49 protein-coding genes, 9 tRNA genes and 1 other RNA gene are annotated in these 57,283 nt (G+C 71.6%); 22 read left to right on the top strand and 37 right to left on the bottom strand.

Annotated features, from left to right (window positions below):
• Positions 1-563: 563 nt before the first annotated feature.
• The 5 genes from B086_RS0110695 to B086_RS0110675 form a co-directional block, all read right to left on the bottom strand.
• A tRNA-Lys gene (locus B086_RS0110695) sits at positions 564-636 on the bottom strand.
• A 112-nt stretch (positions 637-748) separates the two neighbouring features.
• Positions 749-2,278 carry an amino acid permease gene (locus tag B086_RS0110690; protein ID WP_018566398.1) on the bottom strand — a complete coding sequence of 510 codons (1,530 nt, stop codon included), beginning with the start codon at positions 2,276-2,278 and terminating at the stop codon, positions 749-751.
• Between the two features lie 122 nt (positions 2,279-2,400).
• Positions 2,401-4,683, bottom strand: coding sequence for a DEAD/DEAH box helicase (locus B086_RS0110685; RefSeq protein ID WP_026252291.1), 2,283 nt, complete (start codon positions 4,681-4,683; stop codon positions 2,401-2,403).
• 218 nt (positions 4,684-4,901) lie between these two features.
• A complete protein-coding gene (locus B086_RS0110680) occupies positions 4,902-5,471 on the bottom strand; it encodes a hypothetical protein (RefSeq protein ID WP_234029291.1) in 570 nt (189 codons plus the stop codon).
• Positions 5,472-5,553: 82 nt separating this feature from the next.
• On the bottom strand, positions 5,554-5,904 hold the full coding sequence (locus tag B086_RS0110675; RefSeq protein WP_018566395.1) for a metallopeptidase family protein: 351 nt from the start codon (positions 5,902-5,904) through the stop codon (positions 5,554-5,556).
• Positions 5,905-6,020: 116 nt separating this feature from the next.
• On the opposite strand from B086_RS0110675, the gene B086_RS0110670 reads away from it, so the two are divergent.
• The 9 genes from B086_RS0110670 (at position 6,021) to B086_RS0110630 (ending at position 14,031) form a co-directional block, all read left to right on the top strand.
• Positions 6,021-7,610 carry a metallophosphoesterase family protein gene (locus B086_RS0110670; RefSeq protein ID WP_018566394.1) on the top strand — a complete coding sequence of 530 codons (1,590 nt, stop codon included), beginning with the start codon at positions 6,021-6,023 and terminating at the stop codon, positions 7,608-7,610.
• A gap of 80 nt (positions 7,611-7,690) precedes the next feature.
• Positions 7,691-7,763, top strand: a tRNA-Glu gene (locus B086_RS0110665).
• Positions 7,764-7,802: 39 nt separating this feature from the next.
• Positions 7,803-7,877: transfer RNA gene (locus B086_RS0110660), tRNA-Asp, on the top strand.
• Between the two features lie 24 nt (positions 7,878-7,901).
• Positions 7,902-7,975, top strand: a tRNA-Phe gene (locus tag B086_RS0110655).
• Positions 7,976-8,053: 78 nt separating this feature from the next.
• Positions 8,054-8,725, top strand: coding sequence for a hypothetical protein (locus B086_RS0110650; RefSeq protein ID WP_018566393.1), 672 nt, complete (start codon positions 8,054-8,056; stop codon positions 8,723-8,725).
• A 112-nt stretch (positions 8,726-8,837) separates the two neighbouring features.
• The gene (locus B086_RS0110645) at positions 8,838-9,257 is read left to right on the top strand and encodes a hypothetical protein (protein ID WP_018566392.1); all 420 of its coding nucleotides are present in this window, start codon (positions 8,838-8,840) and stop codon (positions 9,255-9,257) included.
• Positions 9,258-9,360: 103 nt separating this feature from the next.
• On the top strand, positions 9,361-13,350 hold the full coding sequence (gene hrpA / locus B086_RS0110640; RefSeq protein ID WP_018566391.1) for an ATP-dependent RNA helicase HrpA: 3,990 nt from the start codon (positions 9,361-9,363) through the stop codon (positions 13,348-13,350).
• A gap of 92 nt (positions 13,351-13,442) precedes the next feature.
• A tRNA-Asp gene (locus B086_RS0110635) sits at positions 13,443-13,517 on the top strand.
• A 217-nt stretch (positions 13,518-13,734) separates the two neighbouring features.
• On the top strand, positions 13,735-14,031 hold the full coding sequence (locus B086_RS0110630; RefSeq protein ID WP_018566390.1) for a DUF6274 family protein: 297 nt from the start codon (positions 13,735-13,737) through the stop codon (positions 14,029-14,031).
• Positions 14,032-14,497: 466 nt separating this feature from the next.
• On the opposite strand, the gene bldC is transcribed toward B086_RS0110630, so the two are convergent.
• Together bldC and B086_RS0110615 are read right to left on the bottom strand one after the other, a co-directional pair.
• On the bottom strand, positions 14,498-14,704 hold the full coding sequence (gene bldC, locus B086_RS0110625) for a developmental transcriptional regulator BldC (RefSeq protein WP_003949541.1): 207 nt from the start codon (positions 14,702-14,704) through the stop codon (positions 14,498-14,500).
• A 534-nt stretch (positions 14,705-15,238) separates the two neighbouring features.
• Entirely contained in the window at positions 15,239-16,123 is an 885-nt protein-coding gene (locus B086_RS0110615) for a hypothetical protein (protein ID WP_018566388.1), read from the bottom strand.
• A gap of 231 nt (positions 16,124-16,354) precedes the next feature.
• On the opposite strand from B086_RS0110615, the gene B086_RS0110610 reads away from it, so the two are divergent.
• Positions 16,355-17,449, top strand: coding sequence for a Leu/Phe/Val dehydrogenase (locus B086_RS0110610; RefSeq protein ID WP_018566387.1), 1,095 nt, complete (start codon positions 16,355-16,357; stop codon positions 17,447-17,449).
• A gap of 302 nt (positions 17,450-17,751) precedes the next feature.
• Positions 17,752-18,006 carry a DUF3073 domain-containing protein gene (locus B086_RS0110605; protein WP_018566386.1) on the top strand — a complete coding sequence of 85 codons (255 nt, stop codon included), beginning with the start codon at positions 17,752-17,754 and terminating at the stop codon, positions 18,004-18,006.
• 107 nt (positions 18,007-18,113) lie between these two features.
• Here the strand turns inward: B086_RS0110605 and purM are convergent, their stop codons facing one another.
• The 6 genes from purM to purS all read right to left on the bottom strand — a co-directional run bounded on the left by purM (position 18,114) and on the right by purS (position 25,310).
• Positions 18,114-19,178, bottom strand: coding sequence for a phosphoribosylformylglycinamidine cyclo-ligase (gene purM / locus B086_RS0110600; protein ID WP_018566385.1), 1,065 nt, complete (start codon positions 19,176-19,178; stop codon positions 18,114-18,116).
• A gap of 44 nt (positions 19,179-19,222) precedes the next feature.
• Complete coding sequence (gene purF, locus B086_RS0110595; RefSeq protein WP_018566384.1) at positions 19,223-20,752, bottom strand: amidophosphoribosyltransferase; 1,530 nt, start codon at positions 20,750-20,752, stop codon at positions 19,223-19,225.
• A 260-nt stretch (positions 20,753-21,012) separates the two neighbouring features.
• Entirely contained in the window at positions 21,013-21,810 is a 798-nt protein-coding gene (locus B086_RS0110590; RefSeq protein WP_018566383.1) for a maleylpyruvate isomerase family mycothiol-dependent enzyme, read from the bottom strand.
• 295 nt (positions 21,811-22,105) lie between these two features.
• The gene (gene purL, locus B086_RS39715; RefSeq protein WP_018566382.1) at positions 22,106-24,364 is read right to left on the bottom strand and encodes a phosphoribosylformylglycinamidine synthase subunit PurL; all 2,259 of its coding nucleotides are present in this window, start codon (positions 24,362-24,364) and stop codon (positions 22,106-22,108) included.
• Positions 24,361-25,041: a phosphoribosylformylglycinamidine synthase subunit PurQ gene (gene purQ, locus B086_RS0110580; RefSeq protein ID WP_018566381.1), complete on the bottom strand. Its 681-nt coding sequence runs from the start codon at positions 25,039-25,041 to the stop codon at positions 24,361-24,363. The genes purL and purQ overlap by 4 nt, the downstream gene beginning before the upstream one ends.
• Positions 25,038-25,310 (bottom strand): phosphoribosylformylglycinamidine synthase subunit PurS, encoded by a 273-nt coding sequence (gene purS, locus B086_RS0110575; RefSeq protein ID WP_018566380.1) that lies wholly within the window; start codon positions 25,308-25,310, stop codon positions 25,038-25,040. Before purS ends, purQ begins: the two co-directional genes overlap by 4 nt.
• A gap of 365 nt (positions 25,311-25,675) precedes the next feature.
• Between purS and B086_RS0110570 the strand changes: the two genes are divergently transcribed.
• The 8 genes from B086_RS0110570 (at position 25,676) to B086_RS0110535 (ending at position 30,555) form a co-directional block, all read left to right on the top strand.
• The gene (locus tag B086_RS0110570; RefSeq protein ID WP_018566379.1) at positions 25,676-25,993 is read left to right on the top strand and encodes a histone-like nucleoid-structuring protein Lsr2; all 318 of its coding nucleotides are present in this window, start codon (positions 25,676-25,678) and stop codon (positions 25,991-25,993) included.
• 166 nt (positions 25,994-26,159) lie between these two features.
• Positions 26,160-26,231, top strand: a tRNA-Gly gene (locus tag B086_RS0110565).
• A gap of 80 nt (positions 26,232-26,311) precedes the next feature.
• Positions 26,312-26,384 (top strand) — tRNA-Gly (locus tag B086_RS0110560).
• 173 nt (positions 26,385-26,557) lie between these two features.
• Positions 26,558-27,532 (top strand): ABC transporter ATP-binding protein, encoded by a 975-nt coding sequence (locus tag B086_RS0110555; RefSeq protein ID WP_018566378.1) that lies wholly within the window; start codon positions 26,558-26,560, stop codon positions 27,530-27,532.
• A complete protein-coding gene (locus B086_RS0110550) occupies positions 27,529-28,341 on the top strand; it encodes an ABC transporter permease (RefSeq protein ID WP_018566377.1) in 813 nt (270 codons plus the stop codon). The genes B086_RS0110555 and B086_RS0110550 overlap by 4 nt, the downstream gene beginning before the upstream one ends.
• Positions 28,342-28,420: 79 nt before the next feature.
• Entirely contained in the window at positions 28,421-29,830 is a 1,410-nt protein-coding gene (locus B086_RS39710; RefSeq protein ID WP_018566376.1) for a sensor histidine kinase, read from the top strand.
• The gene (locus B086_RS0110540) at positions 29,827-30,456 is read left to right on the top strand and encodes a response regulator transcription factor (protein ID WP_018566375.1); all 630 of its coding nucleotides are present in this window, start codon (positions 29,827-29,829) and stop codon (positions 30,454-30,456) included. The genes B086_RS39710 and B086_RS0110540 overlap by 4 nt, the downstream gene beginning before the upstream one ends.
• A gap of 23 nt (positions 30,457-30,479) precedes the next feature.
• A tRNA-Gly gene (locus tag B086_RS0110535) sits at positions 30,480-30,555 on the top strand.
• 42 nt (positions 30,556-30,597) lie between these two features.
• Here the strand turns inward: B086_RS0110535 and B086_RS0110530 are convergent.
• The 6 genes from B086_RS0110530 to ffs all read right to left on the bottom strand — a co-directional run bounded on the left by B086_RS0110530 (position 30,598) and on the right by ffs (position 39,826).
• Positions 30,598-31,497, bottom strand: a complete 900-nt coding sequence (locus B086_RS0110530) for a phosphoribosylaminoimidazolesuccinocarboxamide synthase (protein WP_018566374.1) — start codon at positions 31,495-31,497, stop codon at positions 30,598-30,600.
• 79 nt (positions 31,498-31,576) lie between these two features.
• Entirely contained in the window at positions 31,577-33,100 is a 1,524-nt protein-coding gene (locus B086_RS0110525) for a N,N-dimethylformamidase beta subunit family domain-containing protein (RefSeq protein ID WP_018566373.1), read from the bottom strand.
• 451 nt (positions 33,101-33,551) lie between these two features.
• Complete coding sequence (locus B086_RS0110520; protein WP_018566372.1) at positions 33,552-35,549, bottom strand: hypothetical protein; 1,998 nt, start codon at positions 35,547-35,549, stop codon at positions 33,552-33,554.
• Between the two features lie 273 nt (positions 35,550-35,822).
• Positions 35,823-37,076, bottom strand: a complete 1,254-nt coding sequence (gene purD, locus B086_RS0110515; protein WP_018566371.1) for a phosphoribosylamine--glycine ligase — start codon at positions 37,074-37,076, stop codon at positions 35,823-35,825.
• Positions 37,077-37,216: 140 nt separating this feature from the next.
• Positions 37,217-39,670 carry a DNA polymerase III subunit gamma and tau gene (locus B086_RS0110510; protein ID WP_018566370.1) on the bottom strand — a complete coding sequence of 818 codons (2,454 nt, stop codon included), beginning with the start codon at positions 39,668-39,670 and terminating at the stop codon, positions 37,217-37,219.
• A gap of 59 nt (positions 39,671-39,729) precedes the next feature.
• Positions 39,730-39,826: signal recognition particle sRNA small type (gene ffs, locus B086_RS42235), an RNA gene on the bottom strand.
• A 72-nt stretch (positions 39,827-39,898) separates the two neighbouring features.
• Between ffs and B086_RS0110505 the strand changes: the two genes are divergently transcribed.
• Positions 39,899-39,986, top strand: a tRNA-Ser gene (locus tag B086_RS0110505).
• Positions 39,987-40,048: 62 nt separating this feature from the next.
• Here B086_RS0110505 and B086_RS0110500 read toward each other — a convergent pair.
• The 16 genes from B086_RS0110500 to B086_RS0110425 form a co-directional block, all read right to left on the bottom strand.
• Positions 40,049-41,335: a tyrosine-type recombinase/integrase gene (locus B086_RS0110500; protein ID WP_018566369.1), complete on the bottom strand. Its 1,287-nt coding sequence runs from the start codon at positions 41,333-41,335 to the stop codon at positions 40,049-40,051.
• Positions 41,336-41,415: 80 nt separating this feature from the next.
• Positions 41,416-41,649 carry a helix-turn-helix domain-containing protein gene (locus B086_RS0110495; RefSeq protein WP_018566368.1) on the bottom strand — a complete coding sequence of 78 codons (234 nt, stop codon included), beginning with the start codon at positions 41,647-41,649 and terminating at the stop codon, positions 41,416-41,418.
• A 457-nt stretch (positions 41,650-42,106) separates the two neighbouring features.
• The gene (locus tag B086_RS0110490; protein WP_018566367.1) at positions 42,107-43,582 is read right to left on the bottom strand and encodes a hypothetical protein; all 1,476 of its coding nucleotides are present in this window, start codon (positions 43,580-43,582) and stop codon (positions 42,107-42,109) included.
• 5 nt (positions 43,583-43,587) lie between these two features.
• Positions 43,588-44,430, bottom strand: a complete 843-nt coding sequence (locus B086_RS0110485; protein WP_018566366.1) for a DNA primase — start codon at positions 44,428-44,430, stop codon at positions 43,588-43,590.
• Positions 44,427-45,077 carry a hypothetical protein gene (locus B086_RS0110480; protein WP_018566365.1) on the bottom strand — a complete coding sequence of 217 codons (651 nt, stop codon included), beginning with the start codon at positions 45,075-45,077 and terminating at the stop codon, positions 44,427-44,429. The genes B086_RS0110485 and B086_RS0110480 overlap by 4 nt, the downstream gene beginning before the upstream one ends.
• The gene (locus tag B086_RS0110475; RefSeq protein WP_026252289.1) at positions 45,074-45,769 is read right to left on the bottom strand and encodes a DNA cytosine methyltransferase; all 696 of its coding nucleotides are present in this window, start codon (positions 45,767-45,769) and stop codon (positions 45,074-45,076) included. The genes B086_RS0110480 and B086_RS0110475 overlap by 4 nt, the downstream gene beginning before the upstream one ends.
• A gap of 86 nt (positions 45,770-45,855) precedes the next feature.
• Positions 45,856-46,539 (bottom strand): SpoIIE family protein phosphatase, encoded by a 684-nt coding sequence (locus tag B086_RS0110470; protein ID WP_018566363.1) that lies wholly within the window; start codon positions 46,537-46,539, stop codon positions 45,856-45,858.
• A 67-nt stretch (positions 46,540-46,606) separates the two neighbouring features.
• Positions 46,607-46,774, bottom strand: a complete 168-nt coding sequence (locus B086_RS44950; RefSeq protein ID WP_018566362.1) for a hypothetical protein — start codon at positions 46,772-46,774, stop codon at positions 46,607-46,609.
• 18 nt (positions 46,775-46,792) lie between these two features.
• Positions 46,793-47,251 (bottom strand): hypothetical protein, encoded by a 459-nt coding sequence (locus B086_RS0110460; protein WP_018566361.1) that lies wholly within the window; start codon positions 47,249-47,251, stop codon positions 46,793-46,795.
• A gap of 203 nt (positions 47,252-47,454) precedes the next feature.
• On the bottom strand, positions 47,455-49,581 hold the full coding sequence (locus B086_RS0110455; protein ID WP_026252288.1) for an FtsK/SpoIIIE domain-containing protein: 2,127 nt from the start codon (positions 49,579-49,581) through the stop codon (positions 47,455-47,457).
• A gap of 140 nt (positions 49,582-49,721) precedes the next feature.
• Positions 49,722-49,883, bottom strand: coding sequence for a pRL2-8 (locus B086_RS0110450; protein ID WP_086024198.1), 162 nt, complete (start codon positions 49,881-49,883; stop codon positions 49,722-49,724).
• 11 nt (positions 49,884-49,894) lie between these two features.
• Complete coding sequence (locus B086_RS0110445; RefSeq protein ID WP_018566358.1) at positions 49,895-50,212, bottom strand: hypothetical protein; 318 nt, start codon at positions 50,210-50,212, stop codon at positions 49,895-49,897.
• A 1-nt stretch (position 50,213) separates the two neighbouring features.
• Entirely contained in the window at positions 50,214-50,561 is a 348-nt protein-coding gene (locus tag B086_RS0110440; protein ID WP_037873254.1) for an RRQRL motif-containing zinc-binding protein, read from the bottom strand.
• Positions 50,561-51,670, bottom strand: a complete 1,110-nt coding sequence (locus tag B086_RS0110435; RefSeq protein WP_018566356.1) for a hypothetical protein — start codon at positions 51,668-51,670, stop codon at positions 50,561-50,563. Before B086_RS0110435 ends, B086_RS0110440 begins: the two co-directional genes overlap by 1 nt.
• Positions 51,667-52,107, bottom strand: a complete 441-nt coding sequence (locus tag B086_RS42720; protein ID WP_018566355.1) for a hypothetical protein — start codon at positions 52,105-52,107, stop codon at positions 51,667-51,669. Before B086_RS42720 ends, B086_RS0110435 begins: the two co-directional genes overlap by 4 nt.
• Positions 52,107-52,361: a DUF6284 family protein gene (locus B086_RS0110425; protein WP_026252286.1), complete on the bottom strand. Its 255-nt coding sequence runs from the start codon at positions 52,359-52,361 to the stop codon at positions 52,107-52,109. Before B086_RS0110425 ends, B086_RS42720 begins: the two co-directional genes overlap by 1 nt.
• Before the next feature lie 963 nt (positions 52,362-53,324).
• On the opposite strand from B086_RS0110425, the gene B086_RS0110420 reads away from it, so the two are divergent.
• Entirely contained in the window at positions 53,325-54,332 is a 1,008-nt protein-coding gene (locus tag B086_RS0110420; protein ID WP_018566353.1) for a hypothetical protein, read from the top strand.
• Here B086_RS0110420 and B086_RS0110415 read toward each other — a convergent pair.
• Positions 54,316-55,104 (bottom strand): NUDIX domain-containing protein, encoded by a 789-nt coding sequence (locus B086_RS0110415; RefSeq protein ID WP_018566352.1) that lies wholly within the window; start codon positions 55,102-55,104, stop codon positions 54,316-54,318. The two genes, B086_RS0110420 and B086_RS0110415, sit on opposite strands and share 17 nt — an antisense overlap.
• 225 nt (positions 55,105-55,329) lie before the next feature.
• Here B086_RS0110415 and B086_RS44545 point away from each other — a divergent pair, with 225 nt between their 5' ends.
• Positions 55,330-56,343: an RNA-binding domain-containing protein gene (locus B086_RS44545; RefSeq protein ID WP_158690382.1), complete on the top strand. Its 1,014-nt coding sequence runs from the start codon at positions 55,330-55,332 to the stop codon at positions 56,341-56,343.
• Positions 56,344-56,444: 101 nt separating this feature from the next.
• On the opposite strand, the gene B086_RS42715 is transcribed toward B086_RS44545, so the two are convergent.
• Positions 56,445-57,206: a DUF4145 domain-containing protein gene (locus B086_RS42715; RefSeq protein ID WP_158690381.1), complete on the bottom strand. Its 762-nt coding sequence runs from the start codon at positions 57,204-57,206 to the stop codon at positions 56,445-56,447.
• Between the last annotated feature and the right edge of the window lie 77 nt (positions 57,207-57,283).

Below are 57,283 nucleotides of genomic sequence, written 5' to 3'. Positions count from 1 at the left end.
AGGCTCTCATGTAAGCGTGCGGGCCCTGCATCCGCGAACTCCAAGCATGGGTTCGGGAGTCGCTGCTCCACAGGGATGAACCGGCTCACTCTGATCCCTCTCCCGCAGCCACAGTCGCCGGACCACCTCCGGCCCGACGGGCCGGCCGGCGCTGTGGCCAGAGCGGGTTCCTGCGCCGCGGTCAAGCCCCCGCCCTGGTCGCGGACGAGCCAACGTGTAAACGGCCGCCAGCTCCACGTCGCCGCAACGCTCACGCACGGAGGCGGCGGCGACATCCAAACGGTGGAGGAGACGCTCCGGCACTCCGCCATCACGCTGGCCTCGGGCACGCACACGAGCCTGCTCCCTGAGCTGGACCGCGAAACCGCCGAGAAGGCAGCGAAGCTGACCCTCAGGTCGTGTCGGGCAACTGCTGATTCGTCCGGTCAAGCGGCACGCGATCGGCAGGCCACGAGCGCATCCACTCACGCATTGGCTCGAAAACGAAGCAGCGCCTGACCCGACCGAAGCCGACTCAGGCACTGCCTAGCAGGTCAGAGGGTGTTTCCCTCCCCCGCTACCCGTAGGCCCTGTGGGACTCGAACCCACAACCAATGGATTAAAAGTCCACTGCTCTGCCAATTGAGCTAAGGGCCCTGGCGATGGTGCATCCCTGAGCATAGCCGTAGGAGGCCGTGGCGCCGATCGGGTATCGGACAGCGGGGCCGGAAGTGCACCGTACGGGGGTGTGCCGGGGGCACCGGCGGGGTCAGTGGGGGTCTCGGGCCGGAGCGGGGGCGGGGCGGCGGGTGCGGGTGGGGTCGAGGAACCAGTGGCGGGCCGAGGCGAGCCACCAGACGGCGGCGAAGCCGAGGACGACCAGGACGGCGACGGGGGCGTAGTTGAAGGTCTGCCAGGTGACCGGGGAGACCTGGGGCAGCATGAAGAGGACCGTGATGACACCGACCCAGACCACCGCGACGACGCCGATCGGCCGGGACCAGCGGCCCAGGTGCCAGGGGCCGCGTTCGAAGGCGTCGCCCTTGCGGACCCGGAGCAGGGTGGGGATCACGTAGGCGATGTAGAGGCCGATCACCGCGATCGACGTCACGGCGGCGTACGCGGTCTCGTTGATCAGGTAGGGCAGGCCGAGGACGAGGGCGCCGAGCGCGGCCAGCCACACCGCGGCGACGGGGGTGCGGGTGCGCGGGCCGACGGTGTGCCACAGGCGGGAGAAGGGCAGCGCGCCGTCGCGGGAGAAGGCGTAGATCATGCGGCTGTTGGCCGTCACGGACGCCATGCCGCAGAACAGCTGGGCGCCGATCACCACGAGCAGCAGCAGCTTGCCCGCGCTCGCGCCGAGGGCGTCCAGCAGGATCTGGGCGGGCGGGGCGCCGGTCGGGGAGTCCAGGGCGCGGCCGTAGTCCTGGATGGCGTAGGTGAAGCCGAGCAGCAGGACGAGCCCGGCGATCCAGGAGGTCCAGATGGAGCGGACGATGCCCCGGGGGCCGGCCGTGGCCGCGTCGTGGGTCTCCTCGGTCATGTGGGCGGAGGCGTCGTAGCCGGTGAAGGTGTACTGGGCCATCAGCAGGCCGAGCAGGACGACGTAGACGCCGCTGCCCCAGCCGGTGTTGTTCACGAAGTGGGTGAGGACGAACGACGTCGACCGGTGGTGGTCGGGGACCAGGGCGAGCGCGGCCACGATCCCCGCGACGCCGAGCACGTGCCACCACACGCTGACGCTGTTGAGGAAGGCGACGATGCGCACGCCGAAGGTGTTCAGCAGGCCGTGCAGCAGCAGGATCGCCGAGAAGAGGAGGACGGTGCGGCCGGGGGTGACCCCGAAGCCGAACTGGAGGTTCAGATACGCGCCGAGGAAGGACGCGGCGCCGAAGTCGATGCCCGCCGTCACCGCCACCTGGCCCAGCACGTTGAACCAGCCCGTGAACCAGGCCCAGGCGGCGGCCGAGCGCGGCGGCGCCAGCCGGTGGGCCCAGAAGTACAGACCGGCCGAGGTCGGGTACGCCGAGCAGATCTCGGCCATCGACAGGCCCACGAACAGCGTCATCAGGCCCACGCCCACCCAGCCCCAGGTGATCACGGCGGGGCCGCCGGTGTTCATCCCGAAGAGGTACAGCGTGAGGCAGCCGGAAAGGACGGAGATGATCGTGAAGGAGACCGCGTAGTTGGCGAAGGCCGACATGCGGCGGGCGAGGACCTGCGTGTAGCCGAGCTGGGCCAGCCGTTCCTCGTCCGACGGCCCGGCGGTCCCGTGCGCACTGGCGTCATCATCTGTCATGCCCCCAGCAATTCCCTCACCGGCGGTGTGACATGCCTCACGCGGGGATCGCACGGGGATGCGGAAGGGCCCGCACGACTCGATGTCGTACGGGCCCTTCCGGACAGTCGGCTCACACGGTGTCAGCCGTTGCGCTTCCAGCGCGGCTTGTCCTCGCGGCGGCCGAAGGAGGAGCCGCCGCCGCGGTGGTCGTCACGGCGGCCGTAGGGGCGCTCGTGACCGCCGGTGCGGAAGCCGGGGCGGTCGCCGCCCTGGCGGTCGCGGTTGAACGGACGGTCGCTGCCGCGGTGTCCGCCGCGCTCGTCACGGCGGGCCGGACGGTCGTCCCGGCGGAAGCCGCCGCGGTCGTCACGCCGGTCGAAGGAGCGGGGGGCGCGGTCGCCGCCGCGCTCACCGCGCTCACCGCGGTCGCGGTCGTCGCGGCGGAAGCCGCCACGGTCGCCGCCGCGGTCGTCGCGACGCTCGAAGGAACGGCCGCCACGGTCACGGTCACGGTCGAAGGAACGGTCGCGGTCGTCCCGGCGGAAACCACCACGGTCGCCACCGCGGTCGTTGCGGTCGTTCCGGTCGAAGGAACGGCCGCCACGGTCGTCACGACGGAAGCCGCCCCGGTCACCCCGGTCGTCGCGGCGGAAGCCGCCACGGTCGCCACCGCGGTCGTCACGGCGCTCGAAGGAACGGCCGCCACGGTCACGGTCACGGTCGAAGGAACGGTCGCGGTCGTCCCGGCGGAAACCACCACGGTCACCACCGCGGTCGTCGCGGCGCTCCCGGCGGTCGTACGACGGCGCCGAGGAGGCCGAGGAGGAGGACGGGGAGGAGTAGGACGACGCGGGCGCCGTGCGCTCCTCGCGCTCCGCGCGGTCGACGTCCTGCGCCGCGGGCTGCTCCGGCACCGACACCTCGGCGATCCGCTCGGCCTCGGCCTGCGCCTCGGCCACCGCCGCCTCGGGGTCCTCGCCGCGCTCGCGGGCGACCCGGGCGACCAGCCGGTCGGCGTCCTCGCGCAGCTCGGACGCGCGCCGCTGCGCGCGCTCCAGCTGCTTGGTGAGGTGGGCGACCTCGCGCTCGGCCTGCTGCGCGGCGTTGCCCGCGGACTCGGCCTGCACCTCGGTCATCGAACGGGCGCCGGTGATCTCGGCGACCTCCGGCTCGAAGGCGGCGCCGCCCTGGATGATGTGGCGCGTGGCGTCGACGCCCGCGTCCTCCATGAGGCGGAAGATCTGGCGCCGCTGGTGCGGCAGGGAGAGCGAGACGACCGTGCCGGTGCGGCCCGCGCGGGCGGTGCGGCCGGCCCGGTGCAGGTAGTCCTTGTGGTCACCGGCCGGGTCGACGTTCAGCACGAGGTCGATGCCGTCGACGTGGATGCCGCGGGCGGCGACGTCGGTGGCGACCAGGACGTTGACGTAACCGTCCTTGAAGTCGGCCAGGGTGCGGGTGCGCGCGCCCTGGGTCATGCCGCCGTGCAGCGCGTCGGACTTCACCCCGGCGTCGCGCAGCTGCTCGGCCACGCGGTCCGCGCCGAGCTGGGTGCGCACGAAGATGATGGTGCGGCCCTTGCGGGAGGCGATGGCCGCGGTGACCGGCGCCTTGTCCTTGGGCTTCACGACCAGGATGTGGTGCGACATGGTCGTCACCGCGCCCTGGGCGGCGTCGACCTCGTGGCTCACCGGGTCGGTGAGGTAGCGGTCGACGAGGGTCTTGATCTCGTTCTCCATGGTGGCGGAGAACAGCATCCGCTGGCCGCCCGCCGGGACCTGGTCGAGCAGCTCGGTGACCTCGGGCAGGAAGCCCAGGTCGGACATCTGGTCGGCCTCGTCGAGGACGGCGATCCGCACGTCCTCCAGGGAGCAGGCACCGCGGTTGATGATGTCGCGCAGCCGGCCCGGGGTGGCGACCAGGACGTCGACGCCCTTCTCCAGGGCGTAGATCTGGTTGCCCATGGAGGTGCCGCCGCAGACGACCTTCATCTTGAGGCCGAGGACGTCGCCGTAGGGCTGGAGCGCGTCGGCGACCTGCATCGCCAGCTCGCGGGTCGGGGTGAGGATGACGGCGCGCGGCTTGTGCTTCTGGGTGCGCCCGCCGGCCAGGGTGGCCAGGGTGGGCAGACCGAAGGAGAGGGTCTTGCCGGAGCCGGTGCGGCCGCGGCCGAGGATGTCCTTGCCGGCCAGGGCGTCCGGGATGGACGCGGCCTGGATCGGGAAGGGGGTGGTCACGCCGTTCTGCGCGAGCTTGCGCACGACGCCCTCGGGCAGGCCGAGGTCGGCGAAGGTGATCTCGGGGGCCCGGTCCTCGGTGCCCTCGGGAGCCTCGGCACCGGCCTGGTCGGCCAGGAGCTGCGGGTTCTCGGGGGTGTCCTCGGTGCTCTCGGGCACGACGACGTGATCAGTACTGGCAATGGACATGCGAATGCGAAACCTTCCGGAGTCTCGTCGGCACGCGCCCGTCAACTCCGTGTTTCGCACCACGACCGCCTCGATGCGGTCCGCCACGGCAAGGGAGAGTACGCGCCACACGGCGCGCTCTTCATGGGCGCCGGGCAAATGGGATCAAACGATCTACTAGCATACGCACCTTCCTCCCCTTGAGGCAAACTGAGCCCGGGGGCGGACGGAGCCGCAGGTCAGACGTGTGCCCGGCCGGGGCGGCGCAGACTGCCCGGCGCGGGCGCCGGCTCGCGCTGGGCCAGCTGGGTCCCGGTGCCCTCGTGCGCCGAGGACGACGGCTCGGCGACCGTCGGATCGGGCGAGGCCGGCGGGGGCGGCGACGCGGGCGGCTGCTCGGGCGGCGGCGCGGACGTCTGCGGCGGCTCCGGCACCACCTCGGTGGGCGCCGGGTCGCCCGCGGGCGGCGGGCCGCCGGGCCGGCCGGGTGCCGTGGCCGACGCGCTCGGGGCACCGGTGGCCGGGGCCGAGCCGGACGGCTCCCCGCTCGGCGACCCCTTCTCCTTCTTCCCGTGCCCGTGCTTGCCGTCGCCGCCCCCGGCCCGGTCCGCGGCGGCGCCGGACACCGCCGCCGCGCCGCCGGACACCTCACCGCCGCCGCGCCCGGCGGAGTGCGAGGGCCGGGCCCCGCCGCCGGCCTCCTCTCCCACGCTCACACAGCCGGTGGCGGCGGCGAGTGCGGCGAGTGCGGCGGCGAGACGGACGGACACGGGCACGGCGGGACGGACGGACACGGGCAAGGGGCGCACGGAAGCCACCTCCGGGAGGGAGAAGTCGCCGTGCCCAACTCCCGGCGCCCCGGCGAGGACACGCCGGGGCGCCGGACGGACCTCAGCCGTAGCCCAGGGCGTGCAGCCGGGCGTCGTCGATGCCGAAGTGGTGCGCGATCTCGTGCACCACGGTCACCTCGGTCTCCGCGACGACGTCCTCGCGGGTGTCGCACATGCGCAGCGTCGGCCCCCGGTAGACGGTGATCCGGTCGGGCAGCACGCCCGCGTACCACTCGCCGCGCTCGGTCAGCGGGGTGCCCTCGTAGAGCCCGAGCAGGTCGGGGTCGTCGGCGGGCGGCTCGTCCTCGACGAACACCGCGACGTTGTCCATCAGCCGTGTCAGCTCCGGCGGGATCCGGTCGAGCGCCTCGGCGACCAGTTCCTCGAACTCCTCGCGCGTCATCTCCAGCACACGCCCATTGTCCGGTACGGCGGGGTCCCGTGTCCGGGCCGTGTCCTGGCCGTGCCCCGGCCGGTGCGCGGCCCGGACCGCGCATATCCGCCGACGCGGCCGGGCATACGCGCCCAATGGCTCGCGTCCGCCTCGCAGACCTGGACCTCCCGTACCGCCGCGGCGCCCGGCGCGGCGCCGCCCGTCCCCTGACCGCCACCGCGCCGCACCCCTGGCTCCGGGCCCTGGGCCTGGCGGCCGTCGTGATCACCGGTGCCTGGCTGGGGCTGCTGACCGTCGGCGACGTACGCGTCCCGGTCGGCCCCGTCAACACGACGATGACGCTGCGCCCCTCCCTGAGCGGCGGCACGAAGATCAATGTCTCGCCGCTGGGCGCCCTGCGCCTGGACAGCCACACCGCCCCGGTCCGGCTGGACGTGAACGTCGACCAGCTCGACCCGGAGCGCGCCCAGGCCCTCGTCGACCACCCCGAACGGCTCTCCGGGCTCCAGGACGAGGTCGCGCACGACGTGGCGCACGGCACCTTCGACCTGGCGCTGCGCTCCACGGTGGCGGTGGTCGCCGGGGCGACCGCCCTGGGCCTGGCCGTCTACCGCCGCCCGCGCCGCGCGCTGGCGGCCGGGGGGCTGGCCCTGGCCCTGCTCGCCGCGTCCGGGGCGAGCGCGTACGCCACCTGGAACCCGAAGTCGGTGCTGGAGCCGCGGTTCTCCGGGCTGCTCTCCTCGGCGCCCTCGCTGGTGGGCGACGCGCGCAGCATCGTCACCGAGTTCGACGTGTACCAGCGGGAGCTGGCCCGTCTGGTGACGAACGTGACCAAGCTGTACGACGTCACCTCCACGCTCCCCGCCTACCAGCCGGACCCGACGACCATCCGGGTGCTGCACGTCTCCGACATCCATCTCAACCCGGCGAGCTGGAAGATCATCGCCTCGCTGGTGGAGCAGTACAAGGTGGACGTGATCGTCGACTCCGGCGACACGATGGACCACGGCACGGCGGCGGAGAACGGCTTCCTCGACCCGGTGGCCGACCTGGGCGTGCCCTATGTCTGGGTGCGCGGCAACCACGACTCGCGGACCACGCAGCACCGTCTGGAGCGGATGAAGAACGTGCACGTGCTGGACGACGGCCGGGCCGAGACGGTGGCGGGACTGCGCTTCGCCGGGATCGGCGACCCGCAGTTCACCCCGGACCGCTCGGCGGCGACGGGCGGAGACGCGGCGGAGCGGCTGGCGGGCGCCCGGCTGGCGTCGGCGCTGCGGGACCAGCGGGCCGCCGGCACCCCGGTCGACATCGCCGTCGCCCATGAACCGCTGGCGGCCCGGGAGACGGACGGCGCGGTGCCGCTGGTGCTGTGCGGGCATCTGCACCACGAGGGCACGGAGATCCTCCCCTACGGCACCCGGCTGCGCAGGGAGGGCTCGACGGGCGGCAGCGGACTGCGCGCGGTCGAGCAGGAGCACCCCGCCCCCGTGGAGGCGTCGGTCCTCTACGTCGACCGGGACAGCCACCGCCTCCAGGCGTGGGACGCGATCAAGCTGGGCGGGCTGGGCCTGACGACCGCGGAGGTGAGCCGCCATCTGCCCGAGGAGAACCGGCCGGGCGCCGCCCCCACCCCCACGGCGCCCTCCTCGTCACCGTCCTCCTCACCGCCCTCGCCACCGGCTTCGGCACCCTCCCGGGCCGCCTCCCCGCCGGGCCCGTAAACGGTTTTGGCGATACCCCCCGGCATCCCATATGCTTCTCACGTCCCCGACGCGCTGAGAAGCGCCCAGGCGGGCCGATAGCCCTCATCGTCTAGCGGCCTAGGACGCCGCCCTTTCAAGGCGGTAGCACGGGTTCGAATCCCGTTGGGGGCACGCAAGATCGTGTGCGACACTGTTGCACACAAACAGCTTGGTCCTGTGGAGCAGCTTGGAGTGCTCGCCACCCTGTCAAGGTGGAGGCCGCGGGTTCAAATCCCGTCAGGACCGCTGAGGTTTCACGTGAAACCTCGTGGCTGGGTAGCTCAGTTGGTACGAGCGATCGCCTGAAAAGCGATAGGTCGCCGGTTCGACCCCGGCCCCAGCCACCGCAGCCCTTCAGGGCATCGAGCCCCTCTCCGAAGTCCTCGGAGGGGGGCTCGTTCGTGTGTGAGGAGCGGACCGGCGTGAAAGCTCTGCACCCCATCGACCCGGTGCGGCCGACCGACCCGAGCCCGGAGCAGGTCTGGTACACCTCCTACGGCTCGAACATGCAGCTGGACCGGCTCGCCTTCTATCTGCGCGGCGGCCGTCCGCCGGGGGCCGGACGGGACTGCCCGGGATGCCGTGACCCGCGACTGCCCGCCCGGTCCCTCGCCGTCGAGCTCACCGGCGCCCTCTACTTCGCCACCGAGTCGCCGGTGTGGGGCGGCGGCCGGGCCTTCTACGACCCACGGGCCCAGGGGCGCGTCCTGGCCAGGGCGCACCTGCTGTCGGCCGAGCAGTTCTCCGATGTCGCCGCCCAGGAGATGTACCGGGAGCCCGGCGGGCGCCTCGACCTGGCCGACGCGCTCACCCGCGGCCGGTCCGTGCTGGGCCGGGGCCGCTACGAGACCCTGGTCTGCGCGGGGCGGCTGGAGGGGCTGCCCGTCCTCACGTTCACCGCGCCCTGGGCGATGGACGAGGTGCCTTGGAACGCGCCGTCGGCCGCCTATCTCCGGCTCCTGGCCGACGGGCTGCTGTCGGCCGGCGTCTGGGACACCGACGCGGTCGCCTCGTACCTCGCCGCCTGTCCGGGTGCGGCGGGGCAGTGGTCCGAGCAGGCCGTCCTCGGACTGCTGCGCCCCACGCCGCAGTAGCGAAGGCCGCTGCCGCGGTTGCGTCCTCCCCACAACGGACTAGCGTGAAACGTGAGAAAGGCCACATAGGCCACTCATCGATCCCTCGCCCCACCGACCCTAGGGGGCACTCATGTCCGCCACGCACCGACGAAGGGCCGTCGTTCTGGGCTCGGCCCTCATCGCCGCATCGGTCGTTCTCGGCCCGGTGAGCTTCCAGCAGGCAGCCGCCGCGGCGCCGAGCGAGACCCACGCCAGCACCAGCGCCAAGGTCCCCCGGTCCGACCGGGACTACCAGCGCGGCTTCAAGGACGGCTTCAAGGACGGCTTCAAACAGGGCCACCGCGGCTGCGACCACAACGGACGCGGGGACCACGACGGGCGCTCGTTCCCCGGCGACCACATGAAGCCCGCCGCCCTCCAGCAGGACCTGCACAAGGACCTGAAGCAGGACGCCAGGAAGGATCTCAAGAAGGACTCCGGGAAGGACTACAACCGCGGTTACAAGGACGGCTTCAAGTCCGGGTTCAAGCAGGGCCACCGCACCTGCTGACCCCGGCCGCCCGCGTCCGGCCCCGGCCGGTCTCCTTCCCGTCCGCCGCGGCCGGACAAATCATTCGCGCGAGATTTCCCCGAGGTGAGATCCTGGGATGCGTATGTCTACGCATCCCGCCCCCGCCCTCGGCGCCCTCGCCACCCGTCTGACCGAGCTGACGCTGCGTGACGCGCACCGGCTCGGGCGCAGGCTCGAGGGCGCGCGCAAGATCCGCAAGCCCGAGGCGCGCGCCGCCGTCCTGGCCGAGATCGACGCCGAGGCCGACAAGGCCGCGCGGCGCATGGCCGAGCGGCGCTCGCGCGTGCCCGCCGTCACCTACCCCGCGCAACTGCCGGTCAGCCAGAAGAAGGACGAGATCGCCACGGCGATCCGCGACCACCAGGTCGTCATCGTCGCCGGTGAGACCGGGTCCGGGAAGACCACGCAGATCCCGAAGATCTGCATGGAGCTGGGCCGGGGCGTGCGCGGCATGATCGGGCACACCCAGCCCCGCCGGATCGCCGCCCGCACGGTCGCCGAGCGGGTCGCCGAGGAGCTGGACACACCGCTCGGCGAGGCCGTCGGCTGGAAGGTGCGGTTCACCGACCAGGTCGACCCGGACGCCACCTTCGTCAAGCTGATGACGGACGGCATCCTGCTCGCCGAGATCCAGACCGACCGCGAGCTGCGCGCCTACGACACGATCATCATCGACGAGGCCCACGAGCGGTCCCTCAACATCGACTTCCTGCTGGGCTATCTCGCCCAGCTGCTGCCGAAGCGGCCCGATCTGAAGGTCGTCATCACCTCGGCGACCATCGACCCCGAGCGGTTCTCCCGGCACTTCGGCGACGCCCCGATCGTCGAGGTCAGCGGGCGGACGTACCCGGTGGAGGTGCGCTACCGGCCGCTCCTGGAGGAGGACTCCGAGGACGCCGACCGCGACCAGATCACCGCGATCACCGACGCCGTCGAGGAGCTGATGGCCGAGGGCTCCGGCGACATCCTGGTCTTCCTCTCCGGCGAGCGGGAGATCCGCGACACCGCCGACGCGCTCACCAAGAAGCAGTACCGCTCCACCGAGGTGCTGCCGCTGTACGCGCGCCTCTCGCACGCCGAGCAGCACCGCGTCTTCCAGCAGCACACCGGCCGCCGGATCGTGCTCGCCACCAACGTCGCCGAGACCTCCCTGACGGTCCCCGGCATCAAGTACGTCATCGACCCCGGCTTCGCCCGGATCTCCCGCTACAGCCATCGCACCAAGGTGCAGCGGCTGCCCATCGAGCCGGTCTCGCAGGCCAGCGCCAACCAGCGCAAGGGCCGCTGCGGGCGTACGTCCGACGGCATCTGCATCCGGCTCTACGGCGAGGACGACTTCCTGGCCCGCCCGGAGTTCACCGACGCGGAGATCCTGCGCACCAACCTCGCCTCCGTCATCCTCCAGATGACCGCGGCCGGCCTCGGCGACATCGAGAAGTTCCCGTTCATCGACCCGCCGGACCACCGCAACATCCGCGACGGCGTGCAGCTCCTCCAGGAGCTGGGCGCGCTCGACCCGGCGCAGAAGGACCCGCGCAAGCGGCTCACCCAGACCGGCCGCAAGCTGGCCCAGCTCCCCGTCGACCCGCGTCTTGCCCGGATGGTCCTGGAGGCCGACAAGAACGGCTGCGCGCGCGAGGTCATGGTGATCGCCGCCGCGCTGTCCATCCAGGACCCGCGCGAGCGCCCCGCCGACAAGCAGGCCCAGGCCGACCAGCAGCACGCCCGCTTCCGGGACGAGTCCAGCGACTTCCTCGCCTTCCTCAACCTCTGGCGCTATCTGCGCGAGCAGCAGAAGGAGCGCGGCTCGTCGTCCTTCCGCCGGATGTGCAAGCAGGAGTACCTCAACTTCCTGCGCATCCGCGAATGGCAGGACATCTACTCCCAGCTGCGCACGGTCGCCAAGCAGATGGGCATCCACCTCAACGAGGACGACGCCCCCGGCGACCGCGTCCATGTCTCCCTGCTGGCCGGTCTGCTCTCGCACATCGGCATGAAGGACGTGAAGGAGTCCAAGGACTCCGCACCGCAGCAGGGCCGCAGGGACGGCGGCCGGGGCGAGTACCTGGGCGCCCGCAACGCCAAGTTCGCGATCTTCCCCGGCTCCGCGCTGTTCAGGAAGCCGCCGCGGTTCGTGATGTCCGCCGAGCTCGTCGAGACCTCCCGCCTGTGGGCGCGGGTCAACGCGAAGATCGAGCCCGAGTGGGTCGAGCCGCTGGCCGGCCACCTGCTGAAGCGGACGTACAGCGAACCGCACTGGGAGAAGGACCAGGCCGCGGTGATGGCGTACGAGAAGGTGACGCTGTACGGCGTGCCGATCGTGGCCCAGCGGAAGGTCAACTACGGCCGGATCGACGCGGAGGCCAGCCGTGAGCTGTTCATCCGCAACGCCCTGGTGGAGGGCGACTGGCGCACCCACCACAAGTTCTTCGCCGACAACCGCAGACTGCTCAGCGAGGTCGAGGAGCTGGAGCACCGCGCCCGGCGCCGGGACATCGTCGTCGACGACGAGACGCTGTACGACTTCTACGACCAGCGGGTGCCCGAGCACGTCGTCTCCGGCGCCCACTTCGACTCCTGGTGGAAGCACAAGCGGCACGAGCAGCCCGACTTCCTGGACTTCGAGCGGGAGATGCTCGTCCGGGAGTCGGCGCAGGCGGTCACCAAGGCCGACTACCCGGACTGCTGGCGCCAGGGCGCGCTGAAGTTCCGGGTGACCTACCAGTTCGAACCGGGCGCGGACGCGGACGGAGTGACCGTCCACATCCCGCTCCAGGTGCTCAACCAGGTCACCGACGAGGGCTTCGACTGGCAGATCCCGGGCCTGCGCGAGGAGGTCGTCACCGAGCTGATCCGCTCGCTGCCCAAGCCGATCCGCCGGCACTACGTCCCCGCGCCCAACTACGCGAAGGCGTTCCTGGAGCAGGCGGTGCCCCTCCAGGAGCCGCTGACCACGACCATGGCGCGCGAGCTGAAGCGCAGGGTCGGGGTGCCGTTCGAGGCCGAGGACTTCGACTGGGCGAAGGTCCCCGACCATCTGAAGATCACCTTCCGGATCGTCGACGAGCGGCGCCGCAAGCTGGCCGAGGACAAGGACCTCGAAGCGCTCAAGCTGAAGCTCCGGCCGAAGGCGCGCCAGGCCCTGTCCCAGGCCGCCGCGGCGACCGCGGAGCGCAGCGGCGGCGAGTCGCTGGAGCGCTCGGGGCTGACCGACTGGACGATCGGCTCGCTCACCCGGGTCTTCGAGACCCGCCGGGCCGGCCAGCCGGTGAAGGCGTACCCGGCGCTGGTGGACGACGGACCGGCGGCGGGCACCGTCTCGGTGCGGCTCTTCGACACCGAGGCGGAGCAGGCCGAGGCCATGTGGCGGGGCACGCGCCGGCTGATCCTGCGCAACATCCCGGTGAACCCGGCGAAGTTCGCGTCCGAGAAGCTGACCAACCAGCAGAAGATCGGTCTGTCGGCCAATCCGCACGGGTCGATCCAGGCCCTGTTCGACGACTGCGCCACGGCGGCGGCGGACCGGCTGATCGCCGACTTCGGCGGACCGGCCTGGGACGAGGAGTCGTACCGCAAGCTCTACGACAAAGTACGGTCCGAGATCGTGGACCTGACCGTACGGACCGTGGGCCAGGTGCAGCAGGTGCTGGCCGCCTGGCAGGCGTGCGAACGCCGCCTCAAGGCGGTCCGCAGCCCCGCGCTGCTGGCCAATCTGACGGACGTACGGCAGCAGTTGGACGCCCTCGTGAAGCCCGGCTTCGTCACCGAGGCGGGGATACGGCGGCTGCCCGACCTGATGCGCTATCTGGTCGCGGCGGACCGGCGGCTCCAGCAGATGCCGACCAACGTCCAGCGGGACACCACGCGCATGGAGAAGGTCCGGGAGATGCGCGACGAGTACGCGTGGCTGCTGGAGCAGCTGCCGCAGGGCCGCCCGGTGCCGCAGCAGGTGCGCGACATCCGCTGGATGCTGGAGGAGCTGCGGGTCAGCTACTTCGCGCACGCGCTGGGCACGGCGTACCCCGTCTCCGACAAGCGGATCGTGAAGGCGATCGACGCCGCGGCACCGTGATGCCGTCGGCACACTGAGTGAGTTCGACCAGGCGGCCCGCCTCCTGTAGAGTCTCTTCTCGCAGCGCAACGCGAGTTCGGCGCCGCGAACAAGGTCCTGTGGAGCAGCTTGGAGTGCTCGCCACCCTGTCAAGGTGGAGGCCGCGGGTTCAAATCCCGTCAGGACCGCAAGTAGGGCCCGCATCCCGGTGGATGCGGGCCTTCTTCGTATCCGGGCACACGACCCCGCAGGCCGCGCCCGCCGCACCCCTCGGGTACGCGGCAGGCCGTGCCCGCGCCGTCCTCCGCGCCGACGCGGCCCGCTCCGCGGTCTCTTGACGGAGTCACATTCCCTCGGTACCCCAGAGGCAGGGTCCGTTGCGGCACGGACCGCTGGAGGTGGCGTATGGCGGCGTCGGCCAGGCACGAGACCCGGGCGCTCCTCCGCGCGCACCTCGCGGCCGCGTCCTCGTACGGCCATCTCACCAGCCGCTGCCCCGCCTGCCACCGGCTGCTGCGGCTGGCGATGGAGAGCGCGCGGCGGCCGCCGGCCGCCGCGGCGAAGGCCCCGCAGTTCCCCGACGCCCGGCAGAAGCCCCTGAGCGGCGCTCTGGCGCCCCGGGAGGCGGTCGAGGTGCTGGAACCGCCGGAGGCGCCCGGCGCGCCGGAGGCCGTGGAACCCGACCACCCCTCGACCGCGTGAGCGAACGCCCCGGCTCCCGAACTCCCGTCCGCGCAGGGCGCGATGAGACCGGAGGCTCCTTTAGCGCACGGCGAGGGTCGGCAACAAGCGCCTTGCAATGTGACGGGTGTCACCGCACGAGTTTGTGAAAGCCCCGTCCTTACACCCCGCCTACAAGCAGTCAATTTAATATGTGCAATTGCACCGCACTCCAGGGCTCACCGCCAGGGATCCGACACGCCTCCCCAGCCTCGGACAAGGCCGCTCACCGGCCCGGTCCGCACCCCCGCCGACCGCACAAAAAAGATCGCGCTGGACCCGGCGGAGTCCAGCGCGATCGACGACGCACCCTGTGCACTTGCCCGACAAAGCTCTGAAGGCTTGGGCGTGGGACCTGTTGGGGCAGGACCCGCGTCGCTTGGAGCTGTTGGTCCCGGACGCGACGACTGGTTGGGGGACCAGCCGGTTTGCCCGGTTATGAAGTTGTTCAGGCCTCGCTGCGCTGCTGCGGGATGCCCGCGAGCAGAGCGCGGACCTCGGCCTCGCGGTAGCGGCGGTGCCCGCCGAGCGTGCGGATCGACGTGAGCTTGCCGGCCTTCGCCCAGCGCGTGACCGTCTTGGGGTCGACGCGGAACATGGTGGCGACCTCAGCCGGGGTCAGCAGCGGCTCGGCATCAGGGGTGCGAGCGGTCATGAGCGGCCTCCTCGGGAGAACCGAACCTTCTCGGTTCTTTCCTCTAAATTCTGCACCTTGACCCGCGTTGCCCGAAATGGCGGACGCGAGTCGAGTCGGTTATAGGACGAACGGCTTGTCCTCGGCACTACAACTACACCATCTGTCCAGCCGCGTCGGCCAAACCGATGGAATTGCCCTCCCAGGTGTTCATCAGCGACGGATGCCGATGGACCATGCCATAGCGGACAGTCACACCACTGTGACGATCAGTCACAGGGCGATCAGGAAGTCACCAGACCCCCCAAAGCGTGCAATGCTGAGATCCCACCCAAGACGGAGCATAAGCGGGCGGAAGGAGCCCTCCCCGGACTCCTTGTCCTATTTTGGCATGAGGGGGGGCAACCTAGGCAAGGGTCAGGTAAGTGCAGTCCATCACCCTTGACACATACGCCCGGATCGTGCCGTACGTCCCGTCAGCTCCGCTAAAGACCCTTGACCGTACGCTGTTCGACGCCTTTCGAGCCGTGATGCAGGTCACTCTCTGACACAGCGTCAGTTGGCCGACCGCCGGTCACGCACCGCGCGCCACCGCTCCACGAGCCGTCCGTACGCCTCCGCGGCCGCCGCCCCGTCCCCCCGGCGCAGCGCCTCGACGCCCTCGGCCACGTCCGCGGCCGAGTGGTCGCCCTCCAGCTCACCGGCCGGCAGCACATGCACCAGACCGCCGTAGTCCAGCTCCACCAGCGAGCGCGGGTGGAACTCCTCCAGCCAGCGGCCCACGTCCACCAGCCCGTCGATCAGCGGCCCCTCGTCGACGGCCTCGCGCAGCGCGCGCAGCGCCCGCGCCACCCGCCGCCGGGCCTGCACCATCGGCGTCCGGTAGCGCAGCGAGGGCTGCTCGTCCCCGAAGGCGGCCGCCGCGTCCCGCGCCCCGGCCGCCGCGCCGCCCACCCCCTTGACGTACTCCCGCTCCTCGTCGGAGACCAGCACGAACCAGTTGATCGGCACCTGCCAGGTGGAGGTGCGGATCCAGGGGCGGGCGTCCGGGTTCCGGGCCAGCCAGCGCTCGTAGTCCTGGGCGGCCTGGCGGCGCACGAGCGGGGGCAGCACCGCGTCCAGGACCACCGCGGGAAGGTCCTCGGCCAGACCGTCCAGGGCCTGCCAGCCGCGCAGCCGGGTCCGCCAGGGGCAGACGCACACCACCCCGTCGACGTCGAGCACGAACGCGTCCCCGCTCTCGTGCACCGGCACCGCCACCGGCGGGGTGGGCAGCAGATCGGCCAGCGAGCGGCGCAGTTCGTCCTGGTAGGAGGGCCGGCCGGGGCGGCGGGCGTAACGCGCCCAGTGGCTGCGCTCCGGCTCCGGGAAGGCGGCCAGCGGCTCGTAGACGCGCAGATAGGTCGCGTACGGGACGACCACGGACGACACCTTGGGCACGCCTGCTCCCTCCCCAGCCCGCCGGGCGCGAAACCCGCCCGGACCGCGCCCGGACGGACGGAAAACCACGGCAAATCGTCCCACGCCCGGGTCGGAAGGTACCTCTAGGGAGGGTGATCCCGACCACTGCGCCGGTGGCGGGGGCGGCCAGGGTCTAATCTCCTGCCACGGCCCCGCCACCCGCACGGGACCGCGACACCACCCGCCGCTACTTACCTGGGAGTCACCACCGTGACCGACGTAACCGGCGCGCACGCTGACGTACTGCACACCCTGTTCCACTCGGAGCAGGGGGGCCACGAACAGGTCGTGCTCTGTCAGGACCGTGCCAGCGGCCTCAAGGCCGTCATCGCCATCCACTCCACCGCCCTCGGACCCGCGCTCGGCGGTACCCGCTTCTACCCGTACGCGAGCGAGGGCGAGGCCGTCGCCGACGCGCTGAACCTCGCCCGCGGCATGTCGTACAAGAACGCCATGGCCGGTCTCGGCCACGGTGGCGGCAAGGCCGTGATCATCGGCGACCCGGAGCTGGTCAAGACCGAGGAGCTGCTGCTCGCCTACGGGCGCTGTGTGGCCTCGCTCGGCGGGCGCTACGTCACCGCGTGCGACGTCGGCACGTACGTCGCCGACATGGACGTGGTGGCGCGCGAGTGCCGCTGGACCACCGGCCGCTCCCCGGAGAACGGCGGCGCGGGCGACTCCTCGGTGCTCACCGCCTTCGGTGTCTACCAGGGCATGCGGGCCAGCGCCCAGCACCTGTGGGGCGACCCGACGCTGCGCGGCCGCAAGGTGGGCGTGGCGGGCGTGGGCAAGGTCGGGCACCACCTGGTGCGGCACCTGCTGGACGAGGGCGCCGAGGTCGTGATCACGGATGTGCGGGCCGAGGCCGTGGACCGGATCGTCGCCGCGCACCCCGAGGTGGCCCGCGCCGCCGACACCGACGCCCTGATCCGCACCGAGGGGGTCGACATCTACGCCCCCTGCGCGCTCGGCGGCGCCCTGAACGACGACTCGGTGCCGGCGCTGACCGCCGCGGTGGTGTGCGGGGCGGCCAACAACCAGCTCGCGCACCCCGGCGTCGAGAAGGACCTTGCCGACCGCGGCATCCTCTACGCGCCGGACTACGTGGTGAACGCGGGCGGGGTCATCCAGGTGGCCGACGAGCTGCACGGCTTCGACTTCGACCGGTGCCGGGCGCAGGCCGCGAAGATCTTCGACACCACGCTCGCGATCTTCGCACGTGCAAAGGAGGATGGCATCCCGCCGGCCGCGGCGGCCGACCGGATCGCCGAGCAGCGGATGGCGGACGCGCGCGCCGCACGGTGACCGCGGGCCCCTCGACGGGGCGTGTCCGGGTGGTACCTGCCGGTGGCCGGGTGGAGAGAACTGTCACTTCCACCGGCGGGTCGCTCCCCGATAAGTGGTTAAAATCGCCACTGACCAGCGAGGACGGGGCTCCTCGAAGGTTCTGCGCACACGCGCGTCCTGCGGGCGACGTACCGTATGGCCGCGGGCTCAGGTACCGTGGAAGCCCTACGGACCGGTCTCTCTGCGGAGAGCCCGTTCCAGATCATGAACGCGTGTCAGACTCTGGGGCCGTTGAGCCCCGTCGTTGAGGGGGTCGAGCCATGGGGCGCGGCCGGGCCAAGGCCAAGCAGACGAAGGTCGCCCGCCAGCTGAAGTACAACAGCGGTGGGACTGACCTCTCACGCCTGGCCGAGGAGCTGGGCGCATCGACGTCGAATCCGGCGCCGCCGACTAACGGCGACCGTTTCGAGGACGATGAGCAAGACGACGACCTGTACGCACGGTACGCCGACCTCTATGAGGACGACGACGAGGACGAGCGCGGCGACTCCTCACAACACCGTCGCGGCGCCTGACATCCGCGGTCGGTTCTGCCGTCCCACGCGCGTCGCCAGGGTCCTTCACTCACCCGGTCCGGTGCTTCCAGCGCCGGACCGGGTTTTGTGCTGCCCGTACCGGCCGCTCAGGCGTGGTCGCCCACCAGGGCCGCACCCGTGGTGTGCTCGCCCCGGGCGGTGATCTCACCGGCGACCCAGGCGTCGACTCCGCGGTCGGCGAGCGTGGTCAGGGCCGCGTCCGCCGACTCCTGCGGCACGACCGCGATCATGCCCACGCCCATGTTCAGGGTCTTCTCCAGCTCCAGCCGCTCCACGTCACCGCTCCGGCCGACCAGGTCGAAGACCGGGGCCGGGGTCCAGGTGGAGCGGTCGACCACGGCGTGCAGTGTGTCCGGGATCACCCGGGCCAGGTTGGCGGCCAGCCCGCCGCCGGTGATGTGGCTGAAGGCGTGCACCTCGGTGGTCCGGGTCAGCGCCAGGCAGTCCAGCGAGTAGATCTTGGTCGGCTCCAGCAGCTCCTCGCCGAGGGTGCGGCCGAAGTCCTCGATGTGCGCGTCCAGGGACAGACCCGCCCGATCGAGCAGCACGTGCCGCACCAGCGAGTACCCGTTGGAGTGAAGTCCGGAGGCCGCCAGGGCGATCACCGCGTCGCCCTCGCGGATGCGGTCGGGGCCGAGCAGCCGGTCGGCCTCCACCACGCCCGTACCGGCACCGGCGACGTCGAAGTCGTCCTCGCCGAGCAGACCGGGGTGCTCGGCCGTCTCGCCGCCCACCAGGGCGCAGCCGGCCAGGACACAGCCCTCCGCGATGCCCTTGACGATGGCGGCGACCCGCTCGGGGTGGACCTTGCCGACGCAGATGTAGTCGGTCATGAACAGCGGTTCGGCGCCGCAGACCACGATGTCGTCCATGACCATGGCGACCAGGTCGTGGCCGATGGTGTCGTACACGCCCAGGCGGCGGGCGAGATCGACCTTGGTGCCGACGCCGTCGGTGGCGGAGGCGAGCAGGGGGCGCTCGTAGCGCTTGAGGGCGGAGGCGTCGAAGAGGCCGGCGAAGCCGCCGAGGCCGCCGAGGACCTCGGGGCGCCGCGTCTTCTTCACCCACTCCTTCATCAGCTCGACGGCGCGGTCGCCCGCTTCGATGTCGACGCCCGCCGCTGCGTAGCTGGCCCCGGTGGTCTCAGACATGACGATGAGAACTTTCGTGTCGTACTGCGGGTGTGACGGGCTGACTACGGGCGACGGATGGCGTCGGCCGCGGCCGTGGCGGCGGGCCCTGCGGCCAGCTCGGTCTCCAGCAGCTGCTTGCCGAGCAGCTCCGGGTCGGGGAGTTCCATCGGGTACTCGCCGTCGAAGCAGGCACGGCACAGGTTCGGCTTGGCGATGGTGGTCGCCTCGATCATGCCGTCGATGGAGATGTACGCCAGGGAGTCGGCGCCCAGCGAGGTGCCGATCTCGTCGATGCTCATGCCGTTGGCGATCAGCTCGGCGCGGGTGGCGAAGTCGATGCCGAAGAAGCACGGCCACTTCACCGGCGGCGAGGAGATCCGGATGTGGACCTCGGCGGCGCCGGCCTCGCGGAGCATGCGCACCAGGGCGCGCTGGGTGTTGCCCCGCACGATCGAGTCGTCGACGACGACCAGGCGCTTGCCCCGGATGACCTCCTTCAGCGGATTCAGCTTCAGCCGGATCCCGAGCTGGCGGATGGTCTGCGAGGGCTGGATGAACGTCCGTCCGACATAGGCGTTCTTGACCAGGCCGGCGCCGAAGGGGATGCCGGACGCCTCCGCGTAGCCGATGGCGGCGGGGGTGCCGGACTCCGGCGTCGCTATGACGAGGTCGGCCTCGGCGGGGGCCTCCTTCGCCAGCCGGCGGCCCATCTCGACCCGGGACAGATAGACGTTGCGTCCGGCGATGTCGGTGTCGGGGCGGGCCAGGTAGACGTACTCGAAGACACAGCCCTTGGGCTTCGCTTCTGCGAATCGCGACGTCCGGAGGCCGTTCTCGTCGATGGCGACGAACTCGCCCGGCTCGATCTCGCGCACATAGCTGGCGCCGCAGATGTCGAGGGCGGCGGACTCGGAGGCGACCACCCAGCCGCGCTCCAGCCGGCCGAGGACCAGCGGGCGGATGCCCTGCGGGTCGCGGGCGGCGTACAGCGTGTGCTCGTCCATGAAGACGAGGCTGAAGGCGCCCTTGACCTGCGGGAGGACGGTGTGGGCCGCCTCCTCGATGGTCAGCGGCTTGCCGTCGGCGTCGACCTGGGCGGCCAGCAGGGCCGTCAGCAGGTCGGTGTCGTTGGTGGCCGCGACCCGGGTCGAGCGGCCGTTGGTGTCCTTGGGCAGGCCGGCGACCATCTCGGCGAGCTGAGCCGTGTTGACCAGGTTGCCGTTGTGGCCGAGCGCGATCGAGCCGTGCGCGGTGGCGCGGAACGTCGGCTGGGCGTTCTCCCACACGGAGGCGCCGGTGGTCGAGTAGCGGGCGTGTCCGACCGCGATATGACCCTGGAGCGAACCGAGCGAGGTCTCGTCGAAGACCTGGGAGACAAGGCCCATGTCCTTGAAGACGAGGATCTGGGAGCCGTTGCTGACCGCGATTCCCGCGGATTCCTGGCCCCGATGCTGGAGGGCGTAGAGCCCGAAGTACGTGAGCTTTGCGACCTCTTCGCCCGGAGCCCAGACACCGAAGACGCCGCATGCGTCCTGGGGGCCTTTCTCGCCGGGGAGCAGATCGTGATTGAGTCGACCGTCACCACGTGGCACGGCTCCGAGTGTAGGCGAGGTCGACCACTGGTCCGAATTGGGGAATGTCAAAAAAACATCGCCCCGCCCCGCCCCGTGACTGCGACCACTGCCCAACTCTCGGTATTCCCCCAGGTCAGAGGGGTCACTCTGGGGGGCATGGGCGGAACGTCCGGTTGACGCGTCCCGCACGACGGGCGCCGTCGGGGCGGGGACGAGTGAGGTGTCGCACATCCCGCGGCGCGTGAACGCCCCTCGGCGCATCGGCTCGGGACACCGGCTCAGGACATCAGCGGCAGCAGCCCGCCGAGGTCGGCCCGCTCGCCGCTCGCGGTGGTCCCGGGCCGGGCGAGCGCGTCCCGCCAGGCGATGCGGCCGGTGGCGAGGCGGAGCCAGGTCAGCGGGTCGGTCTCCACGACGTTGGGCGGGGTGCCGCGGGTGTGCCGGGGGCCCTCGACGCACTGGACGACGGCGTACGGCGGGATCCGCACCTCGGTGGAACCGCCGGGCGCCTTGTGGGCCAGGGCGTCGGCGAGCAGGCGGGTGGCGGCGGCGAGCGCCTGGCGGTCGTACGGGACGTCCAGGCCCGGCACCGCGGCGTTCAGGTCGTCGGTGTGGACGACGAGTTCGACGGCGCGGGTGACGAGGTAGTCGGCGAGCGGCAGGGCGCCCGCGTTGGTGGCCAGCAGGCGGTTGCCCGGGTGGGCGGCCAGCCGGGCGCGCAACTCCTGCCCCACACCGTCGAGATAGGCGCCGGGATCGGGGTGCTCGGCGGCGATCCGCCGGGTGAACGCGTCGATGGCCGGGGCGCTGTCCGAGGTCGCGAACGGCCAGTCGAGCAGGGCGGTGTCCTGCCGGGCGGGCTCGGGCAGGTCCAGGGCGCGGCCGATCGCGGTGGCCGCCATGCCGATGTGCGCGATCAGTTCCCGGACCGTCCAGTCCCCGAGCCGGGTGGGCGACGCGAGCTGTTCCGGGGGCAGGCCGCGCACGGCGTCCCGTACGGCGTCGAGCTGGGCGAGGACCGCCGTGCGGGTCCGGATCGGGTCGTAGGTCCTGGTGCGCTTCTTGGCCGGGGGCATGGCGGTGAGCCTATGCCGGGACGGCACGGGCGCTCAGGGCCTTTTCGACGGGGACGCGGGCGCGCGTTCGCGTTCGCGGTCGGCGTCGGCGTCGGCGTCGGAGTCAGGAACGGGCAGCCCTGCTGCCCGCCGAGCCCGCCGCGGCGCAGGGGCGGCGCGACGAACCGGATCCCGGCCTGTCCCCGGCCTGTCCTCGGCCTGTCCCCGGGACGGGTCCGGCCCGGGTCCGGGCACGCCGGAGGGCCCGGTCGCCGGAGCGACCGGGCCTCGCGGCCGCCGCGTGCGGCGGACCGGCTCAGGCGAGCAGCGCCGGGATGGTGCCCTCGTGGGCCTCGCGCAGCTCGTCCAGCGTCAGCGCGAACGCGCCCTGCACCTCGACCGTGTCACCGTCGACGACACCGATCCGGGCGGCGGGCAGACCGCGCGCGCCGCACATGTCGGTGAAGCGGACCTCCTCCGAGCGCGGCACGGAGACGATCGCGCGCCCGGCCGACTCGGAGAGCAGGAAGGTGAACGCGTCCAGGCCGTCCGGGACGACCAGCCGCGCGCCCTTGCCGCCGAGCAGCGCGGACTCCACGACGGCCTGGACCAGACCGCCGTCGGACAGGTCGTGCGCGGAGTCGACCATGCCGTCGCGGGAGGCGGAGATCAGGATCTCGGCCAGCAGCCGCTCGCGCTCCAGGTCGACCTGGGGCGGCAGACCGCCGAGGTGGTCGTGGACCACCTGCGACCAGGCCGAACCGCCGAACTCCTCGCGGGTGTCGCCGAGGAGGTAGATCAGCTGGCCCTCCTCCTGGAAGGCGGCCGGGGTGCGGCGGGCCACGTCGTCGATCACACCGAGGACGGCGACGACCGGCGTCGGGTGGATGGCCGCCTCGCCGGTCTGGTTGTAGAGCGAGACGTTGCCGCCGGTCACCGGCGTGCCGAGCTGGAGGCAGCCGTCCGCGAGACCGCGCACGGCCTCGGTGAACTGCCACATGACCGCCGGGTCCTCGGGCGAGCCGAAGTTCAGGCAGTCGGAGACCGCCAGCGGCCTGGCGCCGGTGGTGGCGACATTGCGGTACGCCTCCGCCAGCGCGAGCTGCGCGCCGGTGTACGGGTCGAGCTTGGCGTAGCGGCCGTTGCCGTCCGTGGCGAGGGCGACGCCGAGGCCGGTCTCCTCGTCGATGCGGATCATGCCGGAGTCCTCGGGCATGGCCAGCACGGTGTTGCCCTGCACGAAGTGGTCGTACTGCTGGGTGATCCACTTCTTGGACGCCTGGTTCGGCGAGGCCACCAGCTTCAGGACCTGCGCCTTCAGCTCCTCGGCCGACTCCGGCCGGGGCAGCTTGTTCGCGTCGTCGGCCTGGAGGGCGTCCTGCCAGGACGGGCGGGCGTAGGGGCGCTCGTAGACGGGGCCCTCGTGCGCGACCGTGCGCGGGTCGACATCGACGATCTTGCCGCCGTGCCAGTAGATCTCCAGGCGGTCGCCGTCGGTGACCTCACCGATGACGGTGGCGATGACGTCCCACTTGGCGCAGATCTCCAGGAACCGGTCGACCTTCTCCGGCTCCACGACCGCGCACATGCGCTCCTGCGACTCGCTCATGAGGATCTCCTCGGGCGAGAGCGTCGAGTCGCGCAGCGGGACGTCGTCCAGGGTGACCCGCATGCCGCCGGAGCCGTTGGAGGCCAGCTCGGAGGTGGCGCAGGACAGACCGGCCGCGCCGAGGTCCTGGATGCCGACGACCAGCTTCTCGGCGAACGCCTCCAGGGTGCACTCGATGAGCAGCTTCTCCTGGAAGGGGTCGCCGACCTGGACGGCGGGGCGCTTGGACGGCTTGGCGTCGTCGAAGGTCTCGGAGGCGAGGATGGAGGCGCCGCCGATGCCGTCGCCGCCGGTCCTGGCCCCGTACAGGATGACCTTGTTGCCCGCGCCGGACGCCTTGGCGAGGTGGATGTCCTCGTGCTTCATGACGCCGATGGCACCGGCGTTGACCAGCGGGTTGCCCTGGTAGCAAGCGTCGAAGACGACCTCGCCGCCGATGTTGGGCAGGCCCAGGCAGTTGCCGTAGCCGCCGATGCCCGCGACCACGCCGGGCAGCACCCGCTTGGTGTCGGGGTGGTCGGCGGCGCCGAAGCGCAGCGGGTCCACGACGGCGACCGGGCGGGCGCCCATCGCGATGATGTCGCGCACGATGCCGCCGACGCCGGTGGCCGCGCCCTGGTAGGGCTCCACGTACGAGGGGTGGTTGTGCGACTCCACCTTGAAGGTGACGGCGTAGCCCTGGCCGACGTCCACCACACCGGCGTTCTCGCCGATGCCGACGAGCATCGCGTCGGACTCGGGGGCCTTCTCGCCGAACTGGCGCAGATGGACCTTGGAGGACTTGTACGAGCAGTGCTCGGACCACATCACGGAGTACATGGCCAGCTCGGCACCGGTCGGGCGGCGGCCGAGGATCTCCACGACCCGCTCGTACTCGTCCTTCTTCAGGCCCAGTTCGGCCCAGGGCAGCTCGACGTCGGGGGTCGCGGCCGCGTGCTCGACCGTGTCCAGAGGCGTCCTGCTCATGCGGTGACCAGCTTCTTGAGGATCGAGGTGAAGAACGGGAGGCCGTCGGTACGGCCGGTGCCGATCAGCGGCTCGGTGGCGTGCTCGGGGTGCGGCATCAGGCCGACCACGTTGCCGGCCTCGTTGGTGACGCCGGCGATGTCGTTGAGCGAGCCGTTGGGGTTGACGTCGAGGTAGCGGAAGGCGACCCGCCCCTCGGCCTCCAGCTTGTCCAGCGTGTACCGGTCGGCCACATAGCGGCCGTCCATGTTCTTCAGCGGGATGTGGATCTCCTGGCCGGCCGTGTAGTCGGCGGTCCAGGCGGTCTCCGCGTTCTCCACCCGCAGCTTCTGGTCGCGGCAGATGAAGTGCAGGTGGTCGTTGCCGAGCATGCCGCCGGGGAGCAGGTGGGCCTCGGTGAGGACCTGGAAGCCGTTGCAGATGCCGAGGACCGGCAGACCGGCCTTCGCCTGCTCGATGACGGTCTCCATCACCGGCGAGAAGCGGGAGATGGCACCGGCCCGCAGATAGTCGCCGTAGGAGAAGCCGCCGGGCAGGACGACCGCGTCGACCTGCCTGAGGTCCTTGTCCTTGTGCCAGAGGGCGACCGGTTCGGCGCCCGCCAGACGGATCGCCCGCTGGGTGTCGCGGTCGTCGAGGCTGCCCGGAAAAGTGACGACGCCAATACGAGCGGTCACTTCGCGGCCCCCGCAACCACGTCGTCGGACTCGACCTTGACGGTGAAGTCCTCGATGACGGTGTTGGCGAGGAAGGATTCGGCAAGATCGTGAATGCGGGCGAGCGCGGCCTCGTCGACGGGCCCGTCCACTTCCAGTTCGAATCGCTTTCCCTGACGTACGTCGGAGATGCCGTCGAAACCCAGGCGCGGCAGTGCGCGCTGCACCGCCTGGCCCTGGGGGTCGAGGATCTCCGGCTTGAGCATGACGTCGACTACGACGCGTGCCACTGGCACTCCCGGTGTGTGGTGCTGAGCAGGTTCCTTCAGACTACCCGCACAAAATTTCTACGCGGGTAGACCTGTAGGAAAGTACGTGACGCCGGTCACGATCGGGCCTCGATCGGGGGGCTTCGTGAAAAGTTCTGGGAAAGTTCGGCGTTCCGTCTCGCATCGGGTATTGCACTGTGCCACGCGGGGACACGCGGACAGATTTAGTCGGGGCTTCACTTCACAATGCTCGGCACTGTACAAATGAATTGGCAACAGCCGATACTTTTCCCGATAACCGGCGGACAGCCGGCATCTCCGAACGTCCCCGCATGTCATGGCGGAGCAGATGGGCGCGGAGGTGCCGAACGAAGGGACCGATATTCGTGGCGCAGCGTGTCGTGGTCACTCTCTTTGACGACATCGACGGCTCGGAAGCGGCGGAGACGATCGCCTTCGGACTCGACGGCAGGTTCTACGAGATCGACCTGAACCAAACCCATGCCAAGAAACTGCGTAAGGCGCTGGAGCCCTACGTCGAGGCGGGCCGCAAGCGGTCCAGGTCGGGCAAGGCCTACCGGCAGACGGAGGTGGCCCCCGACCCGGCCGCCGTCCGGGCCTGGGCACAGGCCAACAAGATGGACGTGCCGGCCCGCGGACGCATCCCCAAGAAGGTCTACGAGGCGTTCAGCGCGGCCCAGTGACGGGCGGCGGTCCGGGCCGGACGCCCGGACGGACGCCGCAGGAGCGGCCCCAGGGACCGTCAGCGGCCCCTGGGAGCAGCCGACTTGCGTTACCCCCCTGCTGATCAGCTAATGTCTGGAGCACGCCGAGGGGCGAGGCCGAAAGGCCGAGACCCACGGACTACATGCGGGTGTAGTTCAGTAGTAGAACATCCCCCTTCCAGGGGGAAGGCGCAGTGTGCGATCCCTGTCACCCGCTCTGCACCGCTGGTCCGACCACGCAAGTGGATCAGGTAGGCTGGTGCTCGCACCGATCGGTGAGAGCCGGTCGGAGGCAATGCGGACGTAGCTCAGTTGGTAGAGCGCAACCTTGCCAAGGTTGAGGTCGCGAGTTCGAGCCTCGTCGTCCGCTCGGGAATGAGACCCCGGTCCATCGGACCGGGGTCTTTTCGTGTCCCGTACCCGGTCCGCACACTCTTCCCCGCTCACGCCCTGCCCGCTTCCCCGCTCGCGACTGACATTTGTCATTCCGTCCGATGACATCGCGCACTGCGCGGAGCCCGCGCCCGCCCCGACGCTGGAGCCATGGACAGGAACGAACACGAGCACGTGATTGAGGTCACCGACCTACGACGTGTGTACGGGGGCGGGTTCGAGGCCGTACGCGGCATCACGTTTCACGTGAAACAAGGAGAGATCTTCGCCCTGCTCGGCACCAACGGCGCCGGAAAGACCTCGACGGTCGAGGTGCTGGAGGGGCTGGCCGCGCCGTCCGCGGGGCACGTCCGGGTGCTGGGCCACGACCCCTTCACCGAGCGGGCCGCCGTACGGCCGCGTACCGGCGTGATGCTCCAGGAGGGCGGCTTCCCCTCCGAACTGACCGTCAGCGAGACCACACGGATGTGGGCCGGCTGTGTGAGCGGCGCCCGCGACCCCCGGGAAGCCCTCGCCCTGGTCGGTCTGGAGCGGCGCGCGGACGTCCGAGTGAAGCAGTTGTCCGGGGGTGAGCGGCGCCGGCTGGACCTGGCGCTCGCCCTGCTCGGCGACCCCGAGGTGCTGTTCCTGGACGAGCCGACCACCGGGCTGGACGCCGAGGGCCGACGGGACACCTGGGACCTGGTCCGGTCACTGCGGGACGCGGGCACCACCGTGCTGCTCACCACGCACTATCTGGAGGAGGCCGAGGGGCTCGCCGACCGGCTCGCGATCCTGCACGAGGGACGCATCGCCGTGTCCGGCACCCCGGCCGAGGTCACGGCCGCCCAGCCGTCCCGGATCTCCTTCGAGCTGCCCGCCGGCTACTTCCCCGGCGACCTCCCGCCGCTCGCCGCCCTGGGGGTGTGCGGGCACGACGTGCAGGGCCGCGTCCTGCGGCTGCACACCCGGGAGTTGCAGCGCACCGCCACCGAACTGCTCCTGTGGGCCCAGCGGTCCGGGCTCGCCCTGCACGGCCTGGACGCCCGGTCGGCCTCACTGGAGGAGGCGTTCCTGACCATCGCCCGCGAGGTATCGGCACCCGGGGAGCCCGCGGAGCCGAGGAAGCCGGAGCACGCCGTATGACCAGCATCGCCACCCCCACCGGCGCGGCCCGCGCCGACCGGACTACCAGCACGCCGATGAGCCGTATGACCGCCCTCGCCCGCGCCGAACTGACCCTGTTCGTACGGAGCCGGAGCACCCTCGTCGCCGCCGGACTCGTCCCGCTGGTGCTGCCGTTCAGCCTGCACTCGGCGGCCGAGGGGATGAACCTCAAGGACGCCGGGCTCACCGTCGGGCTCGTCATGCTGCCCGCCGCCCTCGGCTTCTCCCTGCTGTTCGCCGTGTACTCCACACTCGTCGGCGTGTTCGTCGCCCGGCGCGAGCAGCTCGTCCTCAAGCGGCTGCGCACCGGTGAGGCGCGGGACACCGAGATCCTCGCCGGGACCGCGCTCCCGGCGCTCGTCACTGGGCTCGGGCAGTCACTGATCCTCATTGCCGCCTGTACGGCCCTGCTGCATGTGCCCGCCCCGCACGCGCCCCACCTCGCCGTGCTCGGCCTGCTGCTGGGGCTGGCGCTGTGCCTGACCCTGGCTGCGGTCACCGCGGGCCTGACCCGCACCACGGAGAGCGCCCAGGTCACCTCGATCCCGCTGATCATGGTGTCGGCGGTGGGCTCGGGGATCGCCGTCCCGCTGGAGATCCTTCCCGACCGGCTGGCCCACCTGTGCGAACTGCTCCCCCTGACCCCGGCGATCACCCTGCTGCGCGGCGGCTGGACCGGCGGGCTCAGCGGGTTCGAGGTGCTGCGGGCCCTGGTCCTCGCCCTGGTCTGGCTGACGCTCGCGGTGTTCGCTGTGCGACGGTGGTTCCGCTGGGAGCCCCGGCGCTGAGACACGGGCCGGTACGAACGGCACGAAGGCAACGGGCGGAACAGGTGGAACAGGCGGAACGGATGGGCGGAGAAGCGCGATGTTCGACGGCATCCGGCGGTGGCAGCGGCGGCAGTGGCGGGAGCGCAGCAAGGCGGAACGGGTCGAGCTGCACAGCGTGATCATGCTGTGCGCGGCGGAGTGGGTGTTCTCGCTCACCTGGATGGCACCCCCGGTCGTCGCCGGGGTGCGCCACCGGCCGCTGCCCCTCGTCCTCGCGGGGCTGGTGATCGTCGTCGGTGTGCTCCAGTGCGCGGCCGCCAACCGGCTCGCCCAGCCCGCCTTCGACCACTTCCTGGGCCGCGGCCGACTGTCCGGACGCGCGCTGAGGACCTCCTTGGGGCTGCTGGTCGCGGCGCTCGTCCTGCCGTTCGCGCTGGTCGCCGCCGACGGGATCGACCCCTGGGCGGCCCGGCTCGCGGTCGGCGCCGCCCTGCTGATGTTCGGCCTCGTCTACGCGCTGATCGTGTCCGTCCCCGTGTTCCTGCGCCGGTCCGCCGTGGTGGGGCTGCTCGTCATGGCGGCGGACGCTCTCACCGTCCAGGAGCCCGCCGACGTTCTGATGATCGCGGTGCTGGTCGCCTTCACCATCGGCTTCGCGCTGCTGGCCGCGCGTTGCAGCGCCTGGACGCTGTCCGTGCTGTGGGAGGCCGAACGCGCCCGCGAGGTCGAGGCGCGGCTGGCCGTCGCCGAGGAGCGGCTGCGCTTCGGACGGGATCTGCACGACGTGCTGGGCCGCAATCTCGCGGTGATCGCGCTGAAGGCGGAGCTGGCCGTGCAGTGGGGACGGCGCGGACGGCCCGACGCGGTGGAGCAGATGATCGAGGTGCAGCGGCTGGCTCAGGAGTCCCAGCGGGAGGTGCGTGCCGTGGTCCGCGGCTACCGGGAGGCCGACCTCGGGGCGGAACTCGCCGGTGCCCAGGGGGTGCTGGCCGCCGCGGGCATCGACTGCGCCGTCACCGGCTCGGCCACCCGGCTGCCCGCCGCGGCGCAGTCCGCGCTCGGCTGGGTGGTCCGCGAGGCCGCCACCAATGTGCTGCGGCACGGCGACGCGCGGCAGTGCGCCATCTCCCTTCGGGTACGCGACGGCCGGGCCGAGCTGACGGTCGAGAACGACGGCGTGCCCGAGACGCCGCCCGGCGGCCGGCCGGGCTCCGGCCTCGCGGGGCTGCGCGAACGTCTCTCGGAGCTCGACGGCCTGCTGCACGCGGGCCCCGCGGGCCCCGGCCGCTTCCGGCTGACCGCCGAGGTGCCGCTCCCGGCCGAGGCGGTCCGGACACGGTCCGGACCGGAAGGGGAACCAGGGCCGGGGGCGGAGTCGGTGTCGGTGCCGGAGCAGAAGGCAGCACAGAAGCTGGTGTCGGAGTCGGAGTCGGAGTCGGAGTCGATGGAGGGTGACATGGCGGAGGAGACACGGTCGGTGCGTGGGGCCGGTGGGATCGGCAGATGACGACGTACCGCGAGGCCGGGCCCGTACGGCTGCTGCTGGCCGACGACGAACACCTCATCCGGGGCGCGCTCGCCGCGCTGCTCTCGCTGGAGGACGACCTGCTGGTGGTCGCGGAGGCGGCGAGCGGCCCCGAGGCGCTGGCCATGGCACGCGCGCACGAACCCGATGTCGCCGTCCTGGATCTCCAGATGCCGGGCGCCGACGGTGTGAAGGTCGCCACATCGCTGCGGACGGAACTGCCCGACTGCCGGGTGCTGATCGTGACCGGCCATGGCCGCCCGGGGCATCTGAAGCGGGCGCTGGCCGCGGGTGTGCGCGGCTTCGTGCCCAAGACGGTCAGCGCCCAGCGGCTCGCCGAGATCATCCGTACCGTCCACGGCGGAAACCGCTACATCGACCCGGAGTTGGCCGCCGACGCAATCTCCGCCGGTGACTCCCCGCTGACCGCGCGGGAGGCGGAGGTGCTGGAACTCGCGGCGGACGGCGCCCCCGTCACGGAGATCGCCGAGCGGGCCGCGCTCTCCCCCGGCACCGTCCGCAACTACCTGTCGTCGGCCGTGACCAAGCTGGGCGCAGAGAACCGGCATGCCGCGGTGCGGCTCGCCCGCGAGCGAGGTTGGGTATAGTTGCTCTCGCGCCACGGCGCACTGCGGACGTAGCTCAGTTGGTAGAGCGCAACCTTGCCAAGGTTGAGGTCGCGAGTTCGAGCCTCGTCGTCCGCTCCAGCAAGAAGCCCCCCGGTCTCGGCCGGGGGGCTTCTTCGTGCTCTAGGACCAGCTCGTGCCGGTCAGCCGCTCGTACGCCTCCACGTACTTGCCCCGGGTCGCCTCCACCACCGCTTCGGGCAGCGGCGGCGGGGGCTGCTCACCGGTGCGGTCCCAGCCGGACTCCGCGGAGGCCAGCCAGTCCCGCACGAACTGCTTGTCGTACGACGGCTGCGCGCGCCCCGGCTGCCACTGGTCGGCGGGCCAGAAGCGGGAGGAGTCCGGTGTGAGCACCTCGTCCGCGAGGACCAGCGTCTCCCCCTCGAAGCCGAACTCGAACTTGGTGTCGGCGAGGAGGATCCCCCGCTCCCGGGCGATGTCCCGGGCCCGGCCGTAGACGGCGAGGGTCGTCTGGCGCAGCTTCGCTGCCGTCTCGGCGCCGACCTGGCGGGCCACCTCCTCGTAGGAGACGTTCTCGTCGTGCTCGCCGACCTCGGCCTTGGTGGCCGGGGTGAAGATCGGGGCGGGCAGCTCGGAGCCGTCGACGAGGCCCTCGGGGAGGGCGAGGCCGCACACCGTGCGGGAGGCGTTGTACTCGGCCAGGCCCGAGCCGGTGAGGTAGCCGCGGGCCACGCACTCCACCGGGACCATCCGCAGCGACGTGCAGACGAGCGTGCGCCCGGCCCAGTCGGCGGGGGCGCCCTCGGGGACGTCGGTGCTGATGACGTGGTGGGGGACGAGGTCGGCGAGCCGGTCGAACCACCACAGGGAGAGCCGCGTGAGAATGCGCCCCTTGTCGGGGATCTCGGTGGGCAGCACCCAGTCGTAGGCGGACATGCGGTCGCTGGCGACCATCACGAGGTCGCCCGCCTCGTTCTGGTACAGGTCGCGCACCTTGCCGGTGTGCAGATGCACCAGACCCGGAACCTGGATCGGCTCGGGCTTTTCGACGAATCCGGACACGGTTCCTCCCCGTGGTTCTGTCCAATGGCTCGATTCTCCCGTATCGGACACGGGCCGCGGACAGCGGGTGGAGGACGGGTCAGTCGCGTTTGCAGATGCGGTCCAGAAGGTTGGCCGTGGCCCGCTGCACGCGCGCGTCGACGTGGCCGGGGCGGTCCAGCGCGGGTGACCAGGCGAACGTCCCGGACGCGAAGACCAGGGCACCGGACGGCGCCCGGTACAGGGACGTCTCCTGGTGGCGCGGGACACCTTCGCCGTCGGTGTACGGGGAGTGCGCGAGGAGGATGCGGCGCTGGTGGTCGGGGAGCGGGGTGCGCGGGAAGTAGCGGTCGGCCTCGCCCGCGACCAGGCCGTCGATCGCGTCGCCCTCCCGGGCCCCGGTCGCCTCCCACAGCCAGTGGCCGGCGTTGCGCACGATCAGCGGGTGCGGATCGGGGACGCCGCCCGCGTACTGGATCCCGATGAGCTGCTGCTCGGGCCGGTCGATCTCCCGCCACAGCACCGGGCGGCCGGGGCCCTTGCGTTTGCGGCAGGTCAGCAGGCGGTCGGGGACCCCGGCCGGGGAGGGGCCCAGTTCGACCTGCCAGTACATGGTGTTGGCGGAGAGGAAGACCAGGGACGTGCCGTGCTCGCGGGCGCGTTCGGCGGTGCGGCGCATCGGGACGGACCAGTACTCGTCGTGGCCGGGGAAGACCAGGCCGCGGTAGCGGGTGGGGTCGACCCGGCCCGCGTGCAGGTCGCGGGCGTCGGCGTAGGCGAGGTCGTAGCCGTAGCGCTCGGCCCAGCGGATGAAGTCGTAGGCGTGGCCCACGTGCAGGGGCAGGCCCGCGCCCGCGTACGGCCGGTCGAAGGAGACCGTGGTGGCGGCGTCGGCCTCGCCGAGCAGCCGGCCGTCCTCGTCCCAGGCGTGGTAGAGGCTGGCGCCGGTGCGGCCGTCCTCCGGGTAGAGGTTGTACGCCTGCCAGGTGACGTCGGGCAGCAGCAGGAGCAGGTCGGCGGGGTGGCTGTCCCGGACGGTGAAGGGGATGTGGGAGCGGTAGCCGTCGGCGGTGGTCAGCACCGCGACGTACGCGCCGATGCTCCAGTACGAGGGGATCTGCAACCGCCACGACAGCCACCAGTGGTGGCAGGACACGGTGCGGTCGGCGGTGAGCGGCGGCGGCTGGACGATGCCGGACAGCCGCGGGCTGGTGGTGATCTTGGCGGCTCCGTCGCCGCCGTAGTGGCCGATGCGGTAGACGTCGACACCGAACTCCTGGGGCGGGTCCACGGTGACGTGGAAGTCGATCGCCTCGCCGGGCGTGACGGCGCCCGTGGAGGCGAAGCCCTTGATCTGGCGGTGCACGTCGTCGGCCGAGCGGGGGCCGACCTCGGCGGGGCGGGGCGCGGGGATGCGGGAGGCGGTGCCGCCCGGTTTGCCGCCCGGTCCGCCGCCGGGGACGGAGGGCGCGGCCGGGTCGACGTACCAGGGCACGACATGGCCGCTGTCGTCGTAGTACGTCTCGCTGCCCCGCAGCCAGGGCACGGGCCCCTGGCCGAACGGATCGGTGACGGCGTGCGCGAGTGCTCCCGACTCCCAGCGGCGGACACGGTCCGGTCCCATGGCTGTTCCCCTCCCTCGTCCCCCGTGCTCTGTCGTGACCGGCGGGGCGGTGCGGATGCGTTTCTGCGCTTCCGTCCGGCCGGTGTGTCCGTGCGCCCTGGTGGGTGTGCGGTGCGTCCTGATGTGGGTGTGCGGTGCGTGTGTGCGGTGCGGGTGCGTCCTGCTGCCGGGTGCCGTGGGCCTGGTCCGGGCGGCTGGGGTGGCCGGGTACGGCCGCCGGTGGCCGGGGGGCCGGGTGGTGTGCCGGCCGGTCCGGGGTGCCGTGCGTCCTGGTGCGGGCAGGCAGAGCGGGACGGCGCCCGTCTGTCGTATGTCGTGTGCGATTGCCACGTGCGCGGTCGGTCCCAGCACATCACATGACGCACGCATGCTGTCACTACTCGTTGCGAATTGACCGAAAGTGGAAGTCCTGGGTCCGGTAGGCCGCCCTCCGGATCCGCGTCCGCCGGGTTCAGGCCAGCCGCACCGGCTTTTCCGGCCGTATGCCCGCGTCGATCAGCCAGGTCCGCAACGGGCCCGGATCGCCGTCCTCGACCAGGGCGAGGACCTTGGGGCCGAGGTCGGCGGTTCTCTCGCCGTCGATCAGCAGGGAGGGGCCGTCGAGCCAGTCGAGGCCGGGGGCGGCCCCGGCGGTGTCCATCGCGGCGCAGCACACCATCGCGGTGACGTGGTCGGCGAGGAGTTCCCGGCCGGTGCGCGGCGGCTGGAGCGGGAGGAGGGGGAGCGCGCCCTCGTCCCAGGGGGGTGCGGCGGGGGTCTGTCCGCCGCTCTCCGCCGACGTCGGGGCGGCGGGAGCGGCGGCCTCCTCCCGGGCCAGCTCGGCGCTGAGTCCGGCGGCGAGCGCGGCGCCGCGCTCGGTGCCCGGGTCGGACTCGTCGTCGTCCGGCCCGTACGACTCATGCCGCTCGCACGAGTCGTACCGCTCGTGCGGCTCGTGCGGCTCGTGCGGCTCATGTGGCTCGGCCGCCGCGACCGGTCCGGCCACCGGGGCTGCCTGGGCCTTCTCGACAGCTCCGGCAGGTCCGGCGGGTCCGGCGGGTCGGGCAGGTCCGCCGGGCCCGGCGGGCTCAGCCGATGGGGGTGCTTCGGCCGTTCGGGTGGGCTCGGCCGTGCGGGTGGGGTCCGCCGGTCCGTGCGGCGGGGACGCGAGGAGGTGGTCGGCGGAGAGATGCCGCAGGACCCGCTCCAGCGTCGCGCCGTGCGGGTCGCCGACCGGGGAGCCGGGGGCGCGGCGGACGCCCAGCGCGTCCAGTACGCGGTGCAGACGGGCGGCGTCGGTGCGCCACTTGCGGTCGACGACCTCCTCCGGGTAGTCCGCCCAGTCCACCGGGGCCCAGTCCGGGCCGGTCCCGGCCGGGCCGCCGTGGAAGAGCCGTGCCGCCAGCAGCGAAGTCGCCTCGTCCACCGTGCCGGGCTCCTCCAGCAGGTCGCAGGCGGGCCGCTCGCCCAGCCGCGAGGCGAACCCCTCGGCCAGGCGGTCGCGCCGGGACAGCTCCGTGAGGGCCGCGACGACACCCGCGTCCAGCCGGGACGGCCAGCGGCCCATCCGCCACGCGGGCAGCGCCACCCGGGTCAGCAGCCGGTCCCAGCCCGCGTACGCCAGGCCGACCTGCTCCTGGGCGACGATCCGCAGCCCATAGTCCACAGCCTGTGCACGGTCGGCCGCTGCCGCCGCCACGCCCCGCTCCATCAGGGCCGCGTCCTCCCGGCAGCCGCGGAGCATCAGCCGGGCCACCCAGCCGACGGCCGCGCACACCGCGTGGGACAGCGGACACCGCCCGGCCGTCGAGGCGGCGGCCACCGCCGCGTCCAGCCCGCGGACGAACCGGCGGGCGGCGGCTATGTCGGGGTGCGCCGAGGGGCCCGTACCGGCCACGACCGGGGCGAGCACGGCCCGCAGCTCGCCGACGCGCATCCACCACAGGAACGGGGAGCCGATGACCAGCACCGGCGCGGCCGCCGCCCGGCGGGAGCGGCCCGCGGGCAGGGCACCGGGCCCGTCCGGCTCGTCCCGGTCGGCGCCCGCGGGAGGGCCGTGGGCCGGATGCGTACGGTCCTCCAGCCAGCTGTCGCAGTCCGGGGTCAGTGCTATGGCGGACGGGGCCGGGACGTCGAGCCGGTCGGCGAGGTCGCGCACCAGGCGGTACAGGTCCGGGGCGGACTCCTCCGGGACCGGGACCGTGGGGCTCATCGCGGGGCGGGCGCGGGCGACGACCGCCCCGATACCGGCGGCGGCCAGCAGGACGACGACCGCCACGGCGCCGACCACCCACCGGGCGAGGTCCCAGCCGTGGCCCACGAGATGACCGGTGGAACCGCCGGCGAGCAGGATCACGGCGACGGCGGCGGGCAGCAGGGCGACGGCCAGCGCGCGTCCGCGGACACGCAGCACGGCCAGGGCCCGGGAGCGCGCCGACTGCGCACTGCCTTCCACACCGTTTCCGGTCACGACCGGACGTCACCCCCTCCCGACTGTCCTGAACTGCCCTGTGGTGCTCACTCCCCCACTGTGGCACCCGCCACTGACATCGCAATGCCGGTGGGCCAAGTGCCGGAACGCTTGCGCCGCACCCTAGTTGGGGGTCCGGCCCACGTCAGCCGGATGGGCCATTGCTCACTCGATGGAATGGCTTTGGTCAGAGGTGGATGACACAGAGCAAAGATCAGGCCCCGGATTCTGTCCGGGGCCTGATCATCGGAAAAGGGTGCCTGAGGCCCTTGGCTAGGCGCCCGCCGCCGCCTTGGCGGCGATGTCGGTGCGGTACTGGGAGCCGTCGAGGCGGATGCGGCCGACCGCCGTGTACGCGCGTTCGCGCGCCTCGGTGAGGTCCTTGCCGACGGCCGTGACGGACAGGACGCGGCCGCCCGCGCTCAGCACGGCGCCGTCCTCCTGCCGGGTGCCCGCGTGCAGGACGTAGGCGTGCGGGGCGTCCTCGGCGGCCACCTCGTCGAGACCGGTGATCGGGTCGCCGGTGCGCGGGGTGCCGGGGTAGTTGTGCGAGGCGACGACCACGGTCACGGCCGCCTCGTCGCTCCAGCGCAGCGGCTCCAGGTCGCCGAGGGTCCCGGTGGCCGCGGCCAGCAGGACACCCGCCAGCGGGGTCCGGAGGCGGGCCAGCACGACCTGGGTCTCCGGGTCGCCGAACCGGGCGTTGAACTCGATCACCCGGATCCCGCGACCGGTGATCGCGAGGCCCGCGTAGAGCAGCCCGGAGAACGGGGTGCCCCGGCGGCGCAGCTCGTCGACGGTGGGCTGGAGGACGGTCCGCAGCACCTCGTCCACCAGGGTGGGCTCGGCCCAGGGCAGCGGGGAGTACGCGCCCATGCCGCCCGTGTTCGGGCCCGCGTCGCCGTCCAGGGCGCGCTTGAAGTCCTGGGCGGGCTGGAGCGGGAGGACCGTCACACCGTCGGTGACGGCGAAGAGGGAGACCTCGGGGCCGTCGAGATACTCCTCGATGACCACCCGGTCGCAGGCGGCGGCGTGGGTCCGGGCCGCCTCGATGTCGCCGGTGACGACGACACCCTTTCCGGCGGCGAGCCCGTCGTCCTTGACGACATAGGGGGCGCCGAAGGCGTCGAGCGCCGCGTCGGTCTCCTCGGCCGTGGCGCAGACGTAGGACCGGGCCGTGGGGACGCCGGCCCCGGCCATCACGTCCTTGGCGAACGCCTTGGAGCCCTCCAGCCGCGCGGCCTGACCGGACGGCCCGAAGACCGGGATGCCCGCCTCGCGCACGGCGTCGGCGACCCCGGCGACCAGCGGCGCCTCGGGCCCGACGACCACCAGGTCGGCACCGAGCCGGGTGGCCAGCTCTGCGACGGCCGCGCCGTCGAGGGCGTCGACCTGGTGCAGCTCGGCGACCTCGGCGATACCGGCGTTGCCGGGCGCGCAGTGCAGCGCGGTGACGTCGGGATCGAGGGACAGGGAACGGCACAGGGCGTGCTCACGAGCGCCGCCGCCGATGACGAGGACCTTCACGGGGTCAGCCTAACGGCAGAGCGCGGCACCCCCTTGTGCGGGTTGCCGAGGGAGCGGGAGCGAGGTGCTCGTACGTTCCTCCGAAGCCGGCGAGGCCCGTAGGACCCAGCGGGGCCCCGCCGCCCGCCACTCCTGCTCCGTCACTCCGTCGGGTACTCGTCGAGGACGGTCGCGCCCAGCTCCCGCACGATCAGGTCGTGGCCGGACAGGGCCGACTCGTCGAGGTCCGGGTCGTCGTCCTCGGGAATGTCGTCCTCGGGGGCCACGGGCGCGGGCTCGGGAGCGGCGGGCCGGGCCTGCCGGGCCGCCTGGGACGCGGCCGGGGAGCCGCCGGGGCCCGGGGCCGCCGTACGCGCCGGGGCCGGGCGGTCGGCGGCCGGGGCGGACCCGGGAGCCGCGGATCCGGCCGGGGAGCCCGCCGTACGCTGCGGGGCCGCGCCGCCGCCGGGGAAGGCACCGCCGCCGCCGAACCCGCTGCCGTAGCCGCCGACGGGCTGCGGGACGGGGGCGCCGCCGCCCGACGGGTCGACGACCGCCTCGACCTTCCACTGGACGTTGAACTGCTCGGCCAGCGCCTGCCGCAGCACGTCCTCGCTGCCGCTGCCGGCGAAGTTGTCGCGGGCGCCCGCGTTGACGAAGCCGAGCTGGAGGGTGGTGCCGTCGAAGCCGGTGACCTGCGCGTTCTGGCTGAGCAGGATCCAGGTGAAGCGGCGGCGGTTCTTCACCGCCTCCAGGATGTTGGGCCACAACTGGCGCGGGTCGAGCCCGCCGCCCGCCGGGGCGGGCGCGGCGACGGCCGGGGCCTGGGGCGCGGGGGCGGCGGAGGGCGTCTGCGGGGTGTTCGCGGGGGCCGGTGCCGCGCCGGGCCGGGCCGCGGGCTGGCCGCCGCCCGGTGCCGCGGCCGTGGGCCAGCCGCCGGGCCGCCGGGCACCGGCTCCGGCGCCGGATCCCGCACCCGCTCCGGCGGGCGCCGCCGTGGGCCAGGCGCCGGGCGCGGCGGCCGCGGGAGCCGACGCGGGCGCGGCCTCCGGGGACGGCGCGGCGGCCGGGGCCGGGGACTGCTGCGGTGAGGCGGCGGGAGCCTGCGGCACCTCGTGCGCGGGGGCTCCCTGGGGCTGGGGGCGGGCGGCGGCGGGCGCGGCGGGCCCCTGGCCGTACTCCCCGGCGCCCGCGGACCCGGCCGCTCCGCTCGGCGCGGCAGGAGCGGCGAGGGGAGCACCGTCCGCCCCTCCGACGCCACCGGGCGCTTCCTGGCCCCCCGGCGCACCGGGCGTCGCCCCCTGGGGCCCCGGTGTCCGCACCGCCGCGCGGGCCGCCGCCGCACCGCCGCCGGGCGGCACCGGGGCACCGGCCGCGGCGGTCGCGGCGGCTCCGCCGTGGGCCTCGGGTCCGGGCACGTACCCCATCGCGGGGGCTCCGGCGCCGGTGCTGAAGTGCACGCCGCGCTCGATGCGGTCGAGGCGGGCCATCACGGACCGCTCGTCGCCGTATGCGGCGGGCAGCAGCACGCGCGCGCAGATCAGTTCGAGCTGGAGGCGGGGCGAGGTGGCGCCGCGCATCTCCGTCAGTCCCTCGTTGACGAGGTCGGCGGCGCGGCTCAGCTCGGCGGCGCCGAAGGAGCGGGCCTGGGCCTGCATGCGCTCGATCACGTCGGCGGGCGCGTCGATGAGGCCCTTCTCGGCCGCGTCGGGCACGGCGGCCAGGATCACCAGGTCCCGCAGCCGCTCCAGCAGGTCGGCGACGAAGCGCCGCGGGTCGTTGCCGCCCTCGATGATGCGGTCGACGACCTCGAAGGCACCGGAGCCGTCCCCGGACGAGAACGCCTCGACGACCGAGTCGAGCAGGGAACCGTCCGTGTACCCGAGGAGCGAGGTGGCCATGGCGTACGTCACACCGGCCTCGTCCGCAGCGGCGAGCAGCTGGTCCATGACGGACATGGAGTCACGCACGGATCCGGCACCGGCCCGCACGACCAGCGGAAGCACGCCGTCCTCGACCGGGATGGCCTCCTTCCCGCACACCTCGCCCAGGTAGTCCCGCAGGGTGCCGGGCGGCACCAGCCGGAAGGGGTAGTGGTGGGTCCGCGAACGGATCGTCCCGATGACCTTCTCGGGCTCCGTGGTGGCGAAGATGAACTTCAGATGCTCCGGCGGCTCCTCCACCACCTTGAGCAGCGCGTTGAAACCGGCCGACGTGACCATGTGGGCCTCGTCGATGATGTAGATCTTGTACCGGCTGCGCGCGGGCCCGAAGAACGCCTTCTCGCGCAGGTCGCGGGCGTCGTCCACACCGCCGTGCGACGCGGCGTCGATCTCGATGACGTCGATGGAGCCGGGACCGTTGCGCGCCAGGTCACGGCAGGAGTCGCACACGCCGCAGGGCGTGGGCGTCGGGCCGTTCTCGCAGTTCAGGCAGCGGGCGAGGATGCGTGCGCTGGTCGTCTTGCCGCAGCCGCGCGGACCGCTGAACAGATACGCGTGATTGACCCGGTTGTTCCGCAGCGCCTGCTGCAACGGGTCGGTGACATGCTCCTGCCCGATGACCTCGGCGAAGGACTCCGGTCGGTAGCGGCGGTACAGCGCGAGAGACGACACGCATACGAGGTTATAGGCGCCCACCGACAACCGGCGTGGCCCGCGGATCCGCCCACCCACGCAAGGGCCCCCCACGCACCCGCCAGAGCCGACCTACCCTTGCTGCCTTCCGGCCCTGGGGGAGTTCAGTCAGATAGCGCCGCGTGAGGGGCTGCCGAAAGACTACCCGATCCCGGGGGCCGAGAACGAGTTCGCGAGCACTCCTCCGCGTCATGTAATGTTCCCAGCGGAGGATTCGCCTAGAGGCCTAGGGCGCACGCTTGGAAAGCGTGTTGGGGGCAACCCCTCACGAGTTCGAATCTCGTATCCTCCGCCAGTGCCTCACCGGGCACGATGTCGAAGGGCCCCCTGGAAACAGGGGGCCCTTCGACGTTGTCCTCAGACCTCGTTGTCCTGGTCTTTGTCCACAGCGGGGTTTTCCGGGGCTCCCCAGATGGCGCGCTCGATCTTCCGGGCCGCTTCCTTGAGCATGGGATCGGTCACGTGCAGGTACCGCGCCCGCATCCGGGCGGCGCCGCCCGGCTCCCATCCCATGATCTGGTCGATGACCCGGTCTGGCACCCCGAGCAGCATGAGCACGGTGCCCGCGGTGTGCCGTGCGTCGTGCAGACGCCCGTCCCGGACGCCGGCGTCTTCCAGTAGCCGCTTCCAGTCGTGATAGTCCGTGTTCGGGCTGAGCGGACCGCCCAACGGCTTGGTGAACACGTACTCAGACTCGGACTCGGTCCACAGGTTCCCCGCCGCCGCACGCTCCCGGGCCTGCGCCTCTCTGTGGGAACGGAGCATCACGACCAGCGGGCCCGGGAGGGGCACGGCGCGACGCCCGGCGCGTGACTTCGTGTTCTTCGTTTCGCGCCGCACCTGCACCCGGGCCGGGCAGTAGCCGGCCTTCCGGCCGCACGGTGCCGCCTCACCGCACCCGTGCTCGTACTTCGGTCGCAGCCGGTTCCGGCGAAGCTTCAGGTACTCGTTGGCCAGGTCCACGTCGGACCACCGCAGTCCGAGCGTCTCGCCCTGCCGCAGTCCGAGCGCCAGGGCCAGCATCCAGCGGGCACTGTTCCGGCGCTTGTTCACTTCGAGCAGGAGGCTCTGCACCTCATCGACCGAGTAGGGCTCTACCTCCGTCTCGTCCTCTTCCATCCGGGGAGGCTTCGCGAGGGCGGCAGCGTTCTTCGCCGCGTGGCCACGCCGGACCGCTTCCCCCAGTGCCGTACGGGCCGTCCGATGAACCTGGTGGGCGGTGCCTGCCTTGCTGCCGGCGCTCTGCATCCGGCGGTACAGGCTCTCCAGGTGTTCAGGCTCCAAGCGATCGATGCGGTGCCTACCGATGCCCGGCACCAGGTGCACCCGGACCGCCACCTCGTACCCGTCGTACGTGTTCTCGCTCACGACGGGCTTGGCGATGTTCTCGACCCAGTGCTCAAGCCACTTCGCCACCGTCCACGGCTTTCCGGGCTGGCGCGCCGACCCTTCGTCGCGCTGCTTCTCCAAGCGCCGGACCTCGTCAACCAACTCCTTGCGCGTGGGCCGGGTCAGGTGCCGACGGTACGGCTCCCCGTTGTCCTTGTAGCCCATCGGGACACGGGCGTGCCAGCGCCCGTCCTTGCCCAGGTAAAGGGCCGATTCGCCGTTGGCCCGGCGAGTACGCTTCTTCTCCTCTGCCACTGGCAGTTCCTCCGGTCGGTGCAAGGCAGACAGGCTTGGAGCGCCGCCCGACTGCCGGGCGGCGCTCCAAAACAGTGCGATCAGGCGGCGCGCTGCTCGGTGCGGCGGCGGGCGAGGTAGGCGGCGGGGGCATCGGCGGGGACGCGTCGGAGTCCACCGATGGTCAGGGACTCCAGATCTCCGGTGCGGATGAGGGCATAGCAGGTGGTGCGGCCGATGCGGAGGCAGCGGGCGGCCTCTTCGACCGTCAGGAGAACGGGGACCGGACCATTGGCCTTGGCGAGTCGGGCGGTGTCCAGGTCGGTGACGCTCATGTGGGAGCTCCTGTGGGCAGTCCTCGGGGGCCGGTGCTGTGTGCGCGTGTGTCCGAAGCGGGGATTTCTGCGTCATCGCGTCACCTGCGTCAATCAGGTCTCTGACCTGCGGGTTTCGGTGACGCGGCCGAGCGGGGACTGCGTCACAGGTGACACGGGCTCTCGTCATGGGGTGACGCGGGTGACGCGAGATGACGCAGGTTCCGCCGTCTGCGTCACCCTCTGTTGCCGCTGTTCAGGGGCCGTGTGCCGGGCCTGTGGTGACGTAGTGACGCAGGTCTTCCCTTCTTAAGACAAAGGAAGGGGTAATTCTGTGGTGGTGCGTCGTCTCTCAGGGCTTGAAGAACGAGCCGCTTCGCGGCGCGACTCGTGCAGGGCGGCTGTCGCCGCCGGAACAGCAAGAGGAGCACCCGCGGCCGGGTGTGCTCCTCTTGCTTGTCCGCCTGCCGGGCGGCGGTCAGAACGCGGGCTGCTGCTCGTGCTCGGCGGGTGGGGCTTGGCGGGTGATCTCGATGTAGCGGGCGGCGCTGGTGCGGCCCCAGTCGACCAGGACCCCGCGCGCGGCGAGGGTGGGCTGGATGCGCCTCAGCCGGTCGGAGAGGACCTTGCCCGTGGTGGGCCAGCCCTTGGGCAGGGGGCGGCAGTCCTCGCCGCTGTAGAGGCCGGTGAGGGCGTGCAGCCACTCTGCCGACGTCATCCGCACGTCCTCACCGGGTGCCAGTTCCTCGGCGCGCTGGAGGACCGTCTGCGCCAGCAGGTCGCCTTCGATCACGTCGTCGTTCAGGTCGTCCAGGCTGGCGCGGTAGGCGGCCAGCGTCCCGAAGCCGGTGGCCGCGTCGAGCTGCGCGCACAGGTGGGCGAAGTCCGCCATCCGCAGATCGGTCGGTGTCTCGGCCTGCATCGCCCGGACCTTGACGGTCAGGTCGAGCAGGGAGCCGAGGACGGCGGGCAGGATCTCGGCGTACTCCGTCCACAGCTCCGCCTCGGTGCGCCGCACGCGGGGCCGCTCCAGGCGCAGGGTCAGGAGCCGTTCGGCCAGGTCGGGACGGATGACGCCGACGTCGATTCCGGTGAGCAGCATCGGCCGGCGGTAGCGGGAGCGGACCACGTCGCCGTCGGTGAACAGGGCGCGCTTGATGCTCTCGGCGCCGGTGATGACGCAGCACATCAGGTCGGACAGGTCCGGGGGGAGGTGGGAGAGGTTGTCCAGGGCGGTGATCCATCCGGCGGCCACGGCGGTGATCATGTTCTCTTCGTCTTTGGGGGCGCGGCGCAGGTCGCCGGTCATGCCCTCGATGACCCTGATGAGCATCCGGCCGCCGGTCGACTTGCCCGCTCCCTGCGGGCCGGTCAGGAATGGCGCGGGGACGGGCACGGAGGGTTCGAGGCAGCCGATGAGCCAGGCGATGGCCAGGGCCTCGGTCCTGGCGTCGGCGAAGTTGCAGAGCCGGAGGAGCAGGTCCAGGCCCTTGCCGTTGGTGTCCTTGGCCGGCAGGGGCAGTTCGCCGGTGAGCTGGGTGCGCCGCCAGCAGACCTCTTCGGGGTCGGGGACGCGGATGTCCCAGCCGGTGGGGTGGATGCGGACGGACCGGCCGTCGTCACGGCCCAGGTCGAGCCAGGTGGCGCCGTCGAAGCCGGGGGCGACGCGGATGTGGGTGGGCTGTACGGGCTGGCTGAGGGCGAGTGCTTCGATCAAGTCCAGCGCCTCCTTGAGGGCGGTTCCGTTGAAGACGCCGACCCCGTCACGGAAGAGGCCGACCATGAGTTCCTGGCGGTGGCTCCCGCTGGTGCCCTGGGAGCGGATGGGGCGGGCCACGGGGTGGCCGGTGCGCTGGGCGTACACGGTCCCGTCGATGGTCCGGAAGTACCGGAAGTGGGACTGCGCGTAGTCGGTGATGACCTGCCGCGCCGGGGGCTTGTCGTCCTCGGACACGCCGCTCACATCCCCAGCGCCGCACGGGCATTGGCCCACGCCTCGGCGCAGTGCCGCGCCGTCTCGCCCTTGGCCTGCGCGGCGGCGAACAGCCGTCCGATGTGGGTGTCGGTGAGGCAGCCGCACCGGCCGTGTGTCGACAGCACCGCCAGGAACGTGCGGTACACGGTCGCGTGCACGGCGCTGGACGCCGCGGTGATGCGCTGCTCCGCCATGGCGATCCCCCGGGCGAGATAGGCGGGCGTACGGTGCGGGCACTCCCCGCCACCGGCCAGTGCGGGCCCGGCGCCGGCGTGCGGCGCCGGACGGGCCGGGGCGGGCTCCTTCACGGCCAGAGCACGCACGGAGTCCGGCAGGGCGGCCATGCGACCGGCGCCGGGGCCGAGCCACCGGGCGTAGGACATGGTCGACTTGATATCGACCCCGGGCCGCACGCCGTTGTGGGACGTCATGGTGCCCCGGTAGATCCAGTGCTCACCGCGCGTCGTGGGCACGGTCCGGGTGGGAGGCAGGGTGGCGCGGGCCCAGTCGATGGCCGCCGTGTCGTCCAGGTCGACCACGGTCAGCCCGACGGCGCCGGGGTGGTAGGCGACCGTGGCGGCCCGCCGCCACGCGGCCGACCAGGCCGGGGAGGTGAGGACGTGCGGGTCGGTGGTGGCTGCGGCCCAGGCGTGGCAGACGCCGGGGCAGGCGCAGGGGCCCGGGGTCTTCATGTTCGGCCGGCCGCCGCACGCGTTGCCGGTGCAGCGGCGGCAGTTGCCGAAGGGAACCTTGCCCACCCGCAGCGGCAGGACCGGGACCCGGGACGCGGCAAGGGCGAGCGCGGTGCGCATCAGGTCCTCGTTCATGCGGCGGCCCTCCCGTTCTGGGTGAGGAACTGGGTGGCGATCCAGCGGGTGTAGGCGGGGGGTACGGCCTTGCGGGCTTCCCGGTTGGTCATCCAGGTGCAGCCCATGGCGTCGGCGTAGGCGCGTTCGCCCTTGTGCGCGAAGGCGAGCAGGCCGGGGCGGTGCCAGCAGGGCGGGACCAGGTCCCCGCCCCCGCCCCACGACGTCTCGAAGGCGCGGTGGCGGCGGACGGGGAGCCCGAACTGGGTGCCGCACAGCAGGTAGTCCGGCCGCAGGATGCCCGCGGCGGCGGTCTCGGGCACGTTCTCCATCACCCACGGCCGGCCGGTGGCCTGCATGACCTCCCGCCCGGGGCCGACCAGGTCGGGGTGGTCTTCGGGGTTGCCGCGCCACCTGGTGACGGTGGCGTAGCGCTCGCATGGCCAGGAGCCGTGGATGAGGTCGAAGGTGTGCCCGTAGCGGGCGCAGTACTCCAGGCCGTCCGCCTGTACGAAGGGGAAGGGGTAGTTCGGCTGAGGGGCGATGTCGACGCCGGTCACGTCGAAGCCGGCGAGGTGGTAGCCCATGGACAGGCCGCCGGCGCCGCAGCACAGGTCCAGCAGCCGCAGCCCGTTCGGCCGCCGCAGCGGCAGCACACGCGCGCTCACGCAGCCACCCCCAGCACGGCCGGGGCGAGCTGGGTGAGGGCGGCGCGGCCGATCCACTGGGTGTAGGCCGGGGGGACGCATTCGCGGATGCCGTCGCGGTTCATCCACGGCACGCCCAGCACGCGGCGGGCCAGGCCGACGCCGGAGAAGTTCCCGACGAACTGCCCGTACCAGCCGGGCGGGACGGGGCGGCCCATCTTGGCCTGCGGGACCAGGTGCACGGGGTGGGCGGGCTGGGCGGGGGTGAAGCCGCCGCCGGGCTCGAAGAACCGGTGCCGGTAGTTCGCCAGGCCGAACATCTGCCCGCACAGCATGACCGGGCTGTGCAGCTTGGGCAGGGCGCCGCCCACGTTCTCCAGCACCCACGGCCGCCCAGCCACCTCCAGAGCGGTGCGGGCGGGGGCGATGAGGTCGGGGTGGGCGTTGCCCTGGATGCGCTGGCATGCGGTGTCGTGCTGGCACGGCGGGGACGCGTGGATGAAGTCGAACTCCGCACCGTGGGCGAGGACGAACGCGATGGCGTCGGCCTGGACGAACCGGTACGGGTAGCGGGGCTGCGGGGCGATGTCGACGCCGGTCACGTCGAACCCGGCATCCGCGTAGCCCTTCGCGGCGCCGCCCTGGCAGCAGAACAGGTCCAGCAGGCGCGGCCGGTGGACGCGCACTCGCCGGACGGGGGTGGGTTGCGTCATGCTGGAGACCTCCACTGTTCAGTTGGGTGGAAGCAAGGGCGGCCCCGATTCATTGGCGTGATGGGGGGCCGCCCTTGGCCGTGCGGTTAGCGGTGGATGACGATGGCGGTAGCGTCGTCGCGGTAGCCGTCCCGGCCGGTACGGGCCGCGCCGACGATGGCGTCGGCGAGGGCCTGCGGGTCGTCGGCGTGCCGGCGCACGAGGGCCGCCATCTCCTCGGGCGGGATCTGGTCGTGGGCGCCGTCCGAGGTGAGCACGACCAGGCGGTCTCTGATCCCGGCGGTGTAGACGGTGCCGATGCTGGCCCGCGCGAGCGAGGTGCGCAGCCAGTTGTCGTGTTGGCGGGAGATCTCCAGTGCGACGCCGTTTGCGCGGAGTTGGGCGCCGACGGTGTGGTCGTCGGTGTACAGGTTCAGCCGTGTGCCGTTCCAGCCGTACGCGTGGGCGTCGCCGGTCCAGTTGACGACGAGGACGTCGTCGTCGGGGATGGCGCGGGCGGCGACGGCGACGGCGTCGGCCTCGGCACCATCAGCGCCCGGGTCGGCGATCAGCTCGGAGGCGGTGAGGAGTCCGGCGAGCGGTCCGCGGCGCGCGGAGATGCGGGCAGCCGTTTCGGCGAGCAGGGGTGCGGTGGCGGAGGTGTGCGGGCCGTGGCCGATGCCGTCGACGACGGCGGCCCCGACCGTGCCGTCGGCCAGCCGGTAGACCTTGGCGGCGTCAGCGTTGTCCATGGCGGTGCCCTCGCGGGTGGCGATTCCAGTGCGGATCAAAGATCTCTCCTCCGAGATGCGCTGAGAAGGGGGCGTCGTGGGCCCCGCCGTGCGGTGTGCGGCGGGGCTAGAGGTCGGTGCCGGTGGAGTGGGCGATGTAGCCGGGGCAGACGGAGTCAGGGCAGTCGCAGCCGCCGCACTCGTTGCAGATGTCGCCCGAGCACTCGTCGCACAGCTCGTGACCGGGGCATCCGTAGGACGCGCACTCGTCGCAGTACTGCTCTTCGTCGGACATATGGGTCTCCTGTCGTGGTCAGCCGTGGAAGTGGTTGCGCTTGAAGACCGCGCGCCGGATGTTCACCGTGGTCCCGCCCCGGTGCCCGCCCGTGCCGAGGGCCTGGACGGCGATCCAGCCGCCGAAGACGACGGCGGCGAGGATGATGAGCTGGGTGATGAACGCGGTGAGGGCGGCGATGAACGCGGTCAGCAGGAACAGCCCCCCGCACACCGCGCCGAACCCGACGCCGGCGAGGGCGACGTTCACGGCGGTGCGGGAGACGGCCGGGGGCGCGGCGGCCGGCTGGGTGGGGTTGACGGCGTAGCCGGTGATGACGCGGCCGTCCGGCAGGACGATGCTCGCCACCGCCGGAACCTGTTCCGGCTGCACGGCGACGAGCGGCGCCGGGACGGTGACGGCGGGTGGGAACGGGGTCGGCCGGTGGACCTGCGGGGCCCGGATGACGGGCGGGTGGGGTGCGGGTTCGGGGTGCATGCGGAATCCCTTCCGGTACGGGTCGGGGGAGGCGGGGGGACACCCTGCCGGGAGGCTTCTGGAGGGGTTTCAGGGCCCTGGGCTGGGGTGCCTCCCCGCCTCCCCGAAATGGCGTTTTCGCTGATCAACGCGGGGGAGGCGGTCCGGGGAGGGGGTTGGGGAGTTCTCCCTGCCTCCCCGGGCCGGACGGTGGTGCCTCCCCGCTACTCGGCGGCAGAAGCGGAACCGTTCTCATCGCGGTTGGCGAGGGCCCGCAGGACGTGATCGCGGTGGATGACCATGACGCCGTGGGACTTCTTCGGCTCCTCGCCGTGCTCTTCCAGCAGGCTCTTGAGCCGGTCGTTGGTCCACTGGTCGCCGTAGACCTGCGGGGCCAGGGAGTGCAGCCGCTTGAGGACTTCGTTGGTCCGCAGCCGGGGCGCGTCACCGATGACGGTGGCGATGTCGGCGAGCGCGTCGCGCTCCTCGCCCGGTTCGACGAGGCGCAGGGTGGTGACGCCGTCGCGCAGGGCCTTGGCCCGTGCGGCGATCTCGGCGGCCGCCTCGTCGCCGATGAAGTGCGTGCGGACCGTGATGGAGGACTGGCCCGCCGGCATCTCGATGCCGTCTGAGGCGACCACCAGGGTGCCCTTGTCCAGCCCTTGCCGCAGCAGGTGCGGGGCGGCGCCGTCATCGACGGCCTTGTCGCCCAGCGCCATCCGGGACTGTGACTCGGTGCCCAGCACGAGGGAGGCGCGGGTGTGGGCGCCCTCGCGGACCAGCTTGGGGAGATTCTGGTCGGTGGGGTCCTGGGTGCCCTGCCACATCAGCACGTCGACCGCCCGCCCCTGGTTGTTGATCTTGCGGACGGCCATGAAATAGCGGGAGGTGGCCTTGGCGCCGCCGTAGGGCCGCTTGTCGTCGCCGACGACCGGGCACATGAACGCCACCTGTGCCTCGTCCACGTTCACGATCAGCGGATCGAACACGGCGGCCGGGTCGGTGCGGCGGATCTCGATGCGCCGGTTCATCTCCTCCACGGCGGCCTCGACCATCTCGGTCGCCTGGATCACGTGGTCGTCCGAGGGACCCTCGATGAGGACTTGGGCGATGCCGTCGAACATGCTCCAGTCGCCCACGCCCTTGAGGTCGGCGATCCAGAACTGAACGGATCGGTCCAGGGCCAGCCACAGGGCCAGGGCCCGCAGGGCGGCGGTCTTGCCCTGGTTGGAGCGGCCGGTGACGAGCAGGTGGCGCTGATACACGCTCAGCTCGGCCGCGTCCCCGCGCAGCGTCCGCCCCCACGGCGCCTTACCCGTCTTGTAGTTCGCGGTCGCGCTCTCGTCGGTGACCAGCGGGGACGGGCCGATCGGCTCATCCAGCGCCCCAGAGTCCGCGACCCACAGGCGCACCGTGCGGGCGGCCTGGGGGATGGTGATGAACACCTCGTGCTCATGCCTGCTCAGGTTCTCCGCGAGCTTGCGCCGCCGCCCCTGCACCTCGTTCGTGGACACCCCCGAGGGAAGCGTCACGTCGACTTCCACGCCGCATCCGGCGATGGTGATGGGGCCGAGCATGGCGGCGCCGGCGTCGCCCATCTCCTTGATGGCCTTGCGCAGCGCGGGGACGCCGAGGTCGCGCAGGGCCTTGACCACGATCGACGGCGTGATCGGCTCGCCCNCCCCCGTCCGGGCGTGGGCGGGCAGGGCCCACTGCGGGGCGGCCTGCTGCTTGCTGCCCACCGCCCACAGGGCCAGCAGCGCCAGGAACGGGCCGACCGAGATGAGCGGCCCCCACACCACCCGCACGATCGTGACCATGAGGCTGATGAACTCGACCACGGCCATGAGCGGCGTGACCACCTCGGCCGGGTCCTTGGTGGCGACGGCCAGGGCGACGCCGAGCAGGACCAGGCCGCCGATCCCGGCGCCGGTGCCGACAGCGGCGCCCTTGGCGGCGGCGAGCGGGGAGTGCAGCAGATCCATACGGCGCCGGTGGCGGGCCTCGCGGTAGCGCTGCCCGCGCTCCTCCCACTCCGCCGCCGCCTCGTAGTTGCCCGCGGCTTCAGCCGCACGCAGCATCCGCTCGTACCGGGCAGCGGTGCGGCCGTCCCACGTCCGCTTCGCGACGATCCGGGCCCCGCCGGCGACGTAGAGACCGTGGCGGACCATGAGGCGGGCGGCCGTGCGGGTGTTCTCGTGCGTGACGGCGGCGCGGACCGTACGTCCGGAGCGCACCCACAGGGGCACGGCCGGTGCGGCGGGCGGGTCGGGGACCACGGTCAGGTCCGGACGGGCAGATTCCTGGGAGGGATCGGGGGTTTTGTGCAGGTGAACGACGGTTCCGCTCATGACGGAACACACTCCAGACTGCCCCCAGCCAAGGGGGCGGAAGATGAGGGGCCCGGGGCAGCCGTGGCGGCCCCGGGCGATCGAGACATGCGCGGCCGCGCGGGCTCAGGCGGCGGGACCGGCGGCGCGGGCGGGCGCGGTCACCACCAGCGGGACCGCTTCCCGGGGACGAGGTACGGGTGGCCGTTGCGCATATGGTCCACGCACTGCGGGCAGTCCTCGCGCGGCTTGAGCCTGCGGTGGATGCTCCGGTCGTGGGCGTGCTGCCAGCACTGCGGGCACTCACCCGGCGGCGTGACCATGCCGGGCACAGTCACCACCAGCCGGAGGACTTCTTCGCGGACTTCGCGGCGGCGGCCTCGTTCACGATGCGCTGCCGCTCGGTCTGAAGCGCGGTGATCTCCGCGATCAGCCGGGTCTCGGCACTGGACCAGGCCGTTTCAAGGCGGTGGTCGGCGCGGTCGGTGCCGCGGCCCCGCAGCACCGAGACGGAGCCGCCGGCCATGGCGGCGAGGATGGTGCGGCGCTCGCGGCCGTCCAGCGGCCACAACTCCTTCTGCCGCACCGCTTCCAGCTTGCGGGTCGTCTCCCGGATCGCACGGTCCAGGCGACGGGTGTCGGGCTTGCCCATCTCAGGCACTCCTCAAAGACTCGGAAGATTCGGGGAAGGCGCAGCCCGTGCACATGCCGAGCGCGGCGGGGATGACGTATCCGGCATCCCGCCCGCACTGCGGGCAGCGGCGGCGCGCGGTGTTCGCCCTCTCCAGCGCCGCCCACCGGGCGGGCGTCATCGGACGCACCGGCATGGCCAGGTCGATCCGGTACAGATAGGCGATCAGCGGGCCGCGCCGGCGGCGGGGCCGTTCGAGCTGCGCGGCCACGTCCTGCCCGCCGGGCCGCAGCCCGGCGGCGCGGAGCTGTCGGCGGGTGGCGTAGCCGTCCGGGGCCAGACGCCACCGGAACACCGGCAACGCACCCATCACGCGGCCTCAACTGTCGCGGCGGCCCGCTCGGCAAGGAGCGTGTCCCGCAGCATGCGGGCGTTGGCCGGGGACGTGCGCAGGGTCCGGCGGATGCCCTCGGCGGTCACCTTCGCGTCCGGCCAGCCGGCCGCCACCTGACGTGCCTCGGCAAGCAACTGATCCGGCGTGCGCTTCGGTCGGGTCGGCTTGGCCGCGTCGGGCACGCGGCCGGTGGCGCGGCGTGGCCGGGTCGACTCCGCCGCCACCGCACGCCGCTCGATCGAAGCGACCGGAGCAGGGTCGGCCGGCGGGAGCGGCTTGAGGTGCGGAGTCGACTTGCCCAGGTCGACCGCGACCGGATCGGGCACGGTCAGCCGGGTCAGCGTCACCACCGGGTGCGGCGCCGATTCAGGCAGGTCAGCCATAGACCGTTTCGCATCGGTCTTAGTGGATTCCTCCGCATTCGTGACCGGTGCGGGATCGAGGGCGATGCCGCCGAACATCGAGGCAAGGGCGGCGTCCGCGCCCGCGGTGACGCGGACGCGCTGCACCTCCAGCAGCCTCGATCCGAGAGCCACGTCCCCGGCCCCGACCTTGCGGGCCAGCCGCCACGACTTGCGCTCCGACGACTTCTTGACGCGGTCGCTGGGGTGCTGGGTGGCGCGGGCCCGGTGGTAGGCCAGGGCCTGCACCAGGTCGGCGGTGCGGCGTTCGTTCTCGGCGTCCCGGCCGTCGGTGTGCACCACGATCCGCCGGGCGAGGAACGCCATGCCCTCGGCGGAGACGCACATGCCCATCGGGGTCACGGCGTAGATCACGGTCCGTCCCGCGTCCGGTCCTGCCATCGCGGCCATGACGGACGCGGCGGCGGGCAGGGCCCACAGCCCGAGCCGGACGATCCGGGGCGAGGACTGGCCCAGCATCGTCAGCCCGAGCAGGACCAGACCGAGAACGGCGGTGGCACCCCCACCGGCCGCGACCGCACCCAGCGCGGTCCCGGCCCCGTAGGCGTGCCCGATGTTGCTGAACGTGCCGTACCCGCCGATACCGCCGACAGCGGCCATGATGACGAACGCGGCCCCCAGCACGAACCGCTGCGGGGCGGTCAGGGTCTTCGCGGTGCTCACGACCGGCCCTCCCGCCAGGGGAAGGGCCGGGTGTGGTCGGCGGCGCGGAAGATGCGCACGGCCAGTCCCACGGAGGTGTTCGGCTTGGGGACGGGCCGGGTCCCGGTGACGGAGGCGAGCAGGCTGACGGCGTGGTGCTCGCAGCCGTCGACGCCGGCGTTCGTGCGGTCCAGGACGGTCACGACGACCGGCCCGGCACAGGGGGTGGGGTCTTCCGGGTGCGCGGCCGGGCACCGGAACACCACCGGCCCCGGCCCGGCCGTCTGCCCGCCGTCCCCGTCGACCAGGTGGACCAGGTCGCGCAGGGCGGTCTCCAGCCGGCCGATGATCCGGGCCATGGCGCTCCCGTCCAGCAGGTCCACGTCCAGAGCGGCGGCCAGCGTCTCGCGGGCCGCCGCCACCCGGCACCGCTCGAAGCGGCTCAGATCGCGGGTCATCACGCGGCCTCCCCCGGGGTGCGGTTGACCAGCGCGACCCGCGCGGCCAGCGCCCGCCGCCGCGCCCGCCGGATCCGCCGCACGTCCAGCTCGGACGGGATCCGGTCCAGGGTGACGATCTGCGCGTCCAGCAGCTCAACGTCCGCCAGGACCACCGGCATCTCGCGCTCGATCGCGTCCAGCTCAGCCGCCGTGGGCTCCATCCACGGAGCGAACGCCGTAACAGCGTCCTGAACAGTGACGATGTGTTCCATTGGGTCTTCTTCCTCTCAGACAGGAACGGCCCGACAGCGGCTCCCGGGATGCCCCCCGGGAGCCGCGCGCCGTTGGGATGGGATGGCCGCACGAGGGTGCGGCGGGCCGCGCGATGGGCGGCCGGTGCCCCGGGCCGGATCCGATCCGGCGCCTTCGCGACCCCGCCACAGATGGACGGGACCGGGGCATGTGGTGCGGGGGCGGGTCAGAAGAGCTTGGACGCTTCGCGGGTCAGCCGCTCGCACGCGGCGATGGCCGCCTCACGGGCCCCGTTCAGAGCCTCGGCGGACTCGGCGCCGCTCGTACGAGACGAGCAGCGGAGGCAACCGGCCGCCGCGACCAGCACGGCGGAAGGGCTGAGGTTCGAAGCGCGGCAGGTGCCGCGAAGGTTCTGCGGATTTCAGATCACGCGTTGCCAGTCACCGCCCCCGCAGGGGCGGATCCGGGCAGGTCACCCGGCCCGACATGGGCGGTCGGGGTGGTGACCCGCACCCATCGACCACACGTGTTCATGCGGCTGGGCCGGCACTCTGTTGAGTTCTCCACAGCGCGTCCTCCGGGCCGTACTTCCGGGCGCTGCCTCGCACACCGTGATTCAGGACCAGCCCGCAATCTGGTGCGCACCAACAGACTGCATTTGGTGCGCACCAGTGTCAAGGTGGTTCGCTCATTCGGGTGGCGGATGAACCGCCGCGGTGCATCTCCAGAAGACCTCTGGAGGCAGGGGCGCCGGTAGCCAACAGGGCTTAACTTCCGGCCTGTTAACCCCTTTTGACCTGCACCAACGTGCGTCATGCTGACAAGGTGGTGCGAGGGAACCAACGCCGGGAGGTGGGCCCGTGAGTGCGGGACTTCGGAGTGCGCGGACGGCGCGCGGGTGGTCGCAGGAACGACTGGTTCGCGAAATCGAGCGGTTCGCCCGACGGAACCTCACAGACGTTGCGTCAACCGCGAGTCTGCGGGTGTACGTGTCCGAGTGGGAGAACGGCAAGCGCACCATCTCCGACCGGTACGCGCGCATCCTGCGTCAGCTTCTCGGCGTCACGGACGCGGAGCTGCGGGATTCCGACCCGGTGCCCGTGGCACCGGCCGCGGACGGCTACGACGACCTACTGAGCCGGATCGATTCGGCCGGCAGCGTCAGCCAGTCCATGGTGAAGATGTTCAACGACCAGACCGAGCTACTGCGGATCATGGACCGCCAGAGAGGCGCCGCGGCCCTGGTCGATCAGATGTCCGGCCACCTGTCCGCCCTGGAAGATGCGCTCAACTTCGCCGTGCTGCCGGCCGCCCGTCGACCCGTGGCCCTTGCGCTCGCGGGCGCCTCAACTCTCGCGGCGTGGCAGGCAATCGACTCCGGGGCCGTTGAGCGGGCGTGGCGGCACTACGAACTTGCCAAGCGCGCGGCGCGCGACGCTGACGAGCCCATGTATCTTGCCCATGCCATGGGCGAGCAGGCGTACGTGCTCTGCGAAGCGGGACGGCCGGCGCTCGCCGTAGACCTCGTGCGGGAGGCTCAGCGCGCCGTTGGGCAAGCCGGTTCCGCCCGACTCCGGGCATGGCTGTACGCCGCGGAAGCCGAGATGTGCGCCCACGCCGACATGCCGGACGACTGCCGACGTGCGCTGGATGCGGCCATGGCCGTCATTCCGTCGGGTCCCGAGGATCGGGACGCGGACATGTTGAGCATCTTCCTGAACGGCGCGCATCTCGCCCGGTGGCAGGGCAACGTGCTCGCCCTACTCGGGGAGGAGTCGGCGGTGGCCAGTCTCTACGGTGCGCTTGAGGTGATGGACCCGACCTTCGTCCGCGCCCGCGGCGGCTTGCACGCCGACCTGGCCCAAGCGCACCTCACGCGAGCCGAGTACGAAGACGCCAGTACGCACCTGCGTCAGGCTCGACTGTTGGCGAGCCGGACCGGTTCGGTCCGGCAGCGCCGTCGCGTCGATATGCTCACTGCGCGGTTGTGAGTCCCTGCGTGCGTCGAGCCGCCAGGATGTGCAGCAGAGCGACGAGGGTGCCCGAGCCCATCAGCTCACCGCGGGCTATGAGTCCGGGGATGTCCGCCAGCGGTACCCATTCGATGTGGCTGGCCTCTTCCAGGTCGGTCGGCTCGCCGACCTTCTCGGCGCCGTGCGCTACGAAGATCTCGTGTGGCGAGTCGACCATGCCGACCATGGGCTGATAGCTCACGACGTGTTCCAGCGACTTGGGTCGCCATCCCGTCTCTTCGACGGTCTCCCGTAGCGCTGTGTCCGCCGGGTCTTCCCCCTGGTCGACGATGCCGCCAGGGAGTTCCCACCCGAATTGCTGCGGAACGAATCGGTACCGCCACATCATCAGAACCCGGTCCTGATCATCAATGACGGCCGTGACCGCTACGTGGTGGAGCCTCACGACGTGGTGCTCGAACCGCTTCACCCCCGGCGGCTCCACGTCCCAGAGCTGGAGCCTGACCCATCGGTTGTCGTACACGTCGCGCTCGCCATGGATACGCCAGGGTTCCAGCCCTTCCGGACGCTGAACGCTCACCGCGCCCGGCACCCGGTACGAACTCCGTCCCCGCACCTCCAACTGTCCTTCGGAGACGAGACGGGCGAGCACCTGCCGTAGGGCCGTCCGGCCGATGCCGAGTTCTTCCACGAGCGTGCGTTCTGAGGGGAGCTTGTCACCGGGCGCGTACTCGCCTGCCGCGAGTCGCGCGCGAAGCGTCTCGTAGACCTTGGTCGTCTTCGGTCCCATCCGCGGAGCACTCTCCGTTCTGACGTGGTGCGTACCAGCGTAGCGGCAGCGCACAGGGCGCAGAGCTGGACCGTTAAAGTCGGCGAGTATCAAGCAGGTGTGCAGTCGTCCGGTGGGAGTCCGCTGGCTGGGCAGCGGCGCGTCTACCTCCACGTGTACCTCCACCTGACGCCCTTCACTGATATACGGCAGAGGTACACCACCTGATGCTGGATACTGTTGCCCATGGTGGCAAAGAACATCGGAGACGCGCGTCATGCGCTACGCGATCGCAATTATGACGAACTCCTGGGGTTACCTGAATGTACTTGGCTGGACGTTAAGAGCGGCCCTTACCAGTTGACGCAGCCGAGTGGAGCCGAAGAGTTGGTCAAAGATGTTGCGGCATTCGCCAACGCGGCAGGCGGGGGGCTACTGCTCATCGGTTTCAAGACCGTTCCTAAGTATGACACCGAGATAATTTCAGAGCTCAGGCCGGTTCCTCGATCCTTGGTCAATGTTGACCAGCATCGTAAGTTGATCCATGAGCGCATCACACCCACTGTGCGTGCCCTGCAAGTTGAATGGATTGAATGCGGCGACGAATCGGGGATATTGTGTATTGATATCCCGGCTCAGCCTGTTGGGGTGATGCCCTTTACTGTTCCGGGTCCCAGTGACCGGAAGGGTAGGCCGAGTGGAGCTTCTATCGCCGTACCCTTGCGGACGGGCGATGGAACGCAGTGGCTGTCAAGGGCGGAGCTGCAAGGCATGCTTGTCGCCGGATGGGCGGCGGGCAGTTCTGGAGGCGCTGTCTCCGCGAGCCAGAGCCAGACGCCGGATCAGGCAAAGGCGGCACGGCTTGTCGAGACGATCCCCCTGGATGCTAAGTGGGTCGCAGGGCAAAAGAATCTATCAATGCATAGAGTTCCAGTGTGGATCAGTAACGCCGCATATTTGGCACAGAAGCAGCTCGGTGATGACATCGTCGATTTTCTTGATCCGGAGGCGGCGACCGTACATGAGGAACTGGTGAAGTCTCTCGATCTCCTGTGCGGAGAATTTTCCGGGATGTTCTATCCGAGAGTGCGGCACCCCGATAACGAGTACACGGAAATTCCGCCGGAATGGAAAGATGGTGACCATGTGCGATATCGGCGGACGCTTGATGCTTTGACGTCTGCTAGCGATAAGTTCCTGGCTAAGTATCAACAGTGCGTCAACGTACTAAACAGGAAAGGTCTGCTTCCCTACAGTTGATCTCTCGCGTTCGCTCAGCCGTTCGCATGCAAGGGCTAGGTGGGAACGGTCGGTCGGCGCCGGAAGGAGGCCCTCCCCTTTTGCGCATCTCGGTAAATATCTTACGGGGAAGTTTTAGCCGCCAGGTGCCTGGCAGCGCGTGCCGCCGCCATACGTGCCCGCTGTGCCGGTTGGACGTAAAGGATGAACACGGCCTCATCGATCAACTCGGCGATGTCTGCAATCTCCTCTGCAGAATACGCCAACCCATCGTGAACTGCGTCGTTCCCGACCACTCTGGCCTCATGGAAAGCGTCCACGATATTCTGCGAGACGCCTCGCGCAGCCAGAGAGGTGATCCGGTTATGCAGATTACTTCCGGTAGCACCTTGCTCTTTGGTTATCTGCTCCACGACTGCTCGATAGCCGACACCTGCCAGCCGGTAAGCCCCAGCCGCCTCAGTCAAGGCCGCTTCGCTAAATACTTCGCGCACCGATGGCGGCGCATCCGTGGAAATTTGGCGCGGTTTTGGCTCCGCTTCAGGGTACACTTGCGAAAGTTCGAAAGTCTCGTACCGTGCAGTCGCCTTTTTTTCTGTCGGGTTTATTGCAGTCCACAGAAATAGACTGTTAGCCGAGCAGTAGTCACAGGTTAGCGTGATAGTGAATAGCGTGAGGTGCTGCTTTTTACCGTCTGTGAACTTTCGAGTCAGAGATTGAAGGTCCCGGCGATGCACTACTTGCATTGACGTATGCATTGCACAGTGAGGGCAACGCAAATAAACCTGGCGCTTAACGCCAAACGCAGTTGGCTTTCCATCCACGGGCTCAATCTCTGAGAGCTGATCAGATAATTCACGCACAGTGGGATAGTAGCCCATCATGTATCCCCCCGTCATGCGATTTCAGCCCGCTCGCGCCGAGTAGGTGCACGACCATGCACCCGCGATCAAGGCGAAGT

Source organism: Streptomyces sp. PsTaAH-124, assembly GCF_000373685.1.
Taxonomy (GTDB): Bacteria; Actinomycetota; Actinomycetes; order Streptomycetales; family Streptomycetaceae; genus Streptomyces; species Streptomyces andamanensis.
This window is presented reverse-complemented; position numbering and strand designations above follow the sequence as displayed.

What these genes read in the sequence shown, in the direction of transcription:
- B086_RS0110690 (WP_018566398.1), bottom strand. Translation starts at nt 2,278, where the DNA reads ATGACAGATGATGACGCCAGTGCGCACGGGACCGCCGGGCCGTCGGAC.
- B086_RS0110685 (WP_026252291.1), bottom strand. Translation starts at nt 4,683, where the DNA reads ATGTCCATTGCCAGTACTGATCACGTCGTCGTGCCCGAGAGCACCGAG.
- B086_RS0110670 (WP_018566394.1), top strand. Translation starts at nt 6,021, where the DNA reads ATGGCTCGCGTCCGCCTCGCAGACCTGGACCTCCCGTACCGCCGCGGC.
- B086_RS0110645 (WP_018566392.1), top strand. Translation starts at nt 8,838, where the DNA reads ATGTCCGCCACGCACCGACGAAGGGCCGTCGTTCTGGGCTCGGCCCTC.
- hrpA (WP_018566391.1), top strand. Translation starts at nt 9,361, where the DNA reads ATGTCTACGCATCCCGCCCCCGCCCTCGGCGCCCTCGCCACCCGTCTG.
- B086_RS0110630 (WP_018566390.1), top strand. Translation starts at nt 13,735, where the DNA reads ATGGCGGCGTCGGCCAGGCACGAGACCCGGGCGCTCCTCCGCGCGCAC.
- bldC (WP_003949541.1), bottom strand. Translation starts at nt 14,704, where the DNA reads ATGACCGCTCGCACCCCTGATGCCGAGCCGCTGCTGACCCCGGCTGAG.
- B086_RS0110605 (WP_018566386.1), top strand. Translation starts at nt 17,752, where the DNA reads ATGGGGCGCGGCCGGGCCAAGGCCAAGCAGACGAAGGTCGCCCGCCAG.
- purM (WP_018566385.1), bottom strand. Translation starts at nt 19,178, where the DNA reads ATGTCTGAGACCACCGGGGCCAGCTACGCAGCGGCGGGCGTCGACATC.
- B086_RS0110590 (WP_018566383.1), bottom strand. Translation starts at nt 21,810, where the DNA reads ATGCCCCCGGCCAAGAAGCGCACCAGGACCTACGACCCGATCCGGACC.
- purL (WP_018566382.1), bottom strand. Translation starts at nt 24,364, where the DNA reads ATGAGCAGGACGCCTCTGGACACGGTCGAGCACGCGGCCGCGACCCCC.
- B086_RS0110555 (WP_018566378.1), top strand. Translation starts at nt 26,558, where the DNA reads ATGGACAGGAACGAACACGAGCACGTGATTGAGGTCACCGACCTACGA.
- B086_RS0110550 (WP_018566377.1), top strand. Translation starts at nt 27,529, where the DNA reads ATGACCAGCATCGCCACCCCCACCGGCGCGGCCCGCGCCGACCGGACT.
- B086_RS39710 (WP_018566376.1), top strand. Translation starts at nt 28,421, where the DNA reads ATGTTCGACGGCATCCGGCGGTGGCAGCGGCGGCAGTGGCGGGAGCGC.
- B086_RS0110540 (WP_018566375.1), top strand. Translation starts at nt 29,827, where the DNA reads ATGACGACGTACCGCGAGGCCGGGCCCGTACGGCTGCTGCTGGCCGAC.
- B086_RS0110525 (WP_018566373.1), bottom strand. Translation starts at nt 33,100, where the DNA reads ATGGGACCGGACCGTGTCCGCCGCTGGGAGTCGGGAGCACTCGCGCAC.
- B086_RS0110495 (WP_018566368.1), bottom strand. Translation starts at nt 41,649, where the DNA reads ATGAGCGTCACCGACCTGGACACCGCCCGACTCGCCAAGGCCAATGGT.
- B086_RS0110485 (WP_018566366.1), bottom strand. Translation starts at nt 44,430, where the DNA reads ATGAACGAGGACCTGATGCGCACCGCGCTCGCCCTTGCCGCGTCCCGG.
- B086_RS0110475 (WP_026252289.1), bottom strand. Translation starts at nt 45,769, where the DNA reads ATGACGCAACCCACCCCCGTCCGGCGAGTGCGCGTCCACCGGCCGCGC.
- B086_RS44950 (WP_018566362.1), bottom strand. Translation starts at nt 46,774, where the DNA reads ATGTCCGACGAAGAGCAGTACTGCGACGAGTGCGCGTCCTACGGATGC.
- B086_RS0110460 (WP_018566361.1), bottom strand. Translation starts at nt 47,251, where the DNA reads ATGCACCCCGAACCCGCACCCCACCCGCCCGTCATCCGGGCCCCGCAG.
- B086_RS0110450 (WP_086024198.1), bottom strand. Translation starts at nt 49,883, where the DNA reads ATGGTCACGCCGCCGGGTGAGTGCCCGCAGTGCTGGCAGCACGCCCAC.
- B086_RS0110445 (WP_018566358.1), bottom strand. Translation starts at nt 50,212, where the DNA reads ATGGGCAAGCCCGACACCCGTCGCCTGGACCGTGCGATCCGGGAGACG.
- B086_RS0110440 (WP_037873254.1), bottom strand. Translation starts at nt 50,561, where the DNA reads ATGGGTGCGTTGCCGGTGTTCCGGTGGCGTCTGGCCCCGGACGGCTAC.
- B086_RS42720 (WP_018566355.1), bottom strand. Translation starts at nt 52,107, where the DNA reads ATGACCCGCGATCTGAGCCGCTTCGAGCGGTGCCGGGTGGCGGCGGCC.
- B086_RS0110425 (WP_026252286.1), bottom strand. Translation starts at nt 52,361, where the DNA reads ATGGAACACATCGTCACTGTTCAGGACGCTGTTACGGCGTTCGCTCCG.
- B086_RS0110415 (WP_018566352.1), bottom strand. Translation starts at nt 55,104, where the DNA reads ATGGGACCGAAGACGACCAAGGTCTACGAGACGCTTCGCGCGCGACTC.
- B086_RS44545 (WP_158690382.1), top strand. Translation starts at nt 55,330, where the DNA reads ATGGTGGCAAAGAACATCGGAGACGCGCGTCATGCGCTACGCGATCGC.
- B086_RS42715 (WP_158690381.1), bottom strand. Translation starts at nt 57,206, where the DNA reads ATGATGGGCTACTATCCCACTGTGCGTGAATTATCTGATCAGCTCTCA.